This window comes from Acinetobacter sp. 197 (assembly GCF_048148385.1).
In the GTDB taxonomy this organism is placed as follows: Bacteria; Pseudomonadota; Gammaproteobacteria; order Pseudomonadales; family Moraxellaceae; genus Acinetobacter; species Acinetobacter pecorum.
The window spans coordinates 57,672-115,342 of sequence record NZ_JAYWZK010000004.1 but is presented as its reverse complement, the minus strand read 5'-3'; the positions used below and the strand labels follow the sequence as shown (position 1 = coordinate 115,342).

At 43.1% G+C, this 57,671-nt stretch carries 49 protein-coding genes, 2 pseudogenes and 1 riboswitch (2 of these 52 cut by a window edge); of the genes and pseudogenes, 13 read left to right on the top strand and 38 right to left on the bottom strand.

Going from position 1 to position 57,671, the window contains the following annotated elements:
- Together VXQ11_RS05730 and VXQ11_RS05725 are read left to right on the top strand one after the other, a co-directional pair.
- Positions 1 to 1,939: the 3' portion of a choline transporter gene (locus tag VXQ11_RS05730; RefSeq protein WP_416705615.1), read on the top strand. The gene continues 98 nt to the left of window position 1, outside the view; the window shows 1,939 of its 2,037 coding nt (coding positions 99-2,037); the start codon falls outside the window, past its left edge; the stop codon is at positions 1,937 to 1,939.
- 25 nt (positions 1,940 to 1,964) lie between these two features.
- On the top strand, positions 1,965 to 2,576 hold the full coding sequence (locus tag VXQ11_RS05725) for a MarC family protein (RefSeq protein ID WP_225215744.1): 612 nt from the start codon (positions 1,965 to 1,967) through the stop codon (positions 2,574 to 2,576).
- Between the two features lie 67 nt (positions 2,577 to 2,643).
- Here VXQ11_RS05725 and VXQ11_RS05720 read toward each other — a convergent pair whose 3' ends face one another.
- Positions 2,644 to 4,809 (bottom strand): TonB-dependent receptor family protein, encoded by a 2,166-nt coding sequence (locus VXQ11_RS05720; protein ID WP_416705614.1) that lies wholly within the window; start codon positions 4,807 to 4,809, stop codon positions 2,644 to 2,646.
- Positions 4,810 to 5,276: 467 nt separating this feature from the next.
- Positions 5,277 to 6,194: a LysR family transcriptional regulator gene (locus tag VXQ11_RS05715; RefSeq protein WP_416680202.1), complete on the bottom strand. Its 918-nt coding sequence runs from the start codon at positions 6,192 to 6,194 to the stop codon at positions 5,277 to 5,279.
- Positions 6,195 to 6,496: 302 nt separating this feature from the next.
- On the opposite strand from VXQ11_RS05715, the gene VXQ11_RS05710 reads away from it, so the two are divergent.
- Positions 6,497 to 6,664 (top strand): hypothetical protein, encoded by a 168-nt coding sequence (locus tag VXQ11_RS05710; protein WP_416680204.1) that lies wholly within the window; start codon positions 6,497 to 6,499, stop codon positions 6,662 to 6,664.
- 162 nt (positions 6,665 to 6,826) lie between these two features.
- Here VXQ11_RS05710 and VXQ11_RS05705 read toward each other — a convergent pair whose 3' ends face one another.
- From VXQ11_RS05705 to VXQ11_RS05695, 3 genes are all read right to left on the bottom strand, one after another.
- A complete protein-coding gene (locus VXQ11_RS05705; RefSeq protein ID WP_416705613.1) occupies positions 6,827 to 6,976 on the bottom strand; it encodes a hypothetical protein in 150 nt (49 codons plus the stop codon).
- A 304-nt stretch (positions 6,977 to 7,280) separates the two neighbouring features.
- Entirely contained in the window at positions 7,281 to 9,011 is a 1,731-nt protein-coding gene (locus tag VXQ11_RS05700; RefSeq protein ID WP_416705612.1) for a protein kinase domain-containing protein, read from the bottom strand.
- 66 nt (positions 9,012 to 9,077) lie between these two features.
- Entirely contained in the window at positions 9,078 to 9,887 is an 810-nt protein-coding gene (locus VXQ11_RS05695; RefSeq protein WP_416705611.1) for a formate/nitrite transporter family protein, read from the bottom strand.
- Between the two features lie 286 nt (positions 9,888 to 10,173).
- Here VXQ11_RS05695 and cynS point away from each other — a divergent pair, with 286 nt between their 5' ends.
- Complete coding sequence (cynS, locus tag VXQ11_RS05690; protein WP_064096756.1) at positions 10,174 to 10,623, top strand: cyanase; 450 nt, start codon at positions 10,174 to 10,176, stop codon at positions 10,621 to 10,623.
- A 302-nt stretch (positions 10,624 to 10,925) separates the two neighbouring features.
- Here cynS and VXQ11_RS05685 read toward each other — a convergent pair whose 3' ends face one another.
- From VXQ11_RS05685 to nirB, 13 genes are all read right to left on the bottom strand, one after another.
- Complete coding sequence (locus VXQ11_RS05685) at positions 10,926 to 12,275, bottom strand: MFS transporter (RefSeq protein ID WP_064102881.1); 1,350 nt, start codon at positions 12,273 to 12,275, stop codon at positions 10,926 to 10,928.
- A 328-nt stretch (positions 12,276 to 12,603) separates the two neighbouring features.
- Entirely contained in the window at positions 12,604 to 13,245 is a 642-nt protein-coding gene (locus VXQ11_RS05680) for an ATP-binding cassette domain-containing protein (protein ID WP_416705610.1), read from the bottom strand.
- 1 nt (position 13,246) lies between these two features.
- Positions 13,247 to 13,930 (bottom strand): molybdate ABC transporter permease subunit, encoded by a 684-nt coding sequence (gene modB / locus VXQ11_RS05675; RefSeq protein ID WP_416680215.1) that lies wholly within the window; start codon positions 13,928 to 13,930, stop codon positions 13,247 to 13,249.
- 6 nt (positions 13,931 to 13,936) lie between these two features.
- Complete coding sequence (gene modA / locus VXQ11_RS05670; protein ID WP_416705680.1) at positions 13,937 to 14,701, bottom strand: molybdate ABC transporter substrate-binding protein; 765 nt, start codon at positions 14,699 to 14,701, stop codon at positions 13,937 to 13,939.
- A 26-nt stretch (positions 14,702 to 14,727) separates the two neighbouring features.
- A complete protein-coding gene (locus VXQ11_RS05665; protein ID WP_416705609.1) occupies positions 14,728 to 15,969 on the bottom strand; it encodes a molybdopterin molybdotransferase MoeA in 1,242 nt (413 codons plus the stop codon).
- Positions 15,966 to 16,889: a bifunctional molybdenum cofactor biosynthesis protein MoaC/MoaB gene (moaCB, locus tag VXQ11_RS05660; RefSeq protein ID WP_416705608.1), complete on the bottom strand. Its 924-nt coding sequence runs from the start codon at positions 16,887 to 16,889 to the stop codon at positions 15,966 to 15,968. The genes VXQ11_RS05665 and moaCB overlap by 4 nt, the downstream gene beginning before the upstream one ends.
- Before the next feature lie 68 nt (positions 16,890 to 16,957).
- Positions 16,958 to 17,500, bottom strand: a complete 543-nt coding sequence (locus VXQ11_RS05655) for a molybdenum cofactor biosynthesis protein MoaE (protein WP_416705607.1) — start codon at positions 17,498 to 17,500, stop codon at positions 16,958 to 16,960.
- 1 nt (position 17,501) lies between these two features.
- Positions 17,502 to 17,768 (bottom strand): MoaD/ThiS family protein, encoded by a 267-nt coding sequence (locus VXQ11_RS05650; RefSeq protein ID WP_416705606.1) that lies wholly within the window; start codon positions 17,766 to 17,768, stop codon positions 17,502 to 17,504.
- 2 nt (positions 17,769 to 17,770) lie between these two features.
- Positions 17,771 to 18,796 (bottom strand): GTP 3',8-cyclase MoaA, encoded by a 1,026-nt coding sequence (gene moaA, locus VXQ11_RS05645; RefSeq protein WP_416705605.1) that lies wholly within the window; start codon positions 18,794 to 18,796, stop codon positions 17,771 to 17,773.
- Positions 18,797 to 19,026: 230 nt separating this feature from the next.
- Complete coding sequence (gene mobA / locus VXQ11_RS05640; protein ID WP_416680227.1) at positions 19,027 to 19,653, bottom strand: molybdenum cofactor guanylyltransferase; 627 nt, start codon at positions 19,651 to 19,653, stop codon at positions 19,027 to 19,029.
- A complete protein-coding gene (locus VXQ11_RS05635; protein ID WP_416705604.1) occupies positions 19,650 to 22,427 on the bottom strand; it encodes a molybdopterin-dependent oxidoreductase in 2,778 nt (925 codons plus the stop codon). The genes mobA and VXQ11_RS05635 overlap by 4 nt, the downstream gene beginning before the upstream one ends.
- Before the next feature lie 189 nt (positions 22,428 to 22,616).
- A complete protein-coding gene (gene nirD / locus VXQ11_RS05630) occupies positions 22,617 to 24,227 on the bottom strand; it encodes a nitrite reductase small subunit NirD (protein ID WP_416705603.1) in 1,611 nt (536 codons plus the stop codon).
- 24 nt (positions 24,228 to 24,251) lie between these two features.
- Positions 24,252 to 26,798 carry a nitrite reductase large subunit NirB gene (gene nirB / locus VXQ11_RS05625; protein WP_144723679.1) on the bottom strand — a complete coding sequence of 849 codons (2,547 nt, stop codon included), beginning with the start codon at positions 26,796 to 26,798 and terminating at the stop codon, positions 24,252 to 24,254.
- A gap of 503 nt (positions 26,799 to 27,301) precedes the next feature.
- Here nirB and VXQ11_RS05620 point away from each other — a divergent pair.
- Both VXQ11_RS05620 and VXQ11_RS05615 read left to right on the top strand, forming a co-directional pair.
- Positions 27,302 to 27,880, top strand: a complete 579-nt coding sequence (locus VXQ11_RS05620; RefSeq protein ID WP_004280362.1) for an ANTAR domain-containing response regulator — start codon at positions 27,302 to 27,304, stop codon at positions 27,878 to 27,880.
- Positions 27,881 to 27,890: 10 nt separating this feature from the next.
- Positions 27,891 to 28,895 carry a CmpA/NrtA family ABC transporter substrate-binding protein gene (locus VXQ11_RS05615; RefSeq protein WP_416680235.1) on the top strand — a complete coding sequence of 335 codons (1,005 nt, stop codon included), beginning with the start codon at positions 27,891 to 27,893 and terminating at the stop codon, positions 28,893 to 28,895.
- A 65-nt stretch (positions 28,896 to 28,960) separates the two neighbouring features.
- Here the strand turns inward: VXQ11_RS05615 and mtlD are convergent, their stop codons facing one another.
- Positions 28,961 to 31,087, bottom strand: a complete 2,127-nt coding sequence (gene mtlD / locus VXQ11_RS05610) for a bifunctional mannitol-1-phosphate dehydrogenase/phosphatase (protein WP_416705602.1) — start codon at positions 31,085 to 31,087, stop codon at positions 28,961 to 28,963.
- A 318-nt stretch (positions 31,088 to 31,405) separates the two neighbouring features.
- Here mtlD and VXQ11_RS05605 point away from each other — a divergent pair, with 318 nt between their 5' ends.
- The 5 genes from VXQ11_RS05605 to VXQ11_RS05585 all read left to right on the top strand — a co-directional run bounded on the left by VXQ11_RS05605 (position 31,406) and on the right by VXQ11_RS05585 (position 35,532).
- A complete protein-coding gene (locus VXQ11_RS05605; RefSeq protein ID WP_416680239.1) occupies positions 31,406 to 32,350 on the top strand; it encodes an ABC transporter permease in 945 nt (314 codons plus the stop codon).
- Positions 32,350 to 33,231, top strand: a complete 882-nt coding sequence (locus VXQ11_RS05600; protein ID WP_064102889.1) for an ABC transporter ATP-binding protein — start codon at positions 32,350 to 32,352, stop codon at positions 33,229 to 33,231. The genes VXQ11_RS05605 and VXQ11_RS05600 overlap by 1 nt, the downstream gene beginning before the upstream one ends.
- 77 nt (positions 33,232 to 33,308) lie before the next feature.
- Positions 33,309 to 34,316, top strand: a complete 1,008-nt coding sequence (locus tag VXQ11_RS05595) for an isopenicillin N synthase family dioxygenase (RefSeq protein ID WP_416705679.1) — start codon at positions 33,309 to 33,311, stop codon at positions 34,314 to 34,316.
- Positions 34,313 to 35,194 (top strand): hypothetical protein, encoded by an 882-nt coding sequence (locus VXQ11_RS05590; RefSeq protein WP_416705601.1) that lies wholly within the window; start codon positions 34,313 to 34,315, stop codon positions 35,192 to 35,194. Before VXQ11_RS05595 ends, VXQ11_RS05590 begins: the two co-directional genes overlap by 4 nt.
- A gap of 8 nt (positions 35,195 to 35,202) precedes the next feature.
- Positions 35,203 to 35,532, top strand: coding sequence for a DMT family transporter (locus VXQ11_RS05585; RefSeq protein WP_004280373.1), 330 nt, complete (start codon positions 35,203 to 35,205; stop codon positions 35,530 to 35,532).
- A gap of 66 nt (positions 35,533 to 35,598) precedes the next feature.
- Here VXQ11_RS05585 and VXQ11_RS05580 read toward each other — a convergent pair whose 3' ends face one another.
- The 14 genes and pseudogenes from VXQ11_RS05580 to VXQ11_RS05515 all read right to left on the bottom strand — a co-directional run bounded on the left by VXQ11_RS05580 (position 35,599) and on the right by VXQ11_RS05515 (position 48,953).
- Complete coding sequence (locus VXQ11_RS05580; RefSeq protein ID WP_416680245.1) at positions 35,599 to 36,621, bottom strand: ABC transporter substrate-binding protein; 1,023 nt, start codon at positions 36,619 to 36,621, stop codon at positions 35,599 to 35,601.
- Complete coding sequence (gene atzF, locus VXQ11_RS05575; protein WP_416705600.1) at positions 36,618 to 38,426, bottom strand: allophanate hydrolase; 1,809 nt, start codon at positions 38,424 to 38,426, stop codon at positions 36,618 to 36,620. Before atzF ends, VXQ11_RS05580 begins: the two co-directional genes overlap by 4 nt.
- Before the next feature lie 11 nt (positions 38,427 to 38,437).
- Positions 38,438 to 38,881: a CopG family ribbon-helix-helix protein gene (locus VXQ11_RS05570; protein WP_004280384.1), complete on the bottom strand. Its 444-nt coding sequence runs from the start codon at positions 38,879 to 38,881 to the stop codon at positions 38,438 to 38,440.
- A complete protein-coding gene (locus tag VXQ11_RS05565; RefSeq protein ID WP_004647016.1) occupies positions 38,874 to 39,005 on the bottom strand; it encodes a hypothetical protein in 132 nt (43 codons plus the stop codon). The genes VXQ11_RS05570 and VXQ11_RS05565 overlap by 8 nt, the downstream gene beginning before the upstream one ends.
- Positions 39,006 to 39,519: 514 nt before the next feature.
- Positions 39,520 to 39,699 (bottom strand): annotated as a pseudogene (locus tag VXQ11_RS05560) (type II toxin-antitoxin system RelE family toxin); the annotation flags it as partial.
- Between the two features lie 37 nt (positions 39,700 to 39,736).
- The gene (locus VXQ11_RS05555) at positions 39,737 to 40,309 is read right to left on the bottom strand and encodes a hypothetical protein (protein WP_416705599.1); all 573 of its coding nucleotides are present in this window, start codon (positions 40,307 to 40,309) and stop codon (positions 39,737 to 39,739) included.
- Positions 40,310 to 40,311: 2 nt separating this feature from the next.
- The gene (locus VXQ11_RS05550) at positions 40,312 to 41,655 is read right to left on the bottom strand and encodes a hypothetical protein (RefSeq protein ID WP_416705598.1); all 1,344 of its coding nucleotides are present in this window, start codon (positions 41,653 to 41,655) and stop codon (positions 40,312 to 40,314) included.
- A 114-nt stretch (positions 41,656 to 41,769) separates the two neighbouring features.
- Positions 41,770 to 41,839: pseudogene (locus tag VXQ11_RS05545) on the bottom strand (hypothetical protein); the annotation flags it as partial.
- Positions 41,840 to 41,862: 23 nt separating this feature from the next.
- Positions 41,863 to 42,165, bottom strand: a complete 303-nt coding sequence (locus tag VXQ11_RS05540) for a helix-turn-helix domain-containing protein (protein WP_064096734.1) — start codon at positions 42,163 to 42,165, stop codon at positions 41,863 to 41,865.
- A gap of 1 nt (position 42,166) precedes the next feature.
- Positions 42,167 to 42,514 carry a type II toxin-antitoxin system RelE/ParE family toxin gene (locus VXQ11_RS05535; protein WP_416705597.1) on the bottom strand — a complete coding sequence of 116 codons (348 nt, stop codon included), beginning with the start codon at positions 42,512 to 42,514 and terminating at the stop codon, positions 42,167 to 42,169.
- Between the two features lie 185 nt (positions 42,515 to 42,699).
- On the bottom strand, positions 42,700 to 46,305 hold the full coding sequence (gene uca, locus VXQ11_RS05530) for an urea carboxylase (protein WP_416705596.1): 3,606 nt from the start codon (positions 46,303 to 46,305) through the stop codon (positions 42,700 to 42,702).
- 3 nt (positions 46,306 to 46,308) lie between these two features.
- Complete coding sequence (locus VXQ11_RS05525) at positions 46,309 to 46,959, bottom strand: urea amidolyase associated protein UAAP2 (RefSeq protein ID WP_044110873.1); 651 nt, start codon at positions 46,957 to 46,959, stop codon at positions 46,309 to 46,311.
- 11 nt (positions 46,960 to 46,970) lie between these two features.
- On the bottom strand, positions 46,971 to 47,708 hold the full coding sequence (locus VXQ11_RS05520) for an urea amidolyase associated protein UAAP1 (protein WP_064102896.1): 738 nt from the start codon (positions 47,706 to 47,708) through the stop codon (positions 46,971 to 46,973).
- Positions 47,709 to 47,738: 30 nt separating this feature from the next.
- A riboswitch (guanidine-I (ykkC/yxkD leader) is annotated at positions 47,739 to 47,854 on the bottom strand.
- A 205-nt stretch (positions 47,855 to 48,059) separates the two neighbouring features.
- The gene (locus VXQ11_RS05515; protein ID WP_004647024.1) at positions 48,060 to 48,953 is read right to left on the bottom strand and encodes a LysR family transcriptional regulator; all 894 of its coding nucleotides are present in this window, start codon (positions 48,951 to 48,953) and stop codon (positions 48,060 to 48,062) included.
- 281 nt (positions 48,954 to 49,234) lie between these two features.
- On the opposite strand from VXQ11_RS05515, the gene VXQ11_RS05510 reads away from it, so the two are divergent.
- Positions 49,235 to 49,957: an HAD family hydrolase gene (locus tag VXQ11_RS05510; protein ID WP_416705595.1), complete on the top strand. Its 723-nt coding sequence runs from the start codon at positions 49,235 to 49,237 to the stop codon at positions 49,955 to 49,957.
- A gap of 69 nt (positions 49,958 to 50,026) precedes the next feature.
- On the opposite strand, the gene VXQ11_RS05505 is transcribed toward VXQ11_RS05510, so the two are convergent.
- The 4 genes from VXQ11_RS05505 to VXQ11_RS05490 all read right to left on the bottom strand — a co-directional run bounded on the left by VXQ11_RS05505 (position 50,027) and on the right by VXQ11_RS05490 (position 54,778).
- A complete protein-coding gene (locus tag VXQ11_RS05505) occupies positions 50,027 to 50,377 on the bottom strand; it encodes a hypothetical protein (protein ID WP_416705594.1) in 351 nt (116 codons plus the stop codon).
- Positions 50,378 to 50,609: 232 nt separating this feature from the next.
- Positions 50,610 to 51,776 (bottom strand): fatty acid desaturase family protein, encoded by a 1,167-nt coding sequence (locus tag VXQ11_RS05500; RefSeq protein ID WP_064102898.1) that lies wholly within the window; start codon positions 51,774 to 51,776, stop codon positions 50,610 to 50,612.
- A gap of 42 nt (positions 51,777 to 51,818) precedes the next feature.
- A complete protein-coding gene (locus VXQ11_RS05495; RefSeq protein ID WP_416705593.1) occupies positions 51,819 to 52,841 on the bottom strand; it encodes a flavin reductase family protein in 1,023 nt (340 codons plus the stop codon).
- A 299-nt stretch (positions 52,842 to 53,140) separates the two neighbouring features.
- Positions 53,141 to 54,778: a long-chain-fatty-acid--CoA ligase gene (locus VXQ11_RS05490; protein ID WP_064096726.1), complete on the bottom strand. Its 1,638-nt coding sequence runs from the start codon at positions 54,776 to 54,778 to the stop codon at positions 53,141 to 53,143.
- A 470-nt stretch (positions 54,779 to 55,248) separates the two neighbouring features.
- Between VXQ11_RS05490 and VXQ11_RS05485 the strand changes: the two genes are divergently transcribed.
- Positions 55,249 to 56,667, top strand: coding sequence for a PLP-dependent aminotransferase family protein (locus tag VXQ11_RS05485; RefSeq protein ID WP_416705592.1), 1,419 nt, complete (start codon positions 55,249 to 55,251; stop codon positions 56,665 to 56,667).
- Between the two features lie 42 nt (positions 56,668 to 56,709).
- Here the strand turns inward: VXQ11_RS05485 and VXQ11_RS05480 are convergent, their stop codons facing one another.
- Positions 56,710 to 57,671, bottom strand: the 3' portion of a protein-coding gene (locus VXQ11_RS05480; RefSeq protein WP_416705591.1) for a DcaP family trimeric outer membrane transporter. Its footprint extends 361 nt past the window's final position; 962 of the gene's 1,323 nt are visible here — the last part of the coding sequence; its start codon lies off the right edge, out of view; its stop codon occupies positions 56,710 to 56,712.

The window sequence follows — 57,671 nt, the reverse complement described above, 5'->3', positions numbered from 1 at the left end:
ATTTAATGAACAAGCCAATCAAGTCATTATTAATATTTTAAACTGGGTCAGTCGTACCTTTAGCTGGTATTACCTGCTGGCGGCAACGCTGTATCTGGTTTTTATCGTCTTTATCGCCTGTTCCCGTTATGGCGAGATTAAATTAGGTCCCAAACATTCCAAGCCAGAATTTAGCCTGCTGAGTTGGTCGGCGATGCTATTTTCTGCCGGGATCGGGATTGACCTGATGTTCTTCTCGGTGGCGGAACCGCTTTCCCACTATATGAATCCGCCTGTAGGCGAAGGCGAAACTTTTGAAGCTGCGCGCCAGTCCATGGTGTGGACCCTGTTTCACTACGGTTTAACCGGCTGGAGTATGTACGCGCTGATTGGGGTCGCCCTAGGTTATTTCAGTTATCGCTATAATTTACCGCTCACCATCCGATCAGCACTCTATCCTATTTTTGGAAAAAGAATTAATGGTCCAATTGGCCATACGGTTGATACGGCTGCGGTACTCGGCACGATTTTCGGGATTGCCACCACCTGCGGGATTGGCGTTGTGCAATTAAATTACGGCCTGCATGTGCTGTTTGGTTTACCGGAAAATATCTGGATTCAAACTGCACTCATCGCCGTTGCTGTGATTATTACTATTATTTCAGTGACTGCCGGTGTCAATAAAGGCATCCGGATCCTGTCTGAAATTAATATCTATGTGTCAATTGGGCTGCTGCTATTCATTCTGTTTGTAGGCAATACCGAGTTTTTATTAGCCGCCTTGATTCAGAATTTTGGTGACTATATCAGTCAGTTCCCGAAGCTTTCTTTAACGAGTTTTCCTTTTGAACAACCGAAAGAGTGGATGAATAGCTGGACCCTGTTCTTCTGGGCATGGTGGATCGCCTGGTCGCCTTTTGTTGGTCTGTTCCTGGCCCGTATTTCCCGTGGTCGTACCATTCGCGAATTTGTCACCGGGACTTTGGTTATTCCTCTGTTATTTACCCTGACCTGGTTGTCTATTTTCGGTAACAGTGCTTTATACAGCGTGATTTTTGATGGTAATACTCAACTTGCTACGACAGTTTTAGAAAATCCGGCACATGGTTTTTATGATTTGCTGGCGCAGTATCCAGGCTTTACCTTTACTGCAGGTGTCGCCACTATTACCGGCTTGCTGTTCTATGTGACCTCAGCGGATTCAGGGGCACTGGTATTGGGAAATTTCACGACCAAATTCACTAATATTGAGCATGATTCACCACGCTGGCTCAGTGTGTTCTGGGCCATTGCCATCGGTTTGCTGACTTTGGCAATGCTCATGGCGAATGGCGTTACAGCATTACAGAACACCACGATTATTATGGGTCTGCCTTTTAGTTTCGTCATTTTCTTTGTGATGGCGGGACTCTATAAGTCCTTGCGTCTGGAGGATTTTCGTCAGGCCAGTACCAGCCTGAATGCGGCACCTGTGGTCGGTAATGTGGATATCTTGAACTGGAAGAAGCGTCTGAGCCGGGTCATGCTGCATCCAAGCCTGTCCCAAACCCGGACCATGCTGGACAATGTCTGCAAGCCGGCCATTGAGGCCGTTGCAACCGAGTTAATTGACAAAGGTATTCAAGTTAATATTCAGGAAAAATCACTTGAGGAAGAACCTGAACTGTATCACTTGGATCTAACCATTCAGCTCGATGAAGAAGAAAACTTTGTCTACGAAATATGGCCGGTACGCTATGACACGCCAAATTTCAGTTCACGTGGTAAACGAACCAAACGTTATTACTATCGTCTGGAAAGTTATCTGTTTGAAGGCTCTCAGGGCAACGATCTGGTCGGTTATAGCAAGGAACAGGTGATCAATGACATCCTGGATAAATATGAACGCCATATGATGTATCTGCATATTAACCGGATCAGCCCAGGTAAACGTCCGCTGTTCCCGGATCGTGAAATCTAGGATTACTCAACTACGGAAGGACGCAATGATGTCAGAAAGTTTGAATGCTTTTGCCCTGTTTTTCTCCCTGCTCAATCCTTTTCTGATGAGTATCTACATGCTCGGAATTATCCGTAATTCCGACGCAAAAGTATTCAACATGGCATTGATTCAGGGCAGTCTGATCAGCTTTATTGTGTTCATCATTTTTGCAAAAACCGGTGAAGCCTTCTTTAATGAAGTCTTGCATGTACGGTTTGAGTCCTTCCAGATTTTTGGCGGTATTATCTTTCTGGTGATTGGCTATCGTTATGTCTTTGAAGGTGCTGATACGATTGGCGTGATGCGTGGAGCGCCTAGTCATCTGGCGGGCACGATTGCCATGCCGTTTATGATCGGTCCGGGCACCATTTCGGCATCTGTGATCACCGGTATTCAGCTCAGTTTAATGCAAACCATTCTGGTGATTTTTTCTACGCTGTTTCTGACTTGTAGCCTGCTGATCCTGATGAAATACCTGCATGATCATTTACAGCACAAGTATTCAAACTATATTGACCTGTATGTCGATATCGTCGGTCGTGTTGCAGCGCTTTTAATCGGTACTATTGCCATCGATATGATCGTGACAGGTATTACAGGAATATTAGAAACCTGATAAATCCTTTCTATCAAAAAATAAAAAGAGCGGGAAATATCCCGCTCTTTTTTTAATTTTTAAATAATTAAAATTTAAATGACACACCGGCATAAGTAGAAAAACCTTCACCCGGTGAAGATCGGGCAAGATCTGCACCCCGATCGTCATAACCTGGAATCACGACTGCTGCATATTTTTTATCGGTAATATTTTTAAAGTTAATCCAGGTTTTCCAGAACTGATGTTCTGGTGCATAACCCAAGTCAATGCTCCAGATCTGATAGTCATCACTGAATCGGCTATTGGCATAATCATGTGCCATTTTGGACGCATATTCTGTATTCAGGCCAATATACAGGCCGTTGTATAATGCATAACTGAGCTGTGCCTGATATAGATGTTTGGGTATCCCCGGCAACTGGTTTTTACCAAATAATGGATCATTTTTATAATGAAAATCGCTAAGGGTATAAGCCTGTTGCAGACGCAGCTCGCCAAATCGGGATTCATGTAATGGCGTATCCAGACTTAGCTCCACCCCTTGATGAATGGTCGGCGTGGCATTGGATTCAACAGCAATTGGCTCTGAAGGTCGTTCTGCTCCATCTTCATAGGTTTTGATCAGTTCTGAAGTTAGCAGTTCATTTTTCACTTTGGAATAGTAATAGCTCAGTGCCCAATCGCCAAAGACTGATTGTCCTCGGCCACCCAGTTCCAAGCTATTGGCGGTTTGTGTATCCAAGTAAATGGGAGCACGCACCCGGCCAGAAGCAATGCCACTGTCAAAATAATAAGGCGAAGACCATACCATAGACCAAGGGTGCGTCGGTTCAATGCTGCGGCTTAAATTGGCAAACCATTGTACATCGTCATTCGCTTGATAAGTCAATCCAAGTCGTGGTGCAAAATTCCATTCATAACGGCTGACTTCTGGGCTGGCTACTGGATAAGTCACTTCACTTTCCCGATGGGTATAGGCTGCTGCGAATCCCAGATCCAGTTTAAACTGATCATTTAATGCAGTTTCCTGATCAAATTGCAGCACGTTGTCTGAACCCCGATAGGTATAACGGCGAGTAACCGTATCTGCCGGATATAATGTTCCATCAATGGACATATCACGTCGGATAGTTTCCGTTACCCCACTGTTTGGGCGATGGGTGGTACTGCGTAAAGCGATACGTCCCTGATGCTCCAGACCTAGAAACTGGTAAGGCTTTTCATACTGGAAACGTGTACTAATGTCTTCATAATCGACATTCGTGCGATAACTGCTTTCACGCAAATCCAGAGGATAATGGTGATAGGCCAGACTACCGGTCAGTTTGGCATCATCCTGTAAATTCCAGGTTGTGGTATTGGCCAGCCAGGTACTGCCCGGCTGAATTCGTTTGGCATCCACTGCCAAATTAAAACTATTTGCTGTTCTAGGATTATGCTTAAGCTGTTCCTGAGTAATCCGTCCCGGAGTTAAATGCTGGCTTTCACGGTAACGGGCATAAAAACGAGTTTCGATATCCGGACTAACTTGATAGCCCAGATTAAAAGCCAGACCTTTGCCATCGCCTTTGGCATGAGCCTGAATTCCGTCAAACTGGTTAGCTATTACCGCCAGATAATAATCTGATTTATCCAGTTTTCGGCCGGTACTGAACTGATATTTCTGATAACCATGGCTACCCATTTCATATTTGAGTTCAGAACCATTCTGCTCTGCCCCAGTTTTACTTTTATAGTTAATTGTTCCGCCTAAAGACAATCCACCCTGTTTTAAACCGTTGGCACCACGATACACCACGACATGATCAATCCACCATGGCTCGAGCAGCTCATAAGCTGTACCGCCCGGTCCTGTAAACGGAATATCATCGATCATGACATAGGTACCAGAGGCATGCGCACCTGAAGTGCGGTTAATTCCTGAGCCACGAATTGAGACTTTTACTCCTTCATTTCCCGCAGACTGGGCATAAATTCCTGACTGCAAACGGAATACATCGGCCGTGGTTGCAAGTCGCTGCTGTCCTAGCTGCTGCTCACCAATGAAATTTGTTCCTCCTGAAACCTGAGCCAGTTCTTTCTGAGATTGCTGTTGCGGAGTGGCATTTTTTTCAGCACTGATCACGATAGTATTCAACTGTTGAACATTACCCGATTCCCTGACCGTTTCAGCATAAACATGCCCCGAGAAAATCGACAGGATCATGAGGCTCAGTGGGCTTTTTTTAAGAGGTATTTTTGTCATATGCATGGCGAGTTTATACAGTCCTGTATAAGTGGTCCTGATCTGCTTGAGATGTGGATTAAAAATCTTGCTGTAGCATAGATCAACCTTGGTATTTTCAGGAGTTATTTTCTGCCAAAAAATTGACTGATTAGCGTATGTTTTTAAATTTTATTTAATCTTTTTATTAAAAATGAATTTGCAAGATCAGAACTATATTCCTACAAGTTCCTAGAATTTAAATTTTAAGTAATTGATATTGAATGTTATACCATTTAATTCTGCACAGATGTATTCCCACTTGGCAAAATGTAATACTTGTCAGAAATTATGATCGACTAAACCAGTTCATTAAATTCAAAAGCTGGATTAATAGCTGCATCATCTTATAGATCAATCAAAATGATGCAGACCAGGAAAGTTAAAATTAAAAAATCCTGACTAACAGGATTTTTTAGCAGTAATAAGTCTAAAGATATTCAATTTTTCATTGATTAGTTGTAATAAGCCTGCCTTTTTTTGGAAAAACGGTCCAGCTGTTTCAAGAAGCCTTCAAAATAATCTTTCTGCTTTTCTTCTGTACGATAGCCAGCGTATAAAGTACGGCGCAATCCTTCAGGCGCCACACAGTCTAAACGGCGTGAAGTCACCCAGCCCTTTTGTTCATATTCATTTACCACCCAGTCTGGCAATGCACCAATCCCGCGCCCACTGGCTACCAGCTGGATCAGCATTTGGGTTAAATCAGTGGTACGAATAGCTTTAGGTAATACATTAGCGGGGATAAACAGACGCGACATGATATCCAAACGGTGTTTATCCACCGGATAAGTCACCAGCGTTTCTTCAGCCAGCTCCTCAACAGTAATATGTTTTGCTCTTACCAAGGGATGAGTATTGGATAAAACCAGGCGCGATTCATATTCAAAAATCGGAAAATATTCAATGCCTTTGAGTGCAATTGGATCAGCAGTGATCAGCAGATCAAACTCTCCAGTTTGCAGTAATTCATGGGGGTTCGATTCAAAACCTGAGGCAAAGTCTAGGTCTACATCCGGATATTGCATCCGGTACTGGTTAAGCAATGGCATTAGCCAGTCAAAACAGCTATGACATTCAGAAGAGAAGATAATTCTCCCGGTCTGACCATGCACAATACGGCTGATATCACCCTGTGCACTTTGAACTTGCGGTAATATTTCATCCGCCAGTTTTAATAACCGTAACCCCACATTTGAAAAACTTACAGGACGACTACGCCGGTTTACCACTTCAACGCCAAACCACTGATCAAGCTCACGTAGCTGATGTGACAGGGCCGATGGTGTTAAACATAAATCACTTGCGGCTGCAACCAGGGAGCCATGCTCCCGCAGAGCGGTCAGGGTTCTTAAATGGCGGAGTTCTATCATGGGAAATACCGAAAATTCAAAAAGTAATCACATTTGTTCTGTCTTTAGCATACCCCAATCGCTCACAATTATTTATTAATTTTCATTTAAATTGAAAATTAATGAGCATGACTCATCTAAGATTACCATAAGTTAAAATTATAATTTTTATACAGTTAATTATTTTAATTAAATTCCCCCATAAAATATTGCTTAAACTTACAGCTGCAACACGTTAGAAAAATAACTCAGGCATAAAAGTCACAGACTAATTTTGCTTTATTCATACAATAAAAACAGACAGTATTAGAGGATAAAAGACCATGCATAATCCAATCGATCGAAATGATGAAGAACTCACTGAAGAACAACTTGATCCGCAAGAAAAACAGGATCGGGAAATCCAGCGCGGTCAATTAGGTATCCAGGATCCACAGCGTCAGCGGGATCAATTGCGTCAGGAAAAACAGGATGAGGAACAAATTCAGTAATTTTCCCTGAGATGCAAAATAAAAAACTCCCCATGGTTTAAAATATGTGGGGAGTTTTTTTATTTATGAGCATTGCAAAAATTCTGCTCTATCTATTCCAAGCCATACATTTTATCTATCAGATCCAAGAAGAAGGGTAAGTCTTTTTATATGGCTGCTGTTTTACTGTTTCGGCTCTGTACTGGCTTTTGCTTGTAGGGGCGGAGCTTGTGTTTCTGCCACTTTTTTCTTGGCCTGAATTTGTGCCACTTTTTCCTGATTCTTTTCAGCAAAACGTAAGCCCCCATCTCCCGCGAAACTGGTTTGGCTCATCACAATGGAGCTACTCGCGATTAATATCAGCCTAAAAAATTGAAGTTTCATGTCTTATTTACCTTTTTATTCTAGTGGTATTAAAAATAAGCAATTATTATTCCAATATTTTTATGCTTATTTAGATTTTAACTGCACTTGCTATTTTATATAGATAATCTTCAAAAACACAGAGTCAATCATCGTAAAAATATAAAAAAATGTAATAAGAATAAATAGATATTTTGACTGCATCTCAGCTTGAATCAGATCCGATTTTTTACTCCAGTCAAAAAAATCGTTGAACAGCCTATTTGAATTATTTTCATTGGCTAAAATACAGTGCAAACACCCAGAGCAATAACAAAAACAGAATCGCTGTGCAGGATTTCCAGAAGGTGACTGGATGCTTTTCAAGCATAGGACGTGAAACTGATTTTTTAAATTTGAGATCTGGGTGTTTCAGATCATATATAAATGCTGAAAGTGCTTCATAGCGCTGCTCTGGACGAATAGAAAGCGCTTTTTTAAAGATTGCGTCCAAGTCATGTGGCAGATCCGGTCGATACTCATAAAGTGGATGATATCGAACCTGCTTTAAGGCCTTTTCGGTCTTGCAGCGCGCGAGGTCTGTCCCATAAGGTAATTGTCGGGTCAATAAATAATAACTCATCACCGCCAGCGAGAACTGATCTGATTTTATTGAGGGCGAACGTCCAATAAAATACTCAGGTGCCATAAAGGCCAAAGTTCCTAAAGGGACGTCTGCATGTTTGGGATTCAGTTCAACCAGACCTCTGACCGCCGTCGATCCATAATCAATCAGTTTTACTTTCAAGGTATCAGCTGGTTCAAGCAGCATGACATTTTCTGGCCGTACATCTTGGTGCAGCATTTCAAGACGGTGCATGGCATTCAATGCTTTGGCCACCTGTTCAATGATGGGAAGCAACTGCTGTAAAGTTAAAGCTGTTTTTTGACGATGCAGCCAGCGACTTAGGCTTTCCCCTTGCAAGTATTCATAACTTTGAAATAAAAACTGCTTGCTGCCCTTATGCGGATAACATTGCAGCAGATTTTCATGTTTTAAGCGTTTCGATACCCAGTCTTCCATCTGGAATTGTTCTACCGCTTTCAGGTCATCCTGCACATCGACAGACAAGGTTTTAATGACCAGCTGATTTTGTGTCGCTTCATCACGTGCCAAATAGAGGCTGCTGCGATGATTTTGGTGCAGGATTTTATCAATTCGATAACCTTCAAACAGATCGCCATGACTCAGCTGCTGCGGGAATAGAACATGACTTTTAATCTGGAAGGATTCCTCATCAGGCAACTGTTCCACTTTAATGATTTGAATGGTGAGGTTGTCATCACTACCCCACTTTAAAGCTAGCTCGACTATAGACTTGGCAATGAGATCCAGATGTTGTTTCTGTTGCAGCATCTCCGAGATGAGCTGCATCTCCATAAATTCATAGACACCATCTGTCATCAAAATAAATAAATCATCTTCATATAATTCAAGCTGCTGATAATCGACATCGATACGATGGTCGGCACCCAGAGCACGACTTAAATAATGTTCTGTTGATGACAGGAAAACCCGGTGATCAGCCGTCAACTGTTCAATGGCTTGTGCCTGAATGCGATAAATCCGGCTATCGCCTGTATGAAAAATATGCGCCCTGTTTTGTTTCAAAATCAGTGCACTAAAGGTGCAGACATAACCCTGATCTTTATCAAAACGCCCGCGGCTCTGCTGGGTTTGTGCATAGAGCCAGGAATTGGTCGCACGAATGACCCGTGCCGCTGAAGTTTGAGTACTCCATGCATCTGAAGTCGAATAATAATCCGATAGAAAACTGCTGACCGCAGTTTCTGCTGCAATATGACTGACATTGCTGCTGCTGATCCCGTCTGCAATTGCACAGGCAATTCCCTTACTGCTAAGCGCGTGGCCTTCAGGAATATAAACCCCGTGAAAATCCTGATTCTGTGCTTTGATTCCAGCAGAAGAATATTGCCCAATGCTGATCTTTAATTTTTTATTCATTTTAAATACTCAAAAAGGGATCGAATCGATCCCTTTAATCTCAAGACATAAATCATCATGCTTAGATTAGAATTCTTTTTTAGCGCCAGTACGTACATGCGTGGTATAGAGCGCCAGACCTGTCAGTGCCAGACCACCCACTAGATTCCCCAGTGCAACCGGTAATTCATTCCACAAGAAGTAGTCTGTAATCGAGAAATCACCGCCCATCATCATGGCAAATGGGAACAGGAACATATTCACCACTGAATGTTCAAAGCCCATGGCGAAAAACAGCATGATTGGCATCCACATCGCGATGAATTTGCCGCTGACCGTGGTTGACATCATGGCACCAATTACACCAAGTGATACCATCCAGTTACACAGCATGCCGCGGATAAAAATCGTGATCCAGCCAGCAAGACCATATTCGGCATAGCCTAAAGTCCGGTCTTCACCTATATGGGCAATTTTCACCCCGACCGCATTCGGTTCAGCGGCGAAACCCATGGTATAGACAGCGGCCATTAACACTGCCACGGTTAAACATCCGGCAAAGTTACCTAAAAAAACCAGACCCCAGTTTTTTAAAATACGTGACCACGTCACCCCTGGTCGTTTGTCTAGCCAAGCCAAAGGGGTCAATACAAATACCCCAGTGAGCAGGTCATAGCCCAAGAGATACAACATGCAAAAGCCAACTGGAAATAACAGTGCACCGATCAGCGGTACTCCTGTTTGTATACCCACAGTAACTGCAAATACTGCTGCCAGCGCCAGAATTGCACCTGCCATAAAAGCACGAATCAAAACATCACGCGTTGCCATATGAAGTTTTGCCTCACCGGCATCAACTACTTTTTTTGCAAACTCTACAGGAGCAAGATAAGCCATATTTTTATCCCCTTTATATAAATAACTTGCCTGTTTGCAAATAAAAAACGCCTAAAGTCTATTTCAACCCTAGGCGTCTTTGCCTTGCATTATTCAAACAGATTAATCGTGTCATGGCGCCATTGCCATATTTAATAAAGATAAAAGCAAATAGCATGCCACTCATTTTAAACGACTAATAAAAATAATATAAATTATTTTAAAATTTAATCCTTATAATTATATTGGCACAATCTCTGCATTATCTATAGTGGTCATTTTTTAAATATAGCTATTGGAGAAGATTATGATTAGCCATCGTCAACAAGTGACAGACATGATTATTTCAGCGAAAGTTTTAAAGTCTATCAAATGGGCAGATGTCGCTGAAGCTATAGGCCTTTCTAAAGAATGGGTGACTGCTGCATGTTTAGGTCAGATGGCTTTTAATAAAGAACAGGCTGAAAAAATTGGTGAAATATTTGGACTGACTGATGAAGCCATTGCCTGGCTGCAAATCGTACCTTATAAAGGTTCTCTGCCAACTAGTGTGCCGACAGATCCGCTGATTTATCGCTGGTATGAGGTTGTCAACGTCTATGGTATGACCATTAAAGAACTGATCCACGAAGAATTCGGAGATGGAATTATGAGTGCAATTGATTTCAGCATGGATATTCAACGAGAGAATAATCCAAACGGAGATCGGGTGAATGTCGTATTATCCGGAAAGTTTTTACCTTATAAAACTTATTGATCTACTTTTTTTTAAAAAAAAGCCATTATTAAAATGGCTTTTATTTTATCTGCACTTATTAAATTTATTTATTTTTTAATAATCTTTATTAAAACATATATAATTTTTTCATCTCAAATTAAATATATAAACTATAAATACTTTTATTGTTTATCCGATTAATTCAATCATCCTGTCCTTTTAAAATAATACTTTCCTATCCTGAATATTGAGTTCATCATTTTATTATTGAGTTAGCAAAACCAACAAAAAGGATATTGCTATCCTTTTTGTCAATTCATTTTATATCAGGGCGTGTTGTGTTATTGCTGTGCTTCCGCCAGATGACGTTCATTTACTGCCTGTTCATATAACAGCTGTTCTTTTTCTTTATGCTCGACAGAGAAGCGGATCATCAACACACAACTTGCAGCAATCACCACCAAGCCACCCAGTACCATCAAAGTGGTTTGAATATCCAGCATGCCTTTTAACAGGAAACCTGCAGCTACCGCGCCGACATTGCCACCTGCTCCAATAATACCGGCCACACCACCCAAGGCATCACGGTCGATAAAAGGCACCAGTGCATAGGTAGCGCCACATGCCATATGGGTAAACAAGGCAAAGATAGTCATCGCCATGATCGCCAAGGTCGCGCTGTTCATTTGCGAAAATAGAATAAGAAACAGACCTTCCAGCATGATCAAGGCAAATAGGACTTTGGTTCGACCATCCAGACCTTTTTGAATCGCAACTTTGTCTGAAACAATGCCACCCAAGGCACGGGCAAACAATGCCAGTAAACCAAAAATTCCGGCAGCCATGCCTGCTTCTTTTAGGCCAAACTGAAAGTTGTCGACAAAGTACAAGGCAATAATATTATGAATGAAAATTTCAATACCAAAACAGGCTGCATAAGCTCCAAACAAAATCCACACACGGTAGTTACGTGCGGCATGCATCAAGATTGCAAGGCCGCCTTTTTTATCGCTACCAACAGAAATACCTTGAGCACGGAGTTCTTTAAAATTGCCTTGTGGACAGTCCTGAGTGAACTTCCAGTACAATACACCGACAATGATCATCAGAATACCCGGAACCAGAAGTGCAATTCTCCATCCCATTGCCTGTTCTACACCGAACATCACCAAAGCAGCCAGCATTAAAGGCATCAGGGCTTGAGTCGCACCGCCACCGGCATTCCCCCAACCGGCTGTAGTCGCATTTGCCGTTCCCACCACATTTGGCGCAAACATGATACTGGTATGATATTGGGTAATCACGAAGCTGGCACCGATGGCGCCAATCAATAAACGGAAAAACAAGAAAGATTCATAACTGTTGGCCGACGCCACACCAAACACTGGAATACTGCCAATAATCAGTAAAGCGGTATAGGTTTTACGCGGACCGTACTTGTCACATAACGGCCCTACGATCAGACGCACCAGAATTGTAATGGCGACTGCGGCAATATTGATATTGGCGATCTGCTCTTTGGTCAGGCTGAATTCACCGGCAATAACCGGCATTAACGGTGCACAGGCAAACCACGCAAAGAAACAGACAAAAAAAGCGAGCCAACTCATATGGAAGGCTCGCATCGCTGAAGTACTGAAGTTAAATAGACTTATTTTTGTTGCTTTATTGAGACTTGTATTTGAAGACATAGCCATTTCCTTACCAGAACTGAACTTATTTAAGTCACTGTGATGCCGAGGCATATCAGTAACGATCAGAACGGACGTCATTGGCCGTCATACAAATGTAGAGTCTTCTTTGACTTTAATCAGATATATGCACAGGTCATGCCAGATTGTTTTTAAAATAAAATAAGATATTGTTTTGTATAGAATAATTTATATTCAGGCTTTTAACTTAGATGTTTCTTTCTTAAAAATAGTGAAAAAATAGCTATCTTCTGAAGCATTTTTTGCAAAACAGCGAGAGGATGACCTGCTCGGAATCATTGCTGGTTTAAATCGGTGCAGCATTGAATCAGACTATTTTTCCCTTTTCAAAATGCAGCAACTGCGCCTGTAAATACACCACTTCATCTACATGATGAGTCACATAAATCATGGGTAAGTTTGTTTGATTAATCACAATTTTCAGAAAAGGTAAAATCTGGTTTTTCAGCTTTTGATCCAGTCCATTTAAAGGTTCATCCAAAAGTAATAGATCGGGAGAAGATAAAAGTGCACGTCCGATAGAAACGCGCTGTGCCTGTCCACCAGAAAGTTGATGCGCCCGATGCCGAAGTAGTGGCTTTAATTCGAGTAACTCCACAATGTCTTCAAACATAAATTTCTGCTGACCTTTATTTTTTATATTTAGCTGTTCTGCATATTTTAAATTCTGCATGACATTCAGATGCGGAAACAGCAAGGCTTGCTGAAAAATCAGAGCAATTTTTCTTTGATGAACAGGAATATTCAGTTTCTGCTGATGATCAAATAGTATTTTTTGCTGAAAATGAATAAAGCCTTGTGATGGTTTTAATAGTCCTGCAATATTTTTTAAAAAGGTGCTTTTCCCACTTCCTGATGCTCCGACAATACCAATCAACTGCATCTGCATATCCAGATTGGCCTGTAGCTGGAAATTTTCGTAATTAAACTGAAAATCACACTTCAACATCTTAAGCTTCCAATTTACGTTGATACTTCTGCATGATCCAGTAATTTGCAATCAAGGCAGAAAAAGCCAGAATCAGAGATAAAATGACCAGACGCATGGCCATGCTTTCTCCATCAGGCTGCTGTAACAGGCTATAAATGGCGATAGGAATCGTACGGGTTTCTTCGGGAATATTACCGACAAAAGTAATCGTGGCACCAAACTCTCCCAGACTGCGGCTGAAACATAAAATGCTGCCGATTAAAATCCCCGGCAAAGCCAATGGCAGACTAATGCTACAGAATACCCGCCATGGTGCAGCGCCCAGAGATCCTGCCACTTGTTCTAACTGTCGGTTGATCATTTGAAAAGACAAGCGAATTGGTTGAACCATTAAAGGAAATGCCACAATTATTGCTGCCAGTACAGCACCTTTCCAGTTAAATATCAGCTGAATTCCCCATGCATGCAGATATTGCCCCATTATCCCCTGATAGCCAAATAGCAGGAGCAGAAGATAGCCCAGTACTACCGGCGGCAGTACCATAGGCATCTGCAATATTGCCTCTACGAGAAATTTGGCCCTGAATTCATAACGTGCCAGCAGCCATGCTACGGCGATAGCAAATGGCAGGCACACCGCTGTAGCAAAGCCCGCCACTTTGGCTGAAAGCGCTAAGGCATTCAATTCTTCTGGTGTAAGCATGAGCAGTTAGCCTACCTTAAGCTTAAAGCCATATTTCTGAAAAATCTGTCTGGCCTGTGCGTTCGTCTGGATAAATTCAGAAAATTGGATTGCTGCCTGATTTTTCTGGCCCTGCCGGGTTAAAGCAATCGGATACACAATCGGACGATGTGTACTGGCTGGAAATACTCCCGAAATTCTAACTTTTTTACTCATTAATGCATCGGTTCTATACACAATACCGACCTGACATTCGCCACGTTCTACAAAAGCCAAGGTTGAACGAACGCTATCCGTACCGACTATTCTGCCTCGAAGCGGATTCAACCAGCCCAGCCGGGTTAAGCTTTGCTGGGCATATTTCCCAGCAGGCACCGATTCCATTTGCCCAGTACATAAATAACCTTGAAAGGCTTTAGCAAAATTAAAGTCGGCTGACATTCTAAAATGATTTTTTTTCTGAATAGGACTAATCAATACAAGTTCATTCAAGAGCAAAGGTCGAATCTGACCGATCGAAATTTTTTGTTTTTTAAGTAAATTATGCATCCATTCAAGATCTGCAGAAAAAAAGATATCACTCTCAGCTCCCGCTGCAATCTGTCTGGCCAGCACAGAAGAGGCTCCAAAAACAGGAATAATCCGAATATTGCAATGTTGCTGCTGATATAGCTTGGAAATATCAGTGATTGCATTGGTCAGGCTGGCTGCAGCATATATTTTTACTGTCTCAGCATGTGTTAAGCCAGATATAGGCAGCATGCCGATGAATAAGATTCTGAAAAGTTGCATCTGTTTATTTCTACTTTGCATTCAGTTTAAATCCATAAACCCTGTACGACTTGCCCAGCCTGGATTTCTGTTCCTGCCGGAATACGGACCAGACAGTTGGCCTGCATCAGATTACTCAGCATATGCGACTGCTGCTTTGCCAGGCTCTTGAGTTGTAAGGTACCCTGATCAAATTCGGCAGCCATTCTTAAAAATCGCTCGCGTGCATCCGCTTTCAAATCATGCGTCATCACCGCACTGAGCCATGCAGGTGACTGCTTTTTCCCTTGTAAGGCATTCAGTAAAGTTGCCGTATAGATTTGCATTCCGACATACACGGCAGCCGGATTTCCCGGTAAACCCAAGAGATAACAGTAACCTTGATCATCTCGACGATACTTGGCAAATAACATCGGTTTTCCGGGCTTCTGCTTCACTTTCCAGAAAATCTGCTCAAAGCCCTGCTCTAGGGCAACCGGGCGAATAAAATCATAATCACCTACCGAAACCCCGCCTGTGGTCAAGATGACATCGTATTGGTATTTGAGTCGGTTCAGTAATAATTGCAGTTCGGACTCACAATCGGGCACATGCAGAATATCTACGTTTTGACCCTGTGACTGAAACCAGGCCTGAATTAGCGGAGCATTGGCGTCAAAGATTTTGCCGGAATTCAGGTCTTCAATGCTGGAAGCTACTTCATCTCCAGTAATCACAGCAGCAATTTTAGGATAACGATAGACTGAAACCTGTTTCACACCCGTCATGCTCAAAGCTGCAACTGCACCTACATGCAGTTTTTGTCCTACATCTGCCAGACGTTGTCCTTGTGCGATTTCCTCGCCTGCATCACGTATATCCGCATGAGGTTTTAGGTCTGTTGTGATAATGATTTGATTGGCATGGTATTCGACAATTTCCTGACGGGCGACCGTTGTAGTGCCTGCCGGAATCCTGGCACCGGTAAAAATCCGGACCGCCTGCCCCGGCTGCAATTCAATTTTGATGCTTTGTCCTGCCCGAATCTCTCCAATGAGTTCAAAAGTGCTTTGTGCACTAACCATGTCTGAGCTACAAAGCGCATAGCCATCTACAGCACTTTGTGAAAACAGCGGCAATGGAATGACCGAATCAATCGCTTCTGCCAGATAGCGATTCAGAGCCTGAGCAAGCGGCAGGCTTTCAGTTGCCAAGTCATGCGTCTGCTCAAGTAACATCTGCAGTGCCTGATCAACAGAAATCAGTCCCGGCTCAGCACCGCAGGCTGAATGCGATAGTGCCTGATTCATTGATAGCCTCCCGCATGTGGAATATTTTTTTGTACATCAAACAAGTGCACCAACGCAGGAAGTACCGCTATCAGGGATTCTTTTGCACCCTGCCGACTTCCCGGCAGGGTCATCACCAGACTGTTCTCAATATAGCCCGCCACGCCACGACTTAATGCCGCATAAGGAGTACGTTTCTGCCCAAAACTTCGTGAAGCTTCCATCAAGCCGGGAATTTCCCGTTGCAGCAAAGGTTGCAGGGTTTCGACTGTCAGGTCTTTAGGACCCAATCCAGTACCGCCCACAGTTAGAATCAGCGGATACTGATTTTTCTGCTGTTCAATCAGGGCCAAGAGCTGTTCTGGGCTATCGGGAATGACCTGATAACCAATAGAATCAAAATTAGCTTCTTTTAAAATTTCCAGTACGTTTTGCCCGGCAGTGTCCGGCTTTTTGCCTGCTGCAACCGTATCGGACAGTACAACAACTGAAGCGGACAGACTCTCTTTAAGTACGCGGGTAAAATGTGATTTTCCACCTTTTTTCTGCTGCAACCTGCATTGATCCAGCGACAAATCTTCCGGTTCACAATGCGGTTTCAGCATGTCATACAAGGTCAGACCCGCCAGACTTACCGCTGTCAAAGCTTCCATTTCCACACCGGTTGGTCCAATGGTTTCAACGGTAGCAATAATTTCGACATGCGCATCACACAGTTCATATTCCACATCGGCACGATAAATGGGCAATGGATGGCATAGTGGAATCAGCTCATCGGTCCGTTTGGCACCCAGAATGCCGGCAATACGTGCTGTTTTCAGGGCATCCCCTTTTTCAGTATTGCCATTACGCAGCAACTCAATGCAATGTGGCGGTGCATGCAGGATTCCAGTGGCAATTGCTGTACGATAACTTTCTGCTTTCATCCCTACATTTTTCATGATTTATCCCGGACTAATTTAAAAATCTGTTTAAAGTGATTTATGTTATGGGTTCTCATTGGACGCATTTAATTAGATGGTGATTGGCAAGCGTGTGGTGCTACATGGTGATGGTGACAAGGCGGATCTTCTGCGTGATGAGAGTGATCCGTTTCAGGTCCATGATCTTTTCGGATACAACAGCCTTCGACATATTGACTGCTACCATCCATATAAAATTCTTCTTTCCAGACCGGAACTTCATGCTTCACCCGTTCCACCGCTTCCTCACAGGCAGCAAAGGCTTCACGACGATGGGCGGCATAAGCCATAGCAATAATGGCTTTTTCCCCAACCTCCAGCTCACCAATCCGATGCACCACCCGCACATAAGACACCTGGTATTTGGTCTGGATCTGCTGTTCAATTTCACGAATCATTTTTTCAGCCACAGGCGCATAGGCGGTATATTTTAGGGCACGCACAGCTTTCCCCTGATGATGGTTACGTACTGTTCCGACAAAGATGCCGATTCCACCACATTCCGGAAAATACTGAATACCATCAAAATCCTCCATCCTGAAAGCAGTCTGCTGGATTCGGGCAAATTGTTTTAATGGTTTGAGTTGCATCTCAGCCTCCTGCTACCGGCGATAACAGCACCAGCGTACTGTCCCGATTTAAAATACTCTGTCTGGAAATAATGTCTTCACCGATTGCACAGGCGCAGCGTTCCAGCATGGGCTGTATATCAGGACAGATTGATAGTAACTGGTTCAGGACTGCAGAAACCTGAATTTCAGACTCGCATTGCAAACTCAAATCTGCGGGGATTTGTCGTTCAATCGCACCGAATGCTTCTATTTTGATATGAATTAATTTTTGCTGAGTGAGTGACATATTTATCCTCCAATGCTGTGCATGCTGATTTTTCGGATCGGCTTTTGTATTGGTGATTGCTGAATCGCATGAAAACCGGCTTCTTTTTGCCAGATATAAGCGTGAAGCTTGTGCTGAAATGTCTGTGTGGCGAAATGATCCAGCACCAGTTGTTCGATATCTGCCTTAAGGTTCAGGCCTTGTCTGGCAAATAAACAGTTATAAAATTCGCCTTGGGCATTGAGGCGCAGACGGTCGCAATCGCCACAAAATGAATGGGTAATCGTGGAAATAATCCCCAAAGGCTGCCCATTGACCAGATAACCACGGGCCGGATTCGCACCTTGGCCTTGAGATACCTGGACATCAAATTCGGTTTTCAGTTGATCCAGGATATCTTGCTCACTGATGACATCGGACGGATTCCATTTCTGATCGCCATCGAGGGGCATAAACTCAATAAAACGCAGTTCTACAGCCTGATACTGTGCCCATTTCACCAGAGGAATAATCTGATCGTCATTGATGCCTTTGATCAGCACACTATTGATCTTGACGGACAAACCTGCCTGCTGCGCGGCAGCAATGCCCTGAAGTACAGGCTGTAACTGTTTTTGGGTCAGTTGCTGAAACTGCCTTGGATCAAGACTGTCCAGACTGATATTCAGGTCGTCCAGTCCTGCCTGTTTAAGCGGCTGGGCATAATCTTTTAAATAATGGCCATTGGTGGTCATGGAAATACGTTTCAGACCAATAGCTTTCAGCGTCTGTAAGCGGGCAATAAAATGAACGATGCCTTGACGCATCAACGGTTCGCCCCCCGTCAGCCGGATCTGCTCAATCCCGTGTCGCACCATAAACTCGCAAAAAGCATACAGAGCTTCAAAACTGAGCAAATCTTTTTTGTTCATCCATTCCGGATGTTCAGGCATGCAATAACTGCATTTGAAATTACAACGGTCAGTCACCGAGATTCGCAACTTACGTTTCTGCCGTCCAAACTGATCCTGAAAGATACTGCGAGGTGCTAAAGCTGTCATGCTGTTCATTGCTGCGGTCCATGATGAGATCTGCACGGTTATTTAACAGTCTTGATTTACTGCCCTATTTCTTCACAATGAATGAGCAATAAGTGTTCCAACTTTGCACAAATTTATTTTTAAATAATATTAATGGATAACATTTGTTCTTTTTTAGTCCGAAAGTTTGCTCGAAAAATAAAAAAAGCAATATTTTGGTGAGCCAGAATATGATAATTCGGCTTTTAGCATTTTAAACGCTAGAGAAAGTTAAGCTGTTGATGCTGTTGTAGCTCATCAAATGAATTAATGCTGTGGAAAAACAGGGCACGATTTTTAAAGCTTGCCCGCTGCATGTGCATGTCAGCAAAACAGAGTTTTAAACTGTGCTGATCATTTTCAAGGTGTTGGATAAGAGTGGGTAAGCTGCTGCGTTTCATCAGACAGAATGGAAACAATGCCTTTTCATTGATTTCAACCACCGCCACTTCACATAAAGGATGTCGTTGCAGGGTCTGATGTAAACGTGAAATGACCTTTTTGGGGATATAGGTCACATCACAGGGTACGAACAGCACATAATCAGATTGTACATGTGACCAGGCACTCTTCATGCCCATCAATGGTCCCTGAAAACCGGGTTCATCGTCCTGATAAAAGTCGATAGAAGGAATCATCCGTTTATAAATGGAATGATCCCGATGGCTATTGACCCAAACTTTGCTTGCCCGGGACTTCAACTGCTGATAGATTTTAATCAGCTGGATTTCATCATCAAATTTGTGCAGCAATTTATTGATGCCATTCATGCGCCGCGCTAAACCGCCGGCCAGGATCACCACGTCAGTTTCCGGATAAGATACCGTTTTCATCACTCTTCTTTTCATTCTATGCACTCCGTCTGGCAGGCTTTAATCAGGCCTCTAATTTCTGGCAAGCATGAACCACAATTTCCTCCGGCTTTCAGACATGCAGTCACCTGTTTTTCATGCGTGATATTTTTATCTTTAATGGTTTGGACAATTCGGTTCTTACCGACCTTAAAACAGCTACAGACCAATGGCCCTTCACTATTTCCCATCGACATGGCCTGACCTGCCAGCAATGCTTTACGATGCAATGCACTCAGACGTTCACGTCTAAACAGGCCTGCCACCCAGTCACGATCTGGCAATAGTGCTGCCGGTGCGATATAAAAACTGGCAATTAACTGGCCATCCTGAAGCACCACACTATGACTGATATGCGCCGTTTGATCTTCGAGATTCAGCCATTCAAAGCTTTCATCATCAAAGGCTAACAGGCTCTTGATCTGCCCGGTGATCTCAGAAAAACGGCGCCGGTCTGCCAGTTCATAACGGATGGCCTGAGCGGTTTGAATTTTGCTCCACCATACCGTATTTTCAATCATGGTCTGGATCTGCTGCTCAAAGCCTTCCCGTACATACAGCACGCCCTGCCACTCAGTATAAAATGGCTGGATCATCACCGGAGTATGCTTAAACTCTGGCTCGCCGGAAATCGGGTCAACCACCGGATTCACCACTTTGCCAATCCGCGCATCGGACGCAAACTGGTCGTTCCAGTGTATCGGTGCAAAAATCTGGCCACGTCGCATATTTTGTGAAAATTGCACACGAAGTACACAACTTCCCCAAGCAGATTTCACCTCGACCAGCTCGGCATCTGTCAGGCCATACTTCAGCGCATCTTGCGGATGCAGCTCACAATAAGGCTCGGCACGATGCTGGGACAAACTGGCAGATAATCCGGTACGGCTCATGGTGTGCCATTGATCGCGAATGCGTCCGGTATTCAGGATGAGGGGATATTCAGCAGAAATAGCATGTACCGGATCGGCTGCAACTGTTGGTACCAATCTGGCTTTGCCATCTGCATGACTAAACTGGCCTTGGCTAAATAGTTGACCAACCTGATGAACTTCTTGCTTATCCCAGACTGGCCACTGGATCGGTGCCAGATTCTGATATTCAGCAAAACCGAGATGAGTTAAACCTTGCAGGTTGAAATAGCGAAAATTAGGGGTATCTTCACGTTGCGAAAGCGAACTATTCTGATAGGCAGATAAACGTGCATGTTCCAGAAAAATGTCATGGCTATTGCTAAAGTCGAAACCGCGAAAACCTAAGACCTGAGCCACCCGGGAAATGGCCCACCAGTCCGCTTTGGCTTCACCCGGAGCCAACAAAAAGGCCTTTTGCCGTGAAATACGGCGCTCCGAATTGGTGACTGTGCCATCTTTTTCGCCCCAACCCAGTGCCGGTAACAGTACATCGGCATATTGCGTGGTATCGGTGTCGAGACAAATATCGGAGACTACCACAAATTCACACTTCTCCAGAGCGCGTTTAACCTGATCTGCATCGGGCAAACTCACGATCGGATTGGTGGCCATAATCCAGATGGCTTTGATTTTCCCGCTTTCCACCGCTTGAAATAAATCAACCGCTTTTAATCCGGGCTGCCGCGCGATGACCGGGCTTTGCCAGAAATCCTGCACCAGTTGCTGATGCTGCGGGTTATCCAGATCCAGATGACTGGCCAGCATATTGGCTAGTCCCCCGACTTCCCGTCCGCCCATGGCATTCGGTTGTCCAGTCATGGAAAAAGGCGCCGAACCGGGTTTGCCTATTTTTCCTGTCAATAAATGACAATTGATAATGCTATTGGCCTTGTCTACCCCTTGAGAGGATTGGTTTACGCCCATGGAAAATAGGCTCATGATTTTTTCGGTCTGGGCAAATTTCTGAAAAAATAAGGTTAATTTTTCAATAGCAATACCGGTACGTTTTGCCACGCTTTCAAGCGATGACTCAGTCGAGCTGCTGGCAAGCGCCTGCTCCAGACCTTGAGTATGTTGCGTAACAAAATCCAGATCGGCATGGCCATTTTGCTGAAGATATTGCAACAAGCCATTAAACAGTGCGACATCCTGACCTGGTAAAATGGGCAAGTGTAAGTCTGCCGCTTCACAGGTTGCGGTAAAGCGTGGATCAATCACCACTACAAATAAATCCCGCTCTTCTTTGGCTTTCATGATGCGCTGATAAAGCACCGGATGGCACCAGGCGGTATTGGAACCCACCAGAACCACCATTTCTGTCTGCTCAAAATCTGTGTAGCTGGCCGGTACTAGGTCTTCGCCGAAAGCCCGTTTATGTGCTGCCACAGCAGATGACATGCACAGCCTTGAATTGGTATCAATATTGGCAGTACCGAGATAGCCTTTTACAAACTTGTTCACCACATAATAGTCTTCAGTCAAAAGCTGGCCGGAGACGTAAAAGGCGATGCTGTCGCGCCCATACTGATCAATACATTGCTGAAATTTATTGGCAATACTTGGAATGGCATGATCCCAAGTGCTTATTTGCCGCTGTTCTTTTCGACCTGTCATCGGATGCAGAAGCCGGGTTTTTAGACTAAGTGTATCGGCGAGATGACTGCCTTTAATACACAACTTGCCCAGGTTCGCAGGATGCTGAACATCGCCTTCAATCTCAACCTTTTCACCCGTCGGGGTTTGGTTTACATACGCGATGACACCACAGCCCACCCCACAATAAGGACAGGTTGTCTGAGTGGTTTTTATTTGGGATTCAGTAGAGCTATGTAGTTCCATAACCGGAATACTATTCATTGCTGCTGTGCTCCTTAATCATCCAAATTTACTTGTCTAGCCAAATCTCTGATATCTAGCTTTTATATATTTAATTTAAATTTTTCTATGTCTCAAAAGCTTTGATCCTCCCCAACCCTCCTTTAGCAAAGGAGGGAGATTCCCCTCTTTGAAATTTGAAAAAGAGGGGTTGGGGGGAGATTGATCCGATTACCCAGCCTTTTTTAATGCAAAATCCCGACCAAAAAGCAGTTTGCTGCGGATATTACTAATCGGTGTCTGATCTGCAATCAGTTCTGCATACCAAGCCCCATCTTCGGTATCGCCAAATAGCACCGCACCAATGACTTTGTCCTGCTGGATGATGATGCGTTTATAAATCTGACGTTTTTCATCATTCAACACGATATCTTCAAAATCATCCTGAGGTTCAAAATTTCCGGCCGAAAATACATCACATCCGCTAACCTTGAGTTGGGTCGGAACAGTCGGTGCCTTAAAGGTCAGTCGGCCATGTTCAGCCAGATGCGTCGCACAGATAAAGGCCTGTCCCCAAAGTGGCTCAACCAGTCCAAAGGTCTGGCCACGATGCTCAATACATTCCCCCACTGCATAAATACTCGGGTCATAGGTTTGCATGGTGTCATTCACCAGCACCCCGCGATTGCAGCGCAGGCCAGCCTGTTCAGCCAGGGTTTTATTGGGTCGAATCCCGACAGCAAAGACCACCAAATCGGCATCCAGCATTGTCCCGTCTTTTAGCCGCAGTTGAGTCACGTGACCATCCATACCGAGCAGCTCTTCGGTGTTGGCTTCGGTGATGATCCGGATACCTTTATCTTCAATTGATTTTTTCAGCATTTGACTGGCTTTCATGTCCAGCTGACGATCCATAATACGATCCATCAGGTGCAGCACAGTCACATTCATCCCCTGCTGCTTCAGTCCATAAGCTGCTTCTAGACCCAGCAACCCACCTCCAATCACGACGGCGTTTTGCCTGGTTTTGCAGTAATCCAGCATGCGGTTAACATCCTGAATATCCCGGAAGCTAATTACGCCTTCAAGTTCAGCACCCGGAATTGGCGGTACGAAAGGTTTGGAACCGGTCGCGAGGATCAGACGATCATAAGCAACTATCTCACCTTTTTCGGTATGAACCTGCTTACGTGAACGGTCGATAGCGATAGCAGCATCTCCAGCAATAAATCGAATGCCTTTTTCGGCATACCAGTCAGCTGAATGCAGCATAATTTCGGTAAAGCTTTTTTCACCAGACAATACCGGTGACAACATGATCCGGTTGTAATTGCCCCATGGCTCTTCCCCAATCACGGTAATGTCATAACGATCTGGCGCCATATCCAGCAAGTCTTCCAGACAACGCATACCCGCCAGTCCATTCCCGATCAGTACCAGTTTTAAGCGCTCTGTGTTTTGACCATTACTGGAAATATAAGTTTTTTGTGGAGTCGGACTCACCAGAACTTTGCCATTTTCAATTCGGGTTGGAAATACCAGTAATTTCTGCTCTTGTTCTTCCAGACAACGACCGGTCACCAGACTGAAATGCTGCTTGTAAATTGGGGATGCGACTACACGCTCACCTTGCAGATCACCCAGAATGCCACGTGCCATGACATTGGCCAGACTAAACGGATCCTGATTGCTGAGTGCATAAACCCGCTGTTCCTGACCCACGCGAAAAATTGCAATCTGCTGATCTTCAATCAGGGCTGCCACACCGGTATTCGGAGTGATCTCATCCAGATTGCAGACTTCGTACCAGTTCAGTTCGTTCATGTCTTTTAAAATTGCCATTTTCATTCTCCCTGACTGTGGTATTTAGGCTTCAACCACTGGAATACGGTTTAAATCACGTTCAGCTTCTGTCTTTGGACGAATCTGGCCACGTACAGGCGTAAACTGAATATTCGGGTCATTCTGCTCAGCTGCTTTGGCATTGATAAAAGTCTTAAAGCGTTTGCGTACTTCAGGATCTTCAATCGCGGTGCGCCATTCATCCTGATAAGTGCCAATCACATGCTGCATACGGCTTTCCAGTTCAGCAGCAATACCCAGTGAATCATGCACAATGACATCTTTCAGATAGTCCAGCCCACCTTCCATATTGTCACGCCATACGCTGGTGCGTTGCAGACGATCTGCTGTCTGGATATAGAACATAAAGAAGCGGTCGATATATTTGATCAGTGTGGAAGTATCCAGATCCGAGGCAAGTAGTTCAGCATGGCGCGGTTTCATACCGCCATTGCCACATACATATAGATTCCAGCCTTTTTCGGTGGCAATGACACCGACATCCTTGCTCTGTGCTTCTGCACATTCACGGGTACAGCCAGATACTGCCATTTTGGTTTTATGTGGTGAACGCAGGCCTTTATAACGATTCTCCAGGAAAATCGCCAAGCCGACAGAATCATCGACTCCGAAACGGCACCAGGTACTGCCCACACAAGATTTCACCGTACGTAAGGATTTGCCGTAGGCATGTCCGGACTCGAAACCGGCATTGATCAGTTTTTCCCAGATTTCAGGCAGCTGATGTACCTGTGCACCAAACATGTCAATTCGTTGTCCGCCTGTGATTTTGGTATATAGACCATAATCTTTGGCGATCTGACCGATGGTAATCAGGCCATCCGGGGTAATTTCGCCGCCTGCCACACGTGGCACAATCGAATAAGAACCATCTTTCTGGATATTGCCGAGATAGTAGTCGTTGCTATCCTGCAAACCGGCATGGCTAGGTTTTAGGACAAAGTCATTCCAACAGGATGCCAGAATATTGGCTACAGTCGGTTTGCAGATATCACAGCCCATGCCGTGCCCATGTTGCTGAATCAGGTCAGAGAATGTCTTGATCTCATGCACGCGTACCAGGTGATACAGTTCCTGACGTGAATAGGCAAAGTGTTCGCACAGGTGATTGTTCACCGTGACACCCTGACGCTGTAATTCAGATTTGAGAACCTGCGTTACCAATGGCGCACAGCCACCACATGCCGTTGCAGCCTGCGTGCATTTTTTCAGCGCACCCAATGAAGTTGCACCGCCATCAATGGCTGAACAGATATCAGCTTTGGAAACGTTATTACAGGAACAGATGGTCGCACTGTCAGGCAATAAATCGACACCACTACCACCCGATTTGGAAGTTGACTGATCAAAGCCCGGCATGATCAGGCTTTCCGGTTGCTCCGGTACAGCCAGACCATTCAGCATCATTTGTAGAAGATCACTATATTCTTTGGCACATCCCACCAGCACCGCGCCCAGCAGTTTGGTCTTATCTGCTGACACCACGATTTTTTTATAAATCTGCGCAGCTTCATCAGCATAGAAATAGCTCAAGACACCAGGGGACATGGCGTGTGCATCACCAATAGAAGCAACATCCACGCCCATCAGTTTGAGCTTGGTACTCATGTCTGCACCAGCGAATGCATGACTTTCTTGGCCCAGGACATGTTTTGCCGCGATACGCGCCATGTCATAGCCCGGTGCAACCAGACCATAAATTTTATTATCCCAAAGTGCACATTCACCAATGGCATAAATATCCGGATGTGAGGTCTGACAATAATCATTAATGATGATGCCGCCACGCTCACCAATCAACAGGCCGCTCTGGCGCGCCACTTCATCACGCGGACGAATACCGGCCGAGAACAGGATGATATCGGTTTCAAGTACCGAACCATCTCCGAACTTCATTACATGCTGAGCGCTGTCACCATCTTCAATGCTTGATGTGGCCTTTTGAGTATGTACCTTGACACCCAGGTCTTCAATTTTAGAGCGCAGTACCCGGCCGCCCAGATCATCAATCTGCACCGCCATCAAGCGCGGAGCAAATTCTACGACATGGGTTTCCAGATTCAGATCTCGCAAAGCCTTCGCTGCTTCCAGACCCAGCAGACCACCGCCAATTACCACACCGGTTTTGGCATTCAGGCTGGCTGCGCGAATGGCATCCAGATCTTCAATGGTACGATAAACAAAGCAATTCTGACGGTCATTGCCCGGGATTGGCGGTACAAAGGCATAAGAGCCGGTAGCAAGAATCAACTTGTCAAAATTCAGCACATCACCCTGGCTGGTGGTGACGGTTTTATTGAGCTGATCAATTTCAACTGCTTTGGTATTAAGACGCAAATCAATGCCATAGGCATCGGCAAAATCACTACGGCATAGGCTCAGATCCTTGACCGACTTGCCGCTGAAATATTCAGTCAAATGTACCCGGTCATAAGCTAAATGTGGCTCTTCTGCCAAAATGGTCAGCTCAATGTCATCACCGGCCTGTTCCAGTACAGATTCGATGAATTTATGCCCCACCATGCCATGCCCAATCATGAGAATTTTCATATCTGCACTCCAACTATTGTTTTTTTAAAGATGATAAAAAGCCGCATATCACGTCTAGGCATTGATATGTCTGCTGATTGAATATGTTGTAAATACCGCAACCCAGCGCTTTGTAATGCTGGAGGAAGGGTTGAAACGCTTGTGCGTTTTGTATTGCTGAACAACTGACCATGTCATTTATCCTGTGCTGAACGAAATACCAATCACACTCCTTAAAAGTGCAATTACGATCAGAACGGACATCGTTGGCCGTTGTTAGTATTGAAAGTCATCTTTGACGATTTAATAAATGCAGAAATCGTGCCAACTTTTCCAACAAGAAAACGCCTTATTCCAGGCAGATGATCTACCTAAATGCTTCATTTTGATCAGCTATCAGCTGAAATCCCTAAAGCTATGCACCAAATTGAACAGAAAAATAGAATTTTATGCACCAATTTAATGGCATGTTTTTTGCTTTACTCCTGCTTGAATATTCCTTAGGCCTTACTTGAAAATATTCCATGTCCAAATTACGAATTGCTCTTATTGATGATGATCTGGAGCGCGCCCAATTCATCCAGGAATCCTTACTTTCACATGATTTTCAGGTGGTGGCCTGTTTAATCCTGAATGACCTGAATATGGTACATGTTAAGGGTATTCATGCAGATGTGATCCTGCTGAATATGGATCATCCGCATCGGGATATTATTGAAAGCTGTGTCAGCCAATATGAACTTCCCACCGTGTTGTTTACCCAAAACTCCAATAAAGACACCATCAAAAGTGCCATTGATGCCGGAATCACGGCTTATATCGTCGATGGTATTGATCCCACCAAACTAGAAAGCATTCTGGAAATTTCGATTGAACAGTTCCGTAAGCATAAAAAGCTGCTAAATGATTTAAAAGAAACCCAGGACAAGCTCATTGACCGTAAAGATATCGATAAAGCTAAAGCCCTGCTCATCCAGCTACATGCCTTAACAGAAGAACAGGCTTTTGCTTTATTACGTAAAAACGCCATGAGTCACCGGATCACCATTGGTGAAATGGCCAGACGCTTACTGGATGCACAGAAGCTGTTATTGGGCCAATAAGGAAAAGCATATGTCCACATTAGAAAAAACTGAACTCAATATTGGCTATATTCCTTTACTTGATTGTGTTGCCATTCTCTGGGCCGAAAAACAGGGGTATTTTGCCGAGCAGGGATTAACCATCAATTTAATCCGCGAGGCCTCCTGGTCAAGTCTAAGAGACCGTCTGGCCTATGGCTTTCTGGATGCTGCACATTGTCTGTCCGCCATGTTGCCCGCTGCTGCCCTGGGCACAGACCAGTTACAGGTGGCTTTGCAAACCCCTCTAGTACTGAGCGTGAATCAGGCTTTTATTAGTCTGCGCCAGGATCTGTGTTATGAACTCGGCATCCAGCCTGGGGATGATGAACAGAGTACCTCAAAGAAACTTGTGCAGGCTTTACAACAGAATCATCCGATCAATCTGGCCTATGTGTATAAATATTCAATTCACCATTACTGTTTAAAAGAATGGCTGGCACTGACTGATCCACAACTTGCCAAGAATATCCAGCTGATGACATCTCCACCGCCTTTCATGGTAAAAGGAATCTCGGAACAGGTATTTGATGGCTTTTGTGTGGGAGAACCTTGGAATATTCAGGCCAAACTTGAAGGCTATAGTTTTATCGTTGCAGCGAGCCAAAATGTCATTCCAAAAGTTGCCGACAAAGTCTTGGCCATGACCCAAGAATGGGCAGAACAGCATCCATTTACTGTAGAGGCAATGGTCAAGGCTGTACAAAAAGCGCAGGATGATTTAAAGCAGCGCAGCGATTTATCAGAAGTATGGGACATGCTAGTGGACTTTCAGATTATTCAGTTTGAATGTTCCGCCCAGCGGCATGTCTATGACTTTCACAAGATCAAGAATATTATCCGGAATTTTGTTGGGGAAAGTGCCGAACCGAAAGTCGATGATTTTATCTGGCTCCTGCAGCAGATGCAGAAATGGGAAAATCTTGATCTATCAGAAGATGATCAGCTACAGATTGCACAATCCTGTATTTATCAACAAGAATCTAGCACTGTTTAATACTTTGTATATTCCCATAAAAAAGACCCGGGAAAATTTCGGGTCTTTTTTATTTAACGTTTTATTTAGCTTAATGCTTGCTGTAAATCCAGTTGCATGAATTTTTGCAAGGACAATTTTCCAGCAATAATCTGATTGATGAATTGTGACATTTCATCATACAGAATCTCATAAAGCTGCGGCTCTAATGCCATATGTCTTAACTGAATCTGCAAATGCATCAAAAGTTCCTGCTGCTCGCATTCACCCTGCTCTAGGGCATAGACATAACCGAGCACTGCGCCTTTTAACACAGCATCAAATGGCAAGCTATATTTAAGCAAGGTGGCCAATGATCCCATAACACGCTCATTATGCTCAAGTTTCCTTAGAGGCTCACGACCTACACGTGCGCATGGATCCTGATAGGCATTGGCACAGGACTCACTAAAGCTTTGAGCCAGACGTTCAAGGTCTGAGGCATGTTTTGGAATCTGGTAGCAGAGACCATGCTTCACCTGAGCTAAGGCCTGATTCATAAATTTTCTGACTGTATGATCAGACATGGCAACACCAATAGTCTGATGTCCACGCAGACTGGCATACCAAGCCATCATCGCATGCACGCCATTCCATAAGCGGTTTTTAATCAGCTGGATATTGGCAATATCATCTACCAGAATCATCTGCCGCATTTTTGCCAGTAACGGACTGTTATTTTCCACATAAATCGGCATATCCGTTTCAGCGTTAAACAGAATCAGATCCATAGACTGCAGGATATGACTCGGCTGGAAATTACGGCGCAGGTCTTCAATATATAGCCCAGCCTGATGTTCCTGTTCTGTATTCAGTGCCGTAGCATCATCCAGATCAACTACGGACAGATCTTCATCCAGCTGATACTGCTTGAACATGTTGTATTTGATACGCAGCTGACGATACAGTTTCTGGTCTGACAGCTTGGACACCATACGGTTGACCACGGTGTCACAGAAATAATGCTGATCCATAATTTTCTGGGCGGTCTGTTCATCAGTAATCATTCGCAGACTATTCAGAATCTGCTGCATCACCTGTTGTTTAGCACCGATTTTATTCAGGATAATTAAAACTGTCAGTGGCTGATCCTGCTGCTCATAAGCCAGATAACGTGCGTATAAGCCCTGTGCAATGACCTCTGCTTCAGAAACCAGTGCTTCCTCAGGTACGCAGACTGCTACAAGACTGGATTCAATATACATGTTCTGCATCTGTTCCAGATCATGCGCATCAATTACGCTCATATTTTCAATACGCTGGTCAAAAGAATTCTGGCCATAGCGAATGCAGTAAGTGCCAAAAGCATTAACGCTAGATTGATAAAGCGGATTACGTGTCGAAGCAATAATTTTGCGCGGACGAGTGTATCCATCCCAGTGTGATAATACCTGAGCCAGATAACCGCCCCCAATTGCACCAAAACCGTGAATCCCGACAGTCAGCTGATTGAGTGTTTGCGGAAAAGCAGTCTCCAGTTCCGGCATGTCCAGAACCGGAACAAACTGGTTCAGTTCCGTCAAAAAATCTTCGACCGTTTCATAATAATACTGGGCTTGTGCCAGCATGGACTCGTTCGGTATTTTGATATCCTTGAACAGCACCGTCATACCACCTGCATCGTAGGCAGAACGCAAACCATTTTCAGAATCTTCAAACATCAGGCACTGGGTCGGGCTTAAATTGATTTTTTCGGCTGCACTGATAAAAATTTCCGGATGAGGTTTCCCCTGTCTAATCTCATCGCCACACACCAGTACATCAAAAAACTTATAGACATTGGCATTGATCAGATATTCTTCTGCGATCGCACGGCGACTTGAAGTCGCTACCGCCATTTTCAGGCCTGCCTTGCGTAGGCGTTCCAATACCTGCAATAACCCCTTTTTAATGGGAACACCGTGATGACGTACATGTTCCAGTTCCAGCACATCAGCACGCTGGCGAATCTCGGCATAGGGCACATCCTGTCCATAACGCTCTTTGGCTAGCTGCTCTGCACTACGGGCACTGAGGCCCAAACACTGAATTAAATAACTTTCAGAAAATTCGACACCAATCAGCTCACGTGAAGCTTGCTGCAAGGTTTGAAAGCGCAAGCGTTCCGTATCGAACATGGTTCCATCCATATCGAAAATAGCGCCATGTACGATTTGATTTTTAAACTCTAACATTGCTCCCCTTTTTATAATTCAATGAGTTAAGAAGTGAGCAATACCTTAAAGAAAAGCTGGGTCGAATTAAACCGATGTAAAGATATGAAATAGTTTTGATTATAAAACAACCAATAAAGACTAAAATTCTATGTTTTATGTTTGCATATGTAATCAAATTGTTAACTTAAGTAACTTATCATCCCTGTTTTTCGTTTTAAATTTTCTTTTGAAATATAAGAATATTTTAATATTTTGGCTGTTCCCACCCATAATGGCATTCATTTTGCTTATTCAGTATTACGTTTTATAAAATTTGTAATATTGAGGGGCAACACTATGAGTTACGTTGCACGTGAACTCAGTCAAAGAAATAAACTGCTACTTGGCTTGGGGTCTTTTTTAATACCAATTCTGATTTGGTGTGCGGTCAGCTATTTGCCATTTATCTGGCATCCACAGGTCGAGATTACCAATCCCGGTAGTGTGAGCTATTTACAGGTCAATAGTCGAATCGATAAAGACGTGTTTTTTTCCGCTGCCCAATCCGCAGTGGATCAGGGTCTGGCCCCACCTCAAGGCATCCTGGTCAATCCCATCTATTTGCCAGCACCGCATCAAGTGGCAATTGCATTGGTAACCGCGTTTACCACCCCTCCTGTTCAACCGAATGCACCCTGGTTTTATGAAAGCCTGTGGCACAGTATCAAGCTGGTCTTTACTGCATTCTTTATTTCTTGCCTGATTGGCATTCCACTCGGAATTTTATGTGGTTTTTCCAAGAAAATTTCCCTGTTAACAGAACCTTTTGTCGAGTTTTTCCGTTACTTGCCTGCTCCGGCTTTTGGTGCACTTGCCGTTGCAATATTGGGAATCAATGATGCACCTAAAATAGCCATTATTGTGATTGGAACCCTGTTCCAGATGATTCTGTTGATTGCTAATACTACTCGTCTGGTCGATCGCAGCCTGATTGAAGCCGGTTTCACCCTAGGCACCAATAAACTCAAAAGCCTGTTTCATGTGGTGATTCCAGCGGCTATGCCAGAAATTTACCGTAATCTGCGCGTGTTGCTGGGTTGGGCGTGGACGTACCTGATCGTAGCTGAACTGATCGGCAGCACCTCCGGAATTACCTGGTTCATTACCCAGCAAGCCCGCTATCAGAACTTTCCCAATGTCTTTGCAGCGATCCTGATTATCGGGGTGATTGGTCTGCTGTGTGATGTGATTTTAATGAAACTGGGACAACGCTTATTTAAATGGAAACCGGGAGCTAACTGATGCAAAACACTGAATTTAATACCCGCGAATACTTTGACAAAATTTATAGCCGTCCGGTGATTCTGGAAGCAAAGCAACTGACGCAAAAATTCAGTCATGGCAAAACTGAACGTACGGTTTTAAATACACTCAATTTGAAAATTCATAAGCGTGAATTCATCTGTGTGATTGGGCCTTCTGGTTGCGGCAAGTCAACCTTTAGCCGTGTCGTCGCCGGTCTGGATCCTTATAGCAGTGGTGAGATTCTGGTGGATGGCCAGCCGATTACCGGCCCAAGTCCGGAGCGTGGCATGGTGTTCCAGGGCTATACCCTGTTTCCATGGAAAACCGTCAAGGAAAATGTCATGTTTGGTCCGCGCATGAAAGGCCAAAGTAGTGCAGCGGCAGAAGCACAAGCACGTGAATGGATCAATATCATTGGTCTGGAAAAGTATGAAAACCAGTATCCGCATGAGCTGTCTGGCGGGATGAAACAGCGTGTCGCGATTGCCCGGGCTTTGGTCAATGAACCGAAGATCCTGTTGATGGATGAACCCTTTGGAGCACTCGATCCGCATACCCGGCAAAAAATGCAGCGTCATCTGATGGATCTTTGGCAAAATATCGACATCACCATCATTTTTGTGACTCACGATATGGATGAAGCCATTTTACTGGCCGACCGTATTGTGGCGCTGAAAGCCAATCCGGGTGAAATCAAGGAAATTATCGAAGTTGATCTACCTCGTCCACGCCATCCAGACGTCATGCTTAGTCCTGAATTTAAACAGTTAAGACAACGTGTCGATTATCTGGTGCATGCTGAAGAAGATGAACTGGATCCGGCACTGGCAGAACTGCCGGTCATTCCGCGTATGACCAAGGTCAGCAGCAATAAATAATCTTATCCAAAATGCCTTTGGGACGACCCGAAGGTTTTAATCGCTGTGTTGGACGACCAACATTAGAGGTGATTGCCATGCAAGCGCAATATGTACTCCCACTGGTTGATATTTCAAAATTACAAAGTCCGGATTTAGCCGATCGTATTGAGGTTGCTCATGCTCTGGATCATGCCTGTAAAGAAGTCGGATTTCTTTATCTGCAAGGTAGCCAGTTTAATTCTGATTACGCCAAAGCCCTGATTGAAATGGCCCAGTCCTATTTTTCTCAGGATCTGGACACCAAAATGCAGCACTATATTGGCAAATCAAAAAACCATAGTGGCTATGTGCCGATTGGCGAAGAACAGTTTGCCGGCAACAGTTATGATTTAAAAGAAGCCTATGATGTCAATTATGATTATCAGGGGGTAAGAAAAGACTGTCCTTTACTTGGGCCCACCTTATGGCCAGACCATCCGGATTTCAAGTCTATTGTCAGCCAATACTATAGTCATCTGCGTGAGATCAGCCGGCAGATTTTTTCTGCCTTTGCACTGGCGTTGGGCGTTCGTGAGGACTTTTTTGAAAGCAAAATTACTGATGCACCAAGTCAGCTACGCTTGATTCATTATCCTTATAATCCGGAAGTGAAAGACGCCGAAGGCATTGGTGCACATACCGATTACGAATGCTTTACCCTGCTGTTACCCACCGCACCCGGCTTACAGGTTTTGAATAAAGCAGGCGAATGGATCGACATTCCACTGATTGAAAACACACTGGTGATGAATATCGGTGACATGATGGAAATTCTGTCAAATGGTAAATATCTCGCCACCAAGCACCGCGTGAAAAAGGTCTCGGAAGAACGTTATTCGTTCCCGCTATTTTGCGCCTGCAATTATGACACCGTGATTGAACCGGTTATTCCCACTGAAAATTCCAAATATTCTGCCCTGATCGGGGGTGAGCATCTGTTTAATCAGACCGCCCAGACCTTTCAATATTTAAAACAGCGCGTTGCTAGCGGTGAACTGATCTTAAAAAATGCTGTACCACTTTCTTCTTTTGGACTTGAAGAACAGGCGGAGACAGCATCATGAATCTGTTTGAAGTGATTAAGACTTTAAAGCCCACTATCCCTCAGCCAGAGATTATTCCGGGCTTTTTATTCGGTGCTTTCCGGCGTAAAAGTATCAGTTTTTATAATGGCCTGACTGATGAAAATACCATTGTGTACTGGTTTCAGTCGCGCAGTTTTACCATTGATCTTCGTCTAAAAAGCCAGACGGGAACTGCTGTCCAGGAATGCCAAGGCTGGATTGGCAATACGCTTTGGGATAGCGCTAGCCAGCTATTGTCCTGGGAAGTGAAAGACTACGCCAATTACCAGAATCATGTGCAATGGCCGGAACCAGCCAGGTTGCATGCGATTGGCAACTGCATTCTGGAATTTTCTCCAAGTAATGTCTATGTGGAAGACTGGCGCCAGCAGGTACAGCACGGTTTATTTTTAGGGCTGCGGCTGCAATCTGCGATTGATGTTCAATCTGGTCAGACACTGGAAATGGATGGTGGTCTGATTATTTGTGGTGATCATATTGCTTATGCCCTGACGCGTTTGCCTGAAGTGCAAAGTGTAGTAGCTCAAATGGATTTGAAAGCAGTCGATCCGACCGTGTTTGCCTTGGTGGAAAGTTTTGAAGTTTCTATCGGGACTGATGGCCAAGCTAAAACTTACAGCACCCGCACAAGCGAAACAGGCAAAGCCTTTAAGCTGGAAAATTTTGAAGTTCTCAATGAAAGCAGTCTGGTTCAGCATGTCATTTTAGATGGTCGTCAAATTGACCTGATTTTTGAGCTGGATATATACCAGCCGGATTACCAATTTCAATATGCCACCCCCACGACTACACAAGCTGAAAGCTGGCTGAAGTCAGAACAGGATCACCTGATGCAGCATGCAGCACGGGTGTTATAGGGAGAAATATGTCTTTTTTATATCTTTCGATTGCCATTATTGCAGAAGTCATTGCAACTTCTGCATTGAAAGCTTCCAATGGTTTTAGCGTGCTTTGGCCTTCACTTGCCACCATTGCCGGTTATGCCGTTGCCCTGTTTTTCCTGTCACTGACCATGAAAACCATTCCGATGGGCATTGCCTATGCAATCTGGTCTGGTGCCGGCATTATCCTGATTTCAACGGTTGGTCTGTTGGTGTTTAAACAGCAACTGGATCTTCCGGCGCTGATCGGGCTGGCGTTTATGATCATTGGCATTATTTTTATCAATGTCTTTTCCAAAAGTACGCAGCTTTAATTTTTTAATATTCATCTGATAGTAAAAATCCCCAGACCGGGGATTTTTTATGCAAGAGATCAGGCTTTATTGCAGCTCTTGTACCAGCGTTGGAACAATCACGCCATCCACGTTCATTTCAGTCGTATAAATGCCGTTAGCCACATTGAACTTGTTCACATGGTAGCTGGAACCATAGATCGAGTCGAAGCCATCACCCTTGGTAAAGACTTTCTTATTGGCGGCCAGATCCAGCAAATGCGTGCCATCAATGAACTGCATATAGGTTTTCGCATCGACACCGACACGTTTGGACATGATCTGCGCAGCGTCTTCTCGAGTCGCCGGGTCATTGATGTATTTGACGGTTTTATCCCAAACCTGAATCACCTTTTTCCATTGCTCTTTATTGGCTTCCAGATGGGCGGGATTCACGGTCAAGGTATCGTAGATTAATCCCGGCTTGTCTTTAGAGGTGAAAATGATTTTTGAACCGGCCACTGCAGATAGAGCCTGATTCGCCACTGGCTGCCATACCGCAATCGCATCAATATCGGGAGTGGCAAAAACCTGTGGCAATTCATTGGTCATGGTATTGACCAGTTTGACCTCATTCATGCCAATTTTGGCATCCTCTAGTGCAGTGGACAGTAACAAGTGATCGACCAGGCCTTTTTCAGTCGCAACTGTTTTACCGCGCAGATCCTGAATTGAGTTAATGCCATTCTTGGCAATAATTACGTCATTTCCAGCTGAATAATCAGTCGCCATGATCATCACACCCTTGGTACCGCCAGAGCCAGTGACCAGATTATCACCATTGGTGACCAGTACAGCATCCAGCTGATTCGCTGCGAATGCAGAGAGTGAAGCAGAATAGTCAAACCATTTAAAATCGGCATTAACTCCGGCATCTTTCAGCCAGCCTTTTTCAATCGCCACCTGCCAGGCCACAAATCCCGGCCAGTCACTATAACCAATCCGGATGGGCTGAGTCGTCACACGTCCTTCTGCCTTGGCACTTGGTTCAGGTACTTTAGCGGTATTGTCACAGCCACTAAAAAGGATTGCAGACAGTACGGAAACGGACATCAGTGCTTTTTTGATCATTTTGCGACTTCCCCTATGCATTCACATTTAAATTTGGTATTTGAAAGTTGTTTAGATTTCATAAATTCGCGCCAGCCACCGAAATGACTGATATCTGTTGCATCTTCAAGTGCATAGCCTTCACAGATAAAGCCTTTGACCCAAGTACCATCGATCAGCTGAACATTACCGATCCCCAAAGGTGCTGGCACTTCTGCAACAATGTCCCCGAACAGTGCACGCGGAATGTCCCAGACTTCGACTTCAATTGAACAACCTTTCACGCTGTATTGCAGGCCGGGTTTTGGCGGTGTGGTATTTTTTAAAGCATAGAGTTTGTAATGCGAAGCAGTCCGGGTCTGCTTGATCAGGGTGCCACCACGTGTGGTCAGCTGAAAATTCAGCGGCATTCCGGTCAGATGTGCTCCGACGACAGCCAGTTTGACGCTGTGACCCGATGAGATTTCAGTTGTTTTTTCATAGCTAAGTTCAGAGGTGCCCTGTTTTACCTGGCTCGCCTGCTGCCATTTTTGCCCGAATTTGGCCAGTGCTTCATCCATCCAGGCTGACGCAATAAAGGTCACGCCCGTTGGCAAACCATCAGCACGAATGCTATTTGGTAGCGCCAAAGCTGACAGATCGGCAAAATTGACAAAATTGGTATAAGCGCCCATGTGGCTGTTTTTGACCAGAGGATCGGCTTCTACTTCTGCAATGCGATAAATAGTGGGTGCAGTAGGCACCATCAAGGCATCATAATCTGCCAGTGTATTTTGAATAATACGGCTCAGGCGGGCGCGTTCATATTCATCTTGCATGGCATCGACCGCATTGAACCGGTCTGCCTGCGCAATAATCTGGCCAATTACCGGATGGGTCTGCTCGCGTTGCACCATTTTTTCTACGGCACTGGTACGTTCAGCCACCCAAGAGCGATTGTAAAGTGCAGTCGCCAGTTGCTGAAATGGAGCAAAATCAATCGGCTCAACCGTATAGCCCAAGCTTTGTACACGTGCGATCGCCAGATTAAACGCTTTTTCAGTTTCAGCATCGCCATAAAATTCCAGTGTATCCGGAATGGCAATTTTCCCTTTTGAAAATTGGCTCGGTACATTTTGAGGATGTACTCGGGAATAATCATCACTGGCATCATAGCCTTGCATGACTTGCGCCACCTGCCAGGCATCATCCACCGTTAAGGCAAAAATCGAAATCACATCGATGGTGCGACAAGCCGGAATCAGGCCTGTAGTCGAGAACCAGCCTTTGGTCGGTTTGAGTCCGACAATGTTATTGTGCCCTGCCGGCACACGTCCTGAACCTGCAGTATCTGTACCCAGTGAAAATGGTACTAATCCATTGGCTACCACCACGCTGGAACCTGAGCTTGAACCGCCACTGATATATTCAGGATTAAAGCTGTTTTTCACCGCGCCGTATGGGGAGCGCACACCGACCAGACCCGTCGCAAACTGGTCCAGATTGGTTTTACCCACGACAATCGCGCCGGCAGCTTTTAATTTGGCTACTGCTGTAGCATCGGAAGTCGCCAGATAAGCTGCCTCTTTACATGCGGCTGTGGTATAGAACCCTGCAACATCAATATTGTCCTTGACTGCAAATGGCACCCCATAAAGTGGCAAGCTTGCAATATCTGCACCAGTCAATGCATCAATTTGTGCCTGTAATTGTGCTGCTGTCGCAATTGAAATCCAGGCATGATCGTCATTCTTAAACTCGGCAACATACTCAATCAGGTCACTAAGCTGGATATTGTTATTCTGGTAAGCGTGTTGCCAGTCCTGTACAGTCCATAAGTTGTGCACAGCTGTTCTCCTTAAGTGTGTTCGGTATTTTGTGGAATGGGCGGCATGACAGCATCCATCAGTTCGAGATGCCCTTTAATCACGCCTTTCAGTGCAATAAATTGTTCGCTAATTTCTTTCAGATCACTGCTCGCGCCCTGCATCAGCATGACTTGCAGGATTTTTTCATCATCCAGCTGGATATGAAGCGAATTGATCACTTGTGCCAGATACTGCTGTTGCAGATCGACCAGCTGACTGCGCAGCGGTTTCAGACTGACGTCATAGAGCAAGGTGAGTGTGCCAACCATGACTTCATCGCGAATCACCAGATCATCAATCAGGTGACGGTTAATCATGTCGACAATGGCCTGCGAACGGCTTTCATAGTGCTGCTCGACAATTTTTTGATCCATCGCATGCAGCGTGGTTTCTGGCACGGTGATACTGATCCGTGCCAATTTTTGTTTAGGCACGATGTTGATCCTTGGGTTGATATTGGGAAGACTGTTTAATGTGAAAGCCTGCGCGTACGCTGAGCAGCTCAACCAGAAAGTGAAGCCATGGATGCATTTTTTTATTTGATGTCGGATTGTTCATGTGCATCTCCTAGGGATATTACAAAACCAGAATTTCGTATTACTTAGGAAAATGCAGAAAGCGTGCCAGTTTGTGCTTAATGGGAGGTGATAAATAAAATTGGGTAAAAAGGCGAAAAAAAGCCCCATAACAGTGAGATGGGGCTTGTTCTAAAGCAAAAGTAAGTTTTGTATTTCACCGGTTTATTCCATTTTGATGATCATGCCCTTGCTATTCTTTTTATACATGAATGGTTAACCGATGTTTGTGATTATGAGTGATCAAGTGTATTGCTCTCCTCTATTTATGTTGTATATAAATAAATGCATTAAGCGTGCCACAATATACAAATAGAATAAATTTAAGCAGAATGCGTGGGAAATTAATTACATACGCAAAAAGAGGAAAAACAAGAATGATTTATTTTTTAATTATGCCTAAAAAATAGGCCATTTTGCACCATTGAGGTTCGTGTGTGCATCAAAGTGCGGCTGAAAGATATTTTAGCAATGGCAAGCACTTCCAGAAAAAATTTTCACATCTTTTTATAAATGGTATCTCTACGGTCTACGTCTAGCACTAATAACACAATTTTGGCATCAATCACTTGATAGGCCAAGCGATAGCCTGCCGATCTAAGTTTGACTTTATATAAGTCAACTGAGCCACTCAGTTTGTTTTTCGGGATTTTGGGATTGTCTAAAATCGTTTCGAGCTAATGAATATAATGATTCTAAGAATAAATCGTATTTTCAATCTAGTTCAGTAAATTTATTTGCAAGCTCATATAGTTTACTTTCAATTAATTTAGCTACACCTAAGTATAAAAGAATAATACTAAAACAAGATGATAAAATTAAGGCATCTAGATCACCCTTAAAATATTTATGCGATAAGAAAAGTATAATCATAGCAACCAAAGAGCATAAAAAATATGAAACCTTTGATGATTCGGATACAGTTAGTATAGGAGAATTTAGATTCTCATATTTTTTTATTTTTTTACCTGCTTCTAATTTTATGACTATCTTATTATCAATAAAAACCAAATAATCCCTGCAAATAAAATACAAAATAAAAGCCTCCTTAATATTACTTTTTCCAAAAACGTAATTTACAAAATCCTCATTTACATCCATAGTTTTTAAGGCTAAATCTTTATCTATTATTTTTAAATTAAAATTTTCCTCATCCAAGTTATAAAAACCACTTATTTTATGAGAAAATAAAAAAATCCAAAATTTATTATTATCAACTAAAATATAAATAAAAGAGGAGATCACTAAAAAATACAAAGATATTTTCATTGATTCAAGCGTAAACATAATTATCCAGCCTTATTAAACTTTAGTTTATTATCTTCTGATTTTTTATCTTCTATGTTATCTGATATCTTATTATGACTATTAATCACTGAAACTGCTTTTACCAATTCAACACTAGTCTTTAATTGCTCTTGCACAGCATCCCCCATCTTTTGATAGCCCGTAGAGTCTAATTCCTTACCAAAATATTTTAGAGCCAATTGCTCTTTAATTTCATTTGTTTTTTGTGGGTCAAGACTGGCAACATATTGTGGAAAAGCTAAGAGTTCTAAATGTGTTTGTTCTGCTTGATCAGCAAGCCGACGATAGTGCGATGCTAGTTTAAGATAATATGTAACTAAAATACCAAAAAAAATGAAAACCATGATCTTTAGTGTTAAAAATACTTGGAAATCGATTTTTTCAAAAATAAAAGATGCAATTAAAATTAATGATATAAATAAACTTAAATATAAAGTTTGAATAAACTTTTTTTCATTCGATCTTGCTCGAATATTGTTTTTTTTGTACGCATTTAAATATACATTCTCGGTTTTTATCTGCTGTATTTTTTCCCAACCTTCTTGAATTTCGCTAAAATATTTACTAAATTTCAGTATGTAATCTTCTCTAATTTGCTCAGCTTCACTCATAAATTCAACAAAAGCATTTCTCATACCAATTTTTTGTTCTGCTATTTCTTGAGTCAGTATACTATTTTCATTTTGATGGGAATTTAAAATTTCATCTAATTTCTTCTTATTTAAAGATAAATGTTGATCATTTTTTATATTAAATTCTTTTAATGTGTTATCTAAATTTTTAGATAATTCATTTAATTTATTATAATTTAACTCTGTTAGCTCATTTATTTTATTTTTAAAAACAAACAACTCATTTTCATATCTTTTCTCTATTGTTTTTTTAATATCTTCGATTTCAATAAAAACTTTCTTATTATTACTTTGGATTCCAAGTGTAGATCGATAGTAAGAATTAAAACTTTTTCTAAGATATTTAACTTTTCTAAGAATATTATTTGATAAAGTAACTTTCTCAATCTCATCTAAAACTTTAAAATTTTTATAATCCCTTTCAATATAATTAATCTTTTCACTTAAATCATGACAATAACCTATAGATTTATCTATATCAAAATCAACTATTTCATTTCTTTTTTTATTAAAAAATATTTCAATTTCATTAATAATTTTATGAATATCCTTTATAAAAAGAATAAATTCTTTATTTAGATTATTATAATTTTCAAATAATAATGAATTTTCACTATTTATATAATTATTAGATTCTAATAAATGAATAAATCTATTGATTTGATTTTCAATATTTAAAAGCTGTTCAATCACAATGGTGGCACATATTTTTCTTAATTTTTACATTTTCTCACATAGTTTATACATAAGTCACTACTAAAAAACAAAAAACCGTCCTCACGGACGGTCTTTTTTATTCATTTTGCATCAAGCCACTGGCGCCAAAGTAAACAACAACCTGCCCCGTTCTGACCGTTTGCCCTTTTTCAATGGTAATCACATACGCTCAGGTACGAGAGGTTATACATTAAACCCAATATGCTTACCTGTTGGTAGTTCTACATCTATACGTAACTTTCCACCCATCGCTTCAACATATTTTTTCATAGTTGAAATTTTTAAATCATTACCACGATTTTCAATTGCAGATAAAGATGGTTGTTTAATGCCTAGAGTTTCAGCCAGTTCTTTTTGGGAAATCTCAAGCTCTTCACGAATCATATGTAAATGTTGCTCAAGCAATAGCTCTTCTGCCATTTTTTGAATACGTGCTTGGCTCTCGGTTGAACGACTTGCCAAAAGTTCTTGTAATGTTTTAGCCATATCAAGAATCTCCTAAACTCTTTAAATGCAAAGTATATTGCTCATCGGCAATCGTGAGTATTTCTGTATAGAAACGCTTTTTACCGCTTTTATCACCAATACATAAAACAATCGCTTGTCGAAGTGGATCAAAAGCAAAGAATGCCCGAATCGGTTTACCACGGTGTTGCACACGTAGCTCTTTCATATTGGTATATTTAGAATCATATACCGTATCCACTAAGGGCCTACCTAAACTTGGGCCTTGTGATTGCAACACAACCAAAGCAGCTAACACTTTTTCTTGTGTCGATTCATCTTGCTGTTCAAGCCATTGGTTAAATACATCGGTGGTAATAACCGTCCACATATCCCAAACTTTTCATATAGACTATAAGCTATATCATAATAGACTGTAATCTATATTGCAAATGAAAAACCGCCCTTAGGGACGGTCTTTTTGCTTTAAATTTCCCCTAACCCGGAGCTATATATAGCGCAAGAATAAAGAGGGGAAATTCCCTCCTTTGCAAAAGGAGGGTTATGGAGGATTCTTTAAGCCACTGGCGCTAATGTAAACAACACCTGCCCCGTTTTCACCGTCTGCCCTTTTTCAATGGTAATCGCATCGACACGCATACGCTCAGGCGCAATAATTGGAATCTCAATCTTCATCGCTTCAATCACCGCAAGTGTTGCACCTTCTTCCACAATATCCCCCGACTGACATTCAATTTTCCAAATTGAACCCGGCATATGCGATTCCACCGCACAGCCACCTTCAGGCACTTCTACACCTTCACCATCATCCACCGCATCTAGACTTTCAGACACATATTCTGCAAGGCCAGCTTCATGCCAACGCTTACGCTCAGCATCAAAGTTAGCTTGTTGCACCGCTTTAAATGCCGAAATAGATTCTTGGTTTTCAGTTAAGAAGTCGTTGTATTCTTTTAGATTCAATACACCATCTTCAATGCGTAATTTTAAACGCCCTGCTTTAAAGTCCTCACGCATTTGCATGAGTTCCGCTTCAGACACTTCATAAAACTTAATCTGGTCAAAGAAGCGCAGTAACCACGGCATACTTTGTTCAAAGTCTGGGTTTTTACGGTAGCGTGACCACATTTGCGAGGTACGACCGACAAACTGATAACCGCCCGGACCTTCCATACCGTATACGCACATATACGCACCGCCAATACCGACAGCATTTTCAGGTGTCCACGTACGCGCAGGGTTATATTTGGTGGTGACTAAACGCTGACGCGGATCAAGTGGCGTTGCCACAGGCGCACCCAAATACACATCGCCCAAGCCCATGACCAAATAACTCGCGTTATAAACCACGTCTTTCACGGCTTGTTTGTCTTTTAAACCATTAATACGACGGATAAATTCGATATTGTCCGGACACCACGGTGCATCAGGGCGCACGGTTTGCATATAACGTTCGGTTGCAAGTTGGGTCTGTGAATCTTCCCACGCAAGCGGTAAATACACAGTACGTGATGGCACTTGCATCTCGGTGACATCAGGCAGTTGCTCTTCAGCGACTTGAAGCATACGCAGTAACTCAATCTGATCGAGCTGAGTCGAATCAAAATGAATTTGTAGCGAACGAATACCCGGTGTCAGGTCAATAATGCCTTGAATGTGTTGATCTTTCACCCATTGCATCAGTGCATGAATACGGAAACGCAAGTTTAAATCTAAAACCAGTTCGCCATATTCCACCAACATATAGTTGTTTCCGGCAGGACGATACACCACATCAGGCGTGCCATTTTGACCTTTTAAGGTATCTAAAATGGCAGATTTCAACGTGCTGATTTCAGGATAGAACGATTCATCAAAAGTGACAGCTTGCGTATCTTGAGCATTTAATTGCGCATGATATTTTTCATTCAGCAATTTCGCTTGATGGTAACTCACAGGCACAAATTTGACTTTATCGCCTGCTTTGAGTTGACCGAGTTTCCACAGCTCAGAATTGATCACTACCGCAGGACACACGAAACCACCGAGGCTTGGACCATCTGGACCGAGAATAATTGGCATATCCCCAGTGAAATCAATCGCACCAATTGCGTATGCATTGTCATGAATATTGGATGGATGTAGACCCGCTTCACCACCGTCCTGACGTGCCCATTCAGGTTTAGGCCCAATCAGACGAATACCGGTACGGCTTGAGTTAAAGTGAATTTCAAATTCGTTAGCAAAGAAGGTATCAATGTCGTTTTTGGTAAAGAAATCAGGCGCACCGTGTGGACCATACATCACCGCAATTTCCCAAGTATTTGAGAATGTCGGGATTTGATCTTCGCTTAATGCTTTGACTTCATCTGACGTAAACGCTGTGATTGGAAGCATATCGCCAATCAATAAGTTACGCCCTGCATGACCGCCAAATTGACCAAGCGTAAAGGTCGCTTGTGAGCCTAGATACTCAGGCACATTCAGACCGCCTTTGATGCCGATATAGGTACGGCAACCTGTGGCGATCTTGCCACATTTCAGCACCTGACCCTTGCGCACATTCACAGTCTGCCACATCGGGACAGACACACCATCCAAAGTCGATGGCATATCACCACCTGCGAGCACAATTTGGCTATCGCAGTGGAATTTTAAACTTGGTCCTTGCAAGGTACATTCGAGACCTGCGGTATTCGGTGCATTGCCTAACAATTGGTTCGCGACATTTAAAGACAGTGGATCAATCGCACCCGATGGCGGTACGCCCACATCCCAATAGCCCAAACGACCTGTGACATCTTGCACGGCAGTTTGAATGCCCGCTTGTAAGACTTCAATTTTTTGGGTTTTCCATTCAAAGGTATTTAAAAAGCGCGTGGTCTGTGTACCGGCTTTAAATACATCGCAGTCGATAATGTTTTGTAGATATTCAAGGTTGGTTTCAATGCCTGCCACTTGGGTTTTAGCCAGTGTATCGGTCATGGCTTGAATCGCAGACTCACGATCATCCGCAGTCACAATGATTTTGGCAATCATCGGATCATAGAAAGATGAAACGTTTGAACCGGTCTCTACCCAAGTTTCATTACGGGCATTGGCATCAAAATCAACATGCGTCAGCAAACCTGCACTTGGTTGGAAATTTTTGATTGGATCTTCGGCATAGAGACGTACTTGGATCGAATGACCTTTAGATTCAAGTTTTGATGTTGGGGCAACCCAATCACCACTGCCTAAAGTCACCATCCATTCAACCAAGTCCACACCAAAGACTTGCTCAGTGACGCCATGTTCGACTTGTAGACGAGTATTTACTTCCAAGAAATAAAATTCTTGCGTGTCGGTATCCATCACAAATTCAACTGTACCTGCGGAGCGGTAATTCACCGATTGCATCAATTGAATCGCGACATTTTGAATATAGGCACGTTGCGTATCGTTTAAGTGTGGTGCAGGTGTTTCCTCAATCACTTTTTGGTTACGACGTTGCACCGAACAATCACGTTCACCTAAAGCTAAGACTAAACCATTGCCATCACCAAAAATTTGCACTTCAATATGACGGGCATTTTGCACAAATTTTTCGAGGTACAAACCTGCATCTTTAAAGTTGACTTGTGCTAAATAAGACACGGTTGCATAAGCATCTTTCAGCTCTTCCGCATTCCAGACCAAGCGCATGCCGATGCCACCACCACCTGCTGTACTTTTCAGCATCACAGGATAGCCAATACGCTCCGCTTCAAGCAATGCTTCTGCTTCATCAGCCAATAACTGACTACCCGGAAGTAATGGTACATTGGCTTGAATCGCAAGTTCACGCGCCGTGTGTTTTAAACCAAAGGCTTTCATTTGCTCAGCATTTGGCCCCAGGAACACAATGCCTTCTGCTTCACACAAATTACAGAATTCCGCATTTTCAGACAGGAAGCCATAACCCGGATGAATAGCTTCTGCCCCAGTTTGTTTGGCAACTTCTAGGATTTTATCGACATTGAGATAGCTTTGGCTTGCAGGTGCATCACCAATCAACACTGCTTCATCGGCTAAAGTCACATGCAATGAATCACGGTCGGCTTCTGAGTAGACCGCAACAGATTGAATGCCGAGTTTTTTAAGGGTACGAATGACACGACACGCAATTGCACCACGGTTGGCGATGAGTACTTTATTAAACATGGCTTACTCCTCGCCTTCGCGGACAATCAGTTGAATTTTAGTTGGGTTATAGGCATTGCATGGGTTATTCAATTGTGGGCAGTTCGAGATCAGCACAATTAAATCCATCTCGGCTTTGATTTCCACATATTTACCCGGTGCAGAAATACCATCATCAAACTTTAAGTGACCGTCCGAAGTTACAGGCACATTCATAAAGAAGTTAATGTTTGGACCGATATGGCGCACATTCAGACCATGCTTTTTCGCAATCGGATGTTGCGACAATGCGATCATGAAATTATTACGGCAACTGTGCATTGGGTATTTGTCGTGGGCATAACGCACCGTGTTACTTTCACATGAACAGGCACCGCCTAAAGTGTCATGGCGACCGCAGTTATCATCGTTGATGGTCGCGATTTTATTGCCAAAGTTTGTGTATAACGTTGTGCCTTTCTCTAAATATATTTGACGATTCATCGCCAAAGTATCGGTTGCGCTATAACGCTCTTCAGGGTTATGTGCAGAGATAAATAAGGTATCTACCGCTTGGTTGCCTTCTAGATCCACGATACGGAAATACTGGCCTTTTTTGACTTCGCACATCCACGCTTCACCGGCAGGACAAACTTCGCTGAGTACTGATTTTTCTAGGTTTACTAATGCAGTCATGATTATTCCCCTTAAGCAGTTAAAGCGTAGTAGCGGTTATTATTTTGGAACGCACGCTGATTTTGCGGGCATGAATCACGGCAGACATCGGTGTCGCCTAAAGGAAGTGCTTTAAACAGTGAGAGTTGAATATCAGCGGGTACATATTCAGATGAGTTATCTAAGGCATGCGGTGCGCTAGATAAAAACACCAAACAATCCATTTCAAAGCGCAGTTCAATCACTTGATCGGTATTGTCAGACTTCACATAAGACAAGTTGCCGTTGTCATCCGGTTGAACTTTTGAGAAGAGGTTTAAAGTATTGCTTAAGTCCGTAGCCGATAAACCAAACTTGGTCATCTCTAAAAGCAGACTGTCTTTGCCATTGCGGTACATATCGTTACGGGCATCCTGGAAGGTCTTCGTGCCAAACTGTGCTTCAATTTGCGGTGCGGTACTTGGTGCACAAAAAGCATCATTCCAACCGTGGTCATCTTTGACAATTGACACCATCGCACGACCCAAATCTGACGCCAAAATGTGCCCTGTACTTAAAAATGCGCTGTGTTGACCTTTAAGGCTGTCTGGCATGTTATAGGCTTCAAGCTTGTCTTCACTATTCACACAAAACAGTGAAACATTGGTATTTGCGCCCAAGGATTTGAGTTGTAAAACTGCGCCACGTTGAATGCGCGCTGACCAGTGATGGCCACCCGGTAAAAGTTCAGTCCAAAGTGCGGAATCTTCGTGATAAGTAGTTGTGCTCATAACAGCCTCTGCATCTAACTTGTACGGTTTACCTCCCGGGCTTTTATCCCTCCGTGTAGCTTTGGTTTTAACAAACCTAGCCGTGAACTCTCGGTCGCAGACGCAGTCTTAAAAAAATAACTGCCGGAACCCTAGATCACTTTGTCTATGACAGAGTTAATGCAAAGGCTGTGCCAAATCAGTAATACTATTTTCCCGTTTGGTAATACTTTTTTGAGCTGGAACTGATCAATTTAGGTGCAAGGCTCTGAAAAAGGCATCAAGATGTACCAAAATAAAAAATTCCCGGCTTGAACCAGGAATTTTAAAATCTAGAGATGAAGATTAAATCAAGCCTTCCATGTTGCAAGCTTATTTACTTAAAATCTCATGCAGCATATTACGTAGCCATTGATGGCTGGTTTTATGATGACAAGACATATGCCAATACTGCTTTACAGAATAGGTCGGGAAAGCAATCGGTGCCTCAAAAATCTTAAGATTGCCACGTGATAATAAAACTTCACTCAAATAATAAGGCACGGTCGCAATCGCATCGGTTTCCTGTACCACCAGTCCTACCCCCAGATAACTTGGCAGACGCATTAGAATGTCACGCTTGAGTTCCAGATTCAGCAATTCATTTTCAATATGGTAATGCCCCATCCCGGCATCAATATCAATATGTGTTTCACGTAAATACTCTTCGGTCGTGATGCTGTCACCGGTCAGGCGCGGATGGTCTTTCGCCGCGATCACTACATAATATTGCTCAAACAGTTTCTGCTGATAAAAGCCATTCTCCAGATTTGGCAAGAAGCCTAAAGCCAGATCAATCTCACCATTGGCCATCTGATAACTGGTTTCCGAGGTAATCGGACGCACATTCAGACGGATATGGGATGCATGCTGCTTCAGATACTGGGAAATTTTTGGCAATAACACCAGATGGGATACATCGGTCATCGCCAGTGTAAAGCGCTGCTGTGAAGTGACCTGATCAAAATTGATCGTAAAATTATTGATTGCTTCAACTTTGCTCAGTGCTTCGCTGACCAAGGGAAAGAGCTGTTTGGACAGATCCGTAGGTAGCATCTCATTACCAATACGTAAAAATAAAGGATCACCATAATGCTGGCGAATTTTATTCAGCAGATTGCTCACCGCTGGCTGGCTCATATCTAAATGATCGGCTGCCTGAGATACGTTTTTAAATTTATAGACATAATAAAAAATACTGAGCAATTTACAGTCAAGTTCAAACACAGAAATACATTTCCTTTAACTTTCTCATCATTCGGACAGGTCTTTCATCCGCATAAGTTCATTTATGGTCAGATTAAAATATAACACTTCGCAACTATTTTCAGGATTAAACTCGCTGTAATTTTCCGTAAATAAATACTTTTGCCAGATGAATAAATCCATTAAAAAGTACCTTAGCGTAAAATTTCCAGCCCGGTTTGCTCAGGTCAGTTAAACATTTAAATCGTATGCGATATACTCAGTCCCACTGAATAACTGGTAAAAATACAGAGAAATCTTATATGTTTCAGGATAAAAAGCTGGTCTGTTTTGATCTAGATGGTACGTTGATTGATTCTGTAGGCATCTGGAATCAGGTCGATGCAGCCCTGATCGATGAGCTCTCCAATAGAAAAGTCGATTTACATGAGATTCAGCAACAGCGCGATCTTCAGCTTACCGCCTTGAGACATATGCCAGATCCTTATCTGGAATATTGTGGATTTTTAAAAGAACAATACGGTTTTGAACCAGCTAAAGAAGAAGTAAAAAATCGTCGTTATACAATTTCCCGACATTTTCTGGATCATATCGTCGAGTTAAAACCTCAGGCAGACCTCCTGATTCAGGCTTTAAAACAGCAACAGATATCACTGGCTTTGACCACCACCACCAGTTTATTCAATGTACAGCGCTATCAGGATAAAAATCGAAATATTAATTCTAAAATCAGCTTTGATGAGGACTTTTCCTTGATTCTCACCCGTGAAAATGTCCAGAACATTAAACCTCATCCCGAAGTTTATCTGAATGTTTTGCAAGCCTTTAACCTTCGACCAGAGGAATGTCTAATTATTGAAGACTCTTTAGTCGGTGTAGAAGCAGCAAATCATGCGGGCATCGAGGTAGTGGGAATTTATGACCAGCACTCCGCTCATGAAATAGATTTGATCAAAGCCAAAGCAAATTATTATGTCGAAAATTTTGCTGAATTATTAAGTTCATTCAATAACAACATCCACTAAAAAAGATGCCATGAAGCATCCTTGTTCATGACATCTTGAATACTATTTGTGGCTTAAAAATCTTGCTGACTATTTGGCTTTTTTATAGATTGAGCCTGAACCAACCAGATTTCCGGTTTTCTCATCGATTGCAAAATCGACCATACCTGCACCTGCGTTCAACTGAAGCATGCCATTTTCGTTCACTGCAGCGGGCATTGGATTCTTTTTCTCGGTTTTACCGGTTTCCTTATCTTTGATCGTATTAGTAATCAGATAATTTTCACCATTTTTTGAAATAACTAGAATATTTTCAAGTTTTGGATTTTCCACGGTGTTTTTCCAGTTGCCCTGATAATCTGGTGCGGGTGCTTCAGTGGTGTTACAAGCAGTTAAAAGTACTAATAATGGAATTGCTGAAAAATATTTAAGATATTGCAAAATTGAGACCTTAGATGATAGAACGCGGCCATTATAAAAAGAAGGGACTGTGCCTAAACCATCAACTTGTAGGTGAAGTGTTTCGACCGTAATGAGTTTGTCTAACCTTCGTCATTTTTTTGAAAATGATCTTCATATTCCATTCATGAACTGGGGTGATAAAAAAATCCTCAATAAACCATCCAAATCTATTGAGGAGTACCAAACTGGATAACTGAGAAACTTGAAATAATTAACTCACCAGCTTCGCCTTAAAGTAACTGAACACTGATTTTACTGCGTGAGTTTTTCCGGTAATTTGCTGATTCCATTCATTTGGCAAAGAACATTTTGCCAGTCTTACCCATACGGTAGAAAACTGTTTCATAAAGCTGGCTTCGTTGTAGTGAATACCATATTCTGCACAGAGTGCTTTGACCTTTGGAGCAACCTCAACATAACGGTTGGCCGGCATATCCGGGAACAGATGATGCTCAATCTGATGGCTCAAATTACCACTCAGTATATGCAACCATTGGGTACCGCTAAAATTGCTCGAACCACGAATCTGACGGACATACCATTCTGCACGGGTTTCCTTATCGGTATTGTCCATTTCAAAGGTTTCGGCATCTTCAGTGAAATGTCCGTTAAAAATAACAGCAGAAGCCCACAGGCTACGGATCACATTGGCAACGGCATTACCGGTAAATACTGGAATGGCATTTGGGCCAGCAATCAGCGGGAAAAATACATAATCTTTTAACACCTGACGGCGCATTTTTTTGCGTAAAGGAGCTGCTTCTTCCCAGACTTCTTTCCAGGTCTTGGTTTTATAGGCAATCACGTCTTCCAGATGCAGGCGCTGCAAGCCAACATACCATTCGAAAAACACCATTAACTGAATGCCCAATGGAATATTGAACAGGAAACGTGGTTCCCATTTTTGGGATTCACTGACTCGAATTAGCCCATAACCCACATCATGATCCATCCCCACAATATTGGTATAGGTATGATGAATATAGTTATGCGTATATTTCCAGTCATCGCCGGTTGAAATCGTATCCCAGTCATACGTCACACCATTCAGACTCGGATCATTCATCCAGTCAAACTGGCCATGCATGACATTGTGGCCGAGTTCCATATTTTCCACGATTTTGGAAAGACCGAGCAGACCTGTCCCAGCCAGCCATACCGGTGGTAACCAGCCAGCAAACATCAGCATGCCACGTGAGGCAATTTCACTATAGCGGACAAAGTTACGGATTTTATAAATATATTCGGCGTCTTTTTCCCCCAGATCATCCATGACCTCGCGGCGGATTGCATCGACTTTGGCACCAAATTCCTCAATCTGTTCAGGACTGAGAAATTGGCTTTTGCTATGTCGTTTAAAATCAATTTGCATATTCATGGGAGCACCTTCTTATAGTTTAATTAATGGCTTATCAATAGGTTATAGATTAATCACCACAGGACTCACTGCCTGGGAAATGCACAGTTTGATCTGGGTATTGTTGCCATGATCAACTTCACCGGTCAGGACGTTGCGTACCGAACCACTGACTTTGGTACAGGAACAGGTGTTGCAGATTCCCATCCGGCAGCCATATGCAGGACGCAGGCCTGATTTTTCAGCACTTTCCAGTAAAGTGGCCTGGGCCTGAAACTCTTGCTGCGATCTTAAAAACTGTACCGGCTGCGCCTTAATTTTCTCATCGACTGCAATCTGGAAATATTCTGAATGAAAATTGGCTTTCAAATCCAGTTTATCGATGATTCTCAGTGCAGCTTTCATCATCCCGGCAGAGCCACAGGCATAAATTTTTCGCTCTGCCAAATCTGGCACTAGCTTTTGTAATAAGCCTTGGGTTAGATGCTGCTGGTGTTCCAGCGTATTGAAATGGTGATATTTCAAGTTTTGATGCATTAAAGCCAAGGTTTTCAACTCCGCATGAAAAGCATCATCTCGAGTGAAATAAACTAGGTCAATCTGTTCCAGAGAATGAATGACCGCTTTTTGTAGCAAGGAATAAATTGCGGTAATACCACTGCCTGAAACCAGAAATAAAATCGGCTGGGTGGATTTTTGCAATGTGAACTCGCCTTGGGGCTGAGATATTTCGACCACCGCACCAATTTGCATCAGGCTTAAGGCACGTGAAACTTTCCCCTGCTGTTTTACTGCAATAATCAGATCGCCATTTTTTAATACCGTCACTACTGAATAATGTCGCTGATGACGTACACCATCGAGCCTGATGGTCACTGCAATATTCTGGCCGGCCTGAAATGACTTGATGTTAAAATTATGATTCGGACGTAAATGAATCTTGAAAAAGTCAGGGCTGATAGCTTGAATACTCATAACAGCAGCTTTAACTTTTTTAATTGCCCAAGTTGGATGGATTTTTTCACCAATAAAATCAATGAAATCTTCCCGTATCCAATGCGGCTGATAGGTTGGCATGCTTGTCATTTTTATCCCCTTATCCGCAGACAGTTTCATTAATGTACAACTGTCTAATTATTATATTGTTCAGGATAAAGAATTCTCATGCTCAGACCATGTCAATACAGGTCAAATTATGTGCTCAACCCCCACAATATAGCTTTTTGTCTAACAATATTCGCTAAAAGTATCGATTCCAACGCTATATCTTGAGAAAAAGAATTTTAAACTTGTACCTCTATCGAATGTTTACATAAAAAACTGACCTCTATTCGAGATCAGTTTGTTGAGTAGCATGTTAAGAGAACTCTTTTGAACTGGACGCTCTAACCTGCCGCCTGTTCCAAAAGAATGGTCCCATATAATTCACGCAGATCCTTTTTCAGCATTTTACCAGTACCACTCAGTGGAATCGCATCAACGAACACGACTCGATCTGGAACCTGCCATTTGGCAACTTTGTCTGCATAATAATCCAGCAGATCAGTCTCAATCAGCTGGCTGCCCGGCTTTATAATGGCAATTAATACGGGACGCTCATCCCATTTAGGGTGCTGGGCAGCAATCACGGCAGCCATCGCAATTTCCGGATGTCCCATGGCAATATTTTCCAGATCTACCGATGAAATCCATTCTCCACCAGACTTGATTAAATCCTTGGAGCGGTCGCTGAGTTTCATAAAACCATCCTGATTCAGCGTGGCAATATCGCCGGTATCGAACCAGCCATCCTCTGTCAGTGCAGATTCTTCCTTGCCAAAATAATGACTGATGACCCAATGGCCCTTAACCTGTAAGTTTCCTGTGCTAAGTCCATCACGTTCAATTTCATGCGTACCTTTTTCTGCATCGATCAAACGTAAATCAATCCCGAATGGCGGACGGCCTTGAGACAGACGAATCTGCAGTTTTTCTTCATCCGACAGAGACAAATGTTTGGTCTTGAGCTGATTGGCTGTACCCAGTGGACTGATTTCCGTCATGCCCCAGGCATGGATCGTTTCGCAATTAAACTGTTCTTTGAACGCTTTGAGCATGGCCGGTGGGCATGCCGATCCGCCCACTACATTCCGTTTTAGGCTTTCCAGTTTTGAACCTGACTGATTTGCTGCTGCAATCAGCCCCTGCCAGATGGTCGGAACCCCAAGTGCTACCGAAACCTTATAGGTATCAATCAGGTTAACCAGACTTGTCCCGTCCAGACCCGGTCCCGGCAGGATCAGGGTACATCCCACCATCGCGGCAGCATAGGGAGTGCCCCATGCATTGACATGGAACATCGGTACGACAGGCAACATAATATCGGCAGCTGAGACATTTAATGAGTCAGGCAAAATAATTGCATAACTATGTAATACAGTAGAGCGATGGCTATACAGCACACCTTTGGGATTACCTGTGGTTCCAGAGGTATAACACAAGGAACTTGCCGAGTTTTCATCAATCACTGGCCATTCGAAATCTGCATTTTGTCCAGCCAGCAGGTCATCATAAAATTGTACTTCCGGAATCGCTTCTGTTACTGCCGGATCAGCCGCATCCAGACAGATGAAATGCTCTACAGAGGTCAGCAGTGATTTCACTGCTTTAATTAAAGGAACAAATGTCTTGTCGAATAGCACCACACGGTCTGCGGCATCGTTCATAATAAAAATCAGCTGTTCAGGAAACAAGCGCGGATTAATGGTATGACAGACCAGACCACTACCAGAAATGGCATACCAGGATTCTAAATGGCGGTGATTATTCCAGGCAATGGTTGCGACCCGATCTCCCTGCGCCAAGCCAAGTTGTTGCAGCACATTGGCAAAACGTTTCGAGTTTTGGTGAATTTCGCCCCAATTGGTAACTTTAATACTGCTATCAGTATTTTTGGAAATTACTTCGGTATCTGCATGATAGCGTCCTGCATGTTCAATCATGCTGCTGATCAGTAAAGGCTGAAACATCATATTTCCGAGCATTCTCCACTCCTTTGTGCTTGTTATTGGTCCGTGTATTGATATCGTTGTTATATATGCATGATGGCTCGGTCTGAGACCGTGACATAATTTTTATCATCATGTGGACTGAATTTAGCAAGGAAATCTGGGTTTGTAAGTATCGAATTGTGACAAATTTACAGAAGTGACTCTGGCGTATAAAATAAGAGCACGATTTATATAGAAATAAAAAAACTCTTCATAGAAAGAGTGAGCCTGATATTCAGTTTAATAATCGTGTATTGATTGAATGTCGACTGGCTTAATACAGCTATCCCATTTAATGGTCATGTTTAATAGGGATACTGACCTTAGAAAAACAGTACAACAGGTTAATGTAACGCATGTTTGAAAATAAACTGACATCCACCCTGGTCTTAATTTGTTATATTAAGCATATTAAAATATGCTATAAATCAAGATAATTAGAATAGTCTTAGTTCAGCAAGTGTATGTATAAGTCTGAAAAGTTGGCACAGACAATCCGTCAAATGATTGAAAATGGCGTATGGAAGGCGTATGAAAAATTACCTTCCCTTCGTGAACAGGCCCAATTATCCGGCTATAGTCTGATGACAGTACTGAATGCCTATCAGGAACTCGAAGCCCAAGGTCTGGTCTACGCCAAAGATAAATCAGGTTATTTTGTTGCAGAACGTGCCCAGCCATTCACCCGTAAACAGCCCGTCCAGATTGGTTTAAATTCCAGAATCCAAATCAACTCGGTAGTTTTTAACTTCTTAAAATCAACTCAGCCGGCCGAAATTGTACCTTTTGGTTCAGCATTTCCTAATGCAGAACTATTATATAACGCCAAATTCATGCAGATTCTGGCGCAGCAGGCCAAAAGAAAAAGTAGTTATAACAATCAGAATCACATGCCGCCTGGCAATCAGGACTTACGACAACTGATTGCCAACCGCTATCAACTACAAGGAATCCCATGTCATCCCAATGACATTGTCATTACATCTGGTGCACTAGAGGCATTAAACTTGTCCCTGCAGGCCTTAACTCAACCGGGCGATTTTATTCTGCTACAGCAAACCATATTTTATGGTGCCTGGCAGGCAGCCGAACGTTTGGGGTTGCAAGTGATTACGATTCCTGAACACCCACAATTCGGCTTTGATCTGGAATCATTTGAACAGGCTTTAAAACAGTATCCGATCAAGGTGTGCTGGCTAATGCTGAATGCACATAATCCGATTGGCTTTACTGTTAATCCGGAAATTAAGCAGAAAATTGCAGAACTTTTATATAAATATCAGGTGTATTTGATTGAAGATGATGTTTATCAGGAATTAAATTACGGTTCAGCCAAACCGCTACCAGTTAAATACTTTGACCAGCACCAGAAGGTGCTGCACTGTACATCTTTTTCCAAAACGCTGGGGATGGGTGCACGCGTAGGCTGGGTGTATGCCGGTCCATTTTCTGATGCCATTCAGCATTTACAGCTCATGAGTACTCTAACTGTTAGCCCCTTACTTCAAAATGCGCTGGTCGAGTTTATTTCGCACCATCATTATGAAAAACATTTAAGGCATTTAAGACAGCATTTAGAAAAGTATAAAAAGAAATTTTATCAGGAACTTAAAGCACGTTTAGGAAGCATCTGTGAAATTTACTATTATTCCAGCGGTTATTTTCTCTGGATCGAATTGCCTGAACAACTTGACGGTCAGGTTTTATATGAGCAACTGATTCAGCAGAATATTGCGATTGCCCCTGCACTGCTGTTTAGGCCGGATCATGCCAGCCAACATTATATTCGTCTGAATTGTTCTTATGAATGGACAGCCAGAATTGAAAAATCGATCAATCTGCTGGCAGAAATCATTCTTCAAAATCGCAAAAGCGTGGATTAATTCATCCACGCTTTTAAAGTACTTCTGCTAGATTGCTAAAGTTTAGAAACTATAAATTGCGACTGCATTAACTCGGTTGTCTTCACCTTTAGTACTGCCATTTGGTGCTGCCACTACGGCTTCACGTTCACCATATACATATTCCAGGCCGAAACTCAAAGGTTTTGTTGGGCTATAGAAAACATTTGCCCAAGCTTGCCAGAGGTCTTTGTTAATAGCGGTTGGATTTGCGCTGGCAGCGATATATGCATTATCCTGGTCAAAATTCATATAGCCATAACCCAGTGTACCACGCAATTTCTCGTTAAATTGCTGAGTTAAACCTACTGAAATTGAATCAAATTCACTTTGTAAAAGATCACCATTCGTGGCTGCAATGACCCCAGGATTGGCATAAGATACAAAGCTGCTATCACCTTTGACGTGATAGTAGTCAGCTTTGAGCGTCGTACCTGGCACAAGATCATACTTGGCACCTAAACCTAGACCCCATGCGGTTTTTTCATCTTCGTTGATACGTTTTTCATGACCCATGGCCCGTGCACTGACTATAAAATTATCTGCCAACTTATGATTTAAACGTGCCGTTAAAGCAGGTAGACGCTGTTTGATAGAACCATCTTTCGGATCTTCTACTGCAAGGACCAGATTGGTAGCCGGGCTAAAAGTACTGGTATGACGTACTTGTGGCGTCCGTTTAATTGATCCGCCCGCATAAACCAGAGCATCTACAGTTTCCGGGATATAATCAGGTACCGCAAAGTTTGACCAGGTTTGACCAATCAACCAGTTAGCATAACTGATATACGCATGACGGATACGTAAGTTATCAAAGCCGGCACCACCCAAGAAGTCCACTTCAATTTTACCGCTCAGGGCTTTATCACCAGCACCGACAGGTGTTTTAAAATCCATACCTAAACGGGTTGCAGACAGGGTTGACTTAAACTCATCACTACGTTCGCCTGTGCCTTCAAGTGGAACAGCATTAATCTGGTTATACA

Coding starts and splice junctions, on each gene's coding strand:
- VXQ11_RS05725 (WP_225215744.1), top strand. CDS start 1,965: ATGATGTCAGAAAGTTTGAATGCTTTTGCCCTGTTTTTCTCCCTGCTC.
- VXQ11_RS05720 (WP_416705614.1), bottom strand. CDS start 4,809: ATGCATATGACAAAAATACCTCTTAAAAAAAGCCCACTGAGCCTCATG.
- VXQ11_RS05715 (WP_416680202.1), bottom strand. CDS start 6,194: ATGATAGAACTCCGCCATTTAAGAACCCTGACCGCTCTGCGGGAGCAT.
- VXQ11_RS05710 (WP_416680204.1), top strand. CDS start 6,497: ATGCATAATCCAATCGATCGAAATGATGAAGAACTCACTGAAGAACAA.
- VXQ11_RS05705 (WP_416705613.1), bottom strand. CDS start 6,976: ATGAGCCAAACCAGTTTCGCGGGAGATGGGGGCTTACGTTTTGCTGAA.
- VXQ11_RS05700 (WP_416705612.1), bottom strand. CDS start 9,011: ATGAATAAAAAATTAAAGATCAGCATTGGGCAATATTCTTCTGCTGGA.
- VXQ11_RS05695 (WP_416705611.1), bottom strand. CDS start 9,887: ATGGCTTATCTTGCTCCTGTAGAGTTTGCAAAAAAAGTAGTTGATGCC.
- cynS (WP_064096756.1), top strand. CDS start 10,174: ATGATTAGCCATCGTCAACAAGTGACAGACATGATTATTTCAGCGAAA.
- VXQ11_RS05685 (WP_064102881.1), bottom strand. CDS start 12,275: ATGTCTTCAAATACAAGTCTCAATAAAGCAACAAAAATAAGTCTATTT.
- VXQ11_RS05680 (WP_416705610.1), bottom strand. CDS start 13,245: ATGTTGAAGTGTGATTTTCAGTTTAATTACGAAAATTTCCAGCTACAG.
- modB (WP_416680215.1), bottom strand. CDS start 13,930: ATGCTTACACCAGAAGAATTGAATGCCTTAGCGCTTTCAGCCAAAGTG.
- modA (WP_416705680.1), bottom strand. CDS start 14,701: ATGCAACTTTTCAGAATCTTATTCATCGGCATGCTGCCTATATCTGGC.
- VXQ11_RS05665 (WP_416705609.1), bottom strand. CDS start 15,969: ATGAATCAGGCACTATCGCATTCAGCCTGCGGTGCTGAGCCGGGACTG.
- moaCB (WP_416705608.1), bottom strand. CDS start 16,889: ATGAAAAATGTAGGGATGAAAGCAGAAAGTTATCGTACAGCAATTGCC.
- VXQ11_RS05655 (WP_416705607.1), bottom strand. CDS start 17,500: ATGCAACTCAAACCATTAAAACAATTTGCCCGAATCCAGCAGACTGCT.
- VXQ11_RS05650 (WP_416705606.1), bottom strand. CDS start 17,768: ATGTCACTCACTCAGCAAAAATTAATTCATATCAAAATAGAAGCATTC.
- moaA (WP_416705605.1), bottom strand. CDS start 18,796: ATGAACAGCATGACAGCTTTAGCACCTCGCAGTATCTTTCAGGATCAG.
- mobA (WP_416680227.1), bottom strand. CDS start 19,653: ATGAAAAGAAGAGTGATGAAAACGGTATCTTATCCGGAAACTGACGTG.
- VXQ11_RS05635 (WP_416705604.1), bottom strand. CDS start 22,427: ATGAATAGTATTCCGGTTATGGAACTACATAGCTCTACTGAATCCCAA.
- nirD (WP_416705603.1), bottom strand. CDS start 24,227: ATGGCAATTTTAAAAGACATGAACGAACTGAACTGGTACGAAGTCTGC.
- nirB (WP_144723679.1), bottom strand. CDS start 26,798: ATGAAAATTCTCATGATTGGGCATGGCATGGTGGGGCATAAATTCATC.
- VXQ11_RS05620 (WP_004280362.1), top strand. CDS start 27,302: ATGTCCAAATTACGAATTGCTCTTATTGATGATGATCTGGAGCGCGCC.
- VXQ11_RS05615 (WP_416680235.1), top strand. CDS start 27,891: ATGTCCACATTAGAAAAAACTGAACTCAATATTGGCTATATTCCTTTA.
- mtlD (WP_416705602.1), bottom strand. CDS start 31,087: ATGTTAGAGTTTAAAAATCAAATCGTACATGGCGCTATTTTCGATATG.
- VXQ11_RS05605 (WP_416680239.1), top strand. CDS start 31,406: ATGAGTTACGTTGCACGTGAACTCAGTCAAAGAAATAAACTGCTACTT.
- VXQ11_RS05600 (WP_064102889.1), top strand. CDS start 32,350: ATGCAAAACACTGAATTTAATACCCGCGAATACTTTGACAAAATTTAT.
- VXQ11_RS05595 (WP_416705679.1), top strand. CDS start 33,309: ATGCAAGCGCAATATGTACTCCCACTGGTTGATATTTCAAAATTACAA.
- VXQ11_RS05590 (WP_416705601.1), top strand. CDS start 34,313: ATGAATCTGTTTGAAGTGATTAAGACTTTAAAGCCCACTATCCCTCAG.
- VXQ11_RS05585 (WP_004280373.1), top strand. CDS start 35,203: ATGTCTTTTTTATATCTTTCGATTGCCATTATTGCAGAAGTCATTGCA.
- VXQ11_RS05580 (WP_416680245.1), bottom strand. CDS start 36,621: ATGATCAAAAAAGCACTGATGTCCGTTTCCGTACTGTCTGCAATCCTT.
- VXQ11_RS05565 (WP_004647016.1), bottom strand. CDS start 39,005: ATGAACAATCCGACATCAAATAAAAAAATGCATCCATGGCTTCACTTT.
- VXQ11_RS05555 (WP_416705599.1), bottom strand. CDS start 40,309: ATGTTTACGCTTGAATCAATGAAAATATCTTTGTATTTTTTAGTGATC.
- VXQ11_RS05540 (WP_064096734.1), bottom strand. CDS start 42,165: ATGGCTAAAACATTACAAGAACTTTTGGCAAGTCGTTCAACCGAGAGC.
- VXQ11_RS05535 (WP_416705597.1), bottom strand. CDS start 42,514: ATGTGGACGGTTATTACCACCGATGTATTTAACCAATGGCTTGAACAG.
- uca (WP_416705596.1), bottom strand. CDS start 46,305: ATGTTTAATAAAGTACTCATCGCCAACCGTGGTGCAATTGCGTGTCGT.
- VXQ11_RS05525 (WP_044110873.1), bottom strand. CDS start 46,959: ATGACTGCATTAGTAAACCTAGAAAAATCAGTACTCAGCGAAGTTTGT.
- VXQ11_RS05520 (WP_064102896.1), bottom strand. CDS start 47,708: ATGAGCACAACTACTTATCACGAAGATTCCGCACTTTGGACTGAACTT.
- VXQ11_RS05510 (WP_416705595.1), top strand. CDS start 49,235: ATGTTTCAGGATAAAAAGCTGGTCTGTTTTGATCTAGATGGTACGTTG.
- VXQ11_RS05500 (WP_064102898.1), bottom strand. CDS start 51,776: ATGAATATGCAAATTGATTTTAAACGACATAGCAAAAGCCAATTTCTC.
- VXQ11_RS05495 (WP_416705593.1), bottom strand. CDS start 52,841: ATGACAAGCATGCCAACCTATCAGCCGCATTGGATACGGGAAGATTTC.
- VXQ11_RS05490 (WP_064096726.1), bottom strand. CDS start 54,778: ATGCTCGGAAATATGATGTTTCAGCCTTTACTGATCAGCAGCATGATT.
- VXQ11_RS05485 (WP_416705592.1), top strand. CDS start 55,249: ATGTATAAGTCTGAAAAGTTGGCACAGACAATCCGTCAAATGATTGAA.